Source organism: Nostoc sp. 'Peltigera membranacea cyanobiont' 213 (genome assembly GCF_002245975.1).
Taxonomy (GTDB): Bacteria; Cyanobacteriota; Cyanobacteriia; order Cyanobacteriales; family Nostocaceae; genus Nostoc.
The window spans coordinates 1-57,671 of the sequence record NZ_NOLI01000014.1; the positions used below are offsets into that span (position 1 = coordinate 1).

A 57,671-nucleotide genomic window follows, 5' to 3' on the forward strand; every position below is an offset into this window, starting at 1 on the left:
GGTCAAAGAGAAGAAATTACTGCTGATACGATCCTAATCCCCAGTTCAATTACCGCGAATCTGCTTCAGCATCCAATCAAATCGAGTCCCCGCAAGTGTCACTTGAGCCAAAAAGCTAGAACTCAATTCATCTTCATAAGTCAAGCGTTCATCTAAAGATTTGCCTGAACTATAGCTGATTCTGCCGTAACCCAGACTATTGATAATTCCTTGCTGTTTATCTGCTAACAAAATTGCTAATACTCGATAAAATCGGGCAGCAAAAGCTACATCGTGTAGCAATTTAGCAGAAAGTCGCCATTTGGGAATCGATAACACGATCGCATCTTCAACCGCCCGAATGGTCATTGCAGGTGGACTGGCTTCGACAAAGGGTGTTTCGCCAACTATGTCACCGCGCGATAATCTGGCAAACTCTCGTTCGATACAATCTGTTTCTTCCAAAGTTGAAAAGGCGCGGGTGAGAGGATTGCTTGTATCTTCTGCAATGGAAGCCACCATCTTGCCATCTAATAAAATGTAGAGAGCGTCAACAGGTCTGCCGGCCTGAAACAACACCGTTCCCGCAGGAATTTTCATCGCATTACCTGCAACAATCATCCAACCAATATCGCTATCATTTAATTCTGCAAATGTAAATAAAATTTCTCGAATTTGTGGTTGAAAAAGAACGACTGTGCTTTGTCCAATTTGGCCGATCATCTGCTCTAATCTTTGAGCAAGGAGAACTGCGATCGCTCGATAAAAATGGGCAGCAAAGGTAACATCTTCTTGCAATTTTTGAATCAACTGCTGCTGAGGAATCTTCAACACAAGCGACTTTCTAGCGGCTTTAACCGTAGTCGAAGACTGGTAGGAGGCTAAAAAGGGCATTTCTCCAACAACTTCACCATTTGCAAGCCGTGCAACCTCTCGTCCTGACAGTTCGCCACCTTCAAGAGCAGCAAACGCCCGACCAATAGGGTTATCATCAGCCTGAGCGACAGAAATGCTTAATGCTCCATCTAGCAGAATGTAGAGGGCATTAACAGGTGTTCCTTGGCGGATGAGGATCGTATCAGCAGTAATTTCTTCTCTTTGACCCGTTGCCAAGATCCAGTCAATATCGCTATTTGTCAGTTCCTTAAGTAGAACTTCTGTCATAATTTAACTTCCTTGTTTTCTGCTAACGGGAGAGAAATGGCGAGTGGGAAATAATACCAATTCATCATTGAGAAATTCAGATTAAATCTGGTTTTGGTCTGATTTTGGAGAATTAGTATAATTACTGAATAATCTTCCCATTCCGTATCAATTAGAATCACGACTAGAAGATGTACGGTTCAGTTGGTGTTTTATCATTGCTACCAGGAAACTTTATATTCTCAAGCTTCTTTGCGATCGCTTCAGATACATTGCTATATAGATTTTCAGTCGGATACTCACCTGGATAATGCTCACCTACAGCAATACCACCAGAAAGATTTGCGAGTTCTTGAGCCGATAGCTCTTGTGATTCATTTTGCTTTTTGTTTTCCATTTGAATTCTTTTTCCTTGTCATTATTTATGACTAAATTTGCCTAATTTTATGAAAGTGAAGTTATTAATTACACAAGAACAATTTCAGAAAGCAGTTGAGCAAAACTTGTCCAACTGCAATTGATTAATTTGATCGACTCCGTTTATGCAGAACCATCGAGCGCAGATATATCTCCAAACAACTCGCCAAGAACTTTTAGATCCTCAGTTGTCGCATCGGTGATGGTGAGTTGGAACAGAGAAGAGTCTATTGTCTCTGTATGAAAAGTTGCCCGTGTTGAGTGATGTCCTCGTCTTCGTGATGTTTGTTGGCTAAATCCCCTTGTCGATTTGTGAAATCGCGCAGACGTAAACTGTAAATTGAAACCACCCGCTACGTCGTCTAACTCTTCATCTGATAGTTCGATTGCTTCATCATTCGGAGTAATTTCGTCATCTGACATAGAAGCTCCTTTACCCGACGTGTTAAAGTTAAATGAGGCAGAGGGAGTTAACCATAAGCCTAGCAGCAACTCGGTTAACAACCCCTCCTGCTCCTGAAATCCGTCAACTGAAAAATTCAGATCAAGCTCAGGGCTAAGAAATACCCGCTTCCTTAAACTCTCTAAGATCCTGCTCAGAGAAAACACTCACTTGGAAGGTAACGCTTGTAATACCGCCTTCTTTAGGAATTTCCACATAACCAAGCTGATAATCTTCGGCATTTGCATTTTTTCCAAATACATCGCTAGTTGCGCCACCGGCAATATCATCAAGTTCTTGATTGGATAGTTCCAGCATTTCATTACGCTGCACATTTTCCATAATCATTCTTGTTCTCCTTCTGGTGTTAATTATGAGCTTAGAAACAAATTACTAGGAATCCCGCTAGGAAATTTTTCTCCAGTGAATTTGATTTCGAGCAAATCTTGTTGAGATATAGTAGTTTCCTGACTATTGAAGGATGCAATACCGCCATCAGCACCGATAATTACTGCACTAGTTTGCTTATCCGAAAAGTTGAAGTTATGAGCATCAACATAACTAAAAGCACCACCAGCAATGTTATCCAATTCTTCAGTAGATAGTTCTACCGGCTTAATGTCGTCAGACATGATGTTTTTTTTTCTCCCCAATTTACGATATGTGCTGTATCAAGCAGAATGCAATATTTGAGTTCTGGTTACTAACTTTCAAGAGTGGGAGTCAAGAAACCAGTTGCTTTGATTTCGTATAAACTTTGATGAGATATAGCGGTTTGTTGAGCGGTGACAGATCCAATACCGCCATTAGGGCCAAGAACGGTTCCACCAGTTTGCTGATCTAATTTGTTCTCGTTGTCAGCAATCACAAAGCTAAAAGCGCCACCAGCAACGTTGTCCAATTCTTCAGCAGATAATTCTACGGGCTTAATGTTGTCAGACATGATGTTTTTTCCTTAAATTATGATGTGTGTGTTGTATCAAGCAGAATGCAATATTTGAGTTTCTGGTTACTAACTCTCAAGAGTGGAAGGAAAGAAGCCAGTTGCTTTAATTTCTTGCAAACTTTGATGAGATATAGCGGTTTGTTGAGCGGTGACAGATCCAATACCGCCATTAGGGCCAAGAACGGTTCCACCAGTTTGCTGATCTAATTTGTTCTCGTTGTCAGCAATCACAAAGCTAAAAGCGCCACCAGCAACGTTGTCCAATTCTTCAGCAGATAATTCTACGGGCTNAATGTTGTCAGACATGATGTTTTTTCCTTAAGTTATGATGTGTGTTGTATCAAGCAGAATGCAATATTTGAGTTTCTGGTTACTAACTCTCAAGAGCGGAAGGAAAGAAGCCAGTTGCTTTAATTTCTTGCAAACTTTGATGAGATACAACCGTTTGTTGAGCGGTGACAGATCCAATACCGCCATTAGGGCCAAGAACGGTTCCACCAGTTTGCTGATCCAATCTATTGTCGTTGTCAGCAATCACAAAGCTAAAAGCGCCACCAGCAACGTTGTCCAATTCTTCAGCAGATAATTCTACGGGCTTAATATTGTCAGACATGATGTTTTTTCCTTAAGTTATGATGTGTGTTGTATCAAGCAGAGAAAGTGATTTACTGATTAGTTGCTTACCGCTTTCCTCGCTTCATGTCTCTACAATACGAATTCAACTAGGGTAAGCGCATCTGAAAAACGTCTAGGATTTCATCTAAGCGAAGTAAGTAGATGTAGTCTGACTTTCGCTATATAGTGTTGAGCAATAGGTAAGACTTTCGTCATAGGCTAACCCAGCTAGTTACTACAAAAGTCATGGATTTGCTTGTAGATATGGAATTTCACTGCAATATCGTAGTATGACTAAACGTGGAAGCATGAATACAAAACTAGGGACAAGCCCAATCAATGAGAGAATTCTATATCCATCACTCAATCAACTAAATTAATAAATTATTGCGATCAATCTCTAGCAATGTTGTAAATAAAAACAGAAACAACAATGTTTAATAGATTCAAGTTAGCAACCAAATTTACTTTACTTTTATTGCTGGTGTTCATCGGCGCGATCGCAGTTAGTGGTTTGGCTTTATCTCATGCGCTCGAACAAAAAGCAGAAGCCGAAATCGGTTATCGCAGCCAAATTATTGCAGAAACTATGAACTCAGTGAGGAATTATACTAATACGCATATCAATCCTCTTCTGACACCGATGATGGACACTCAAGCCACGTTTATCCCTGAAAGGATTCCCAGCTTTGCAGTCAGAGAAGTGTTTGAAAATCTTCGGAAAAACGAAGAATATAAAGATTTTTTATACAAAGATGCCAATCTAAATCCAACTAACTTACGAGATAAAGCAGATGTATTTGAAACGGAACTTATCGAACGATTTCGCAAGGAGCCAGGGTTGAAAAATATATCCGGGTTTCGTAACTCTTATGACGAGAAAATGTTTTATAACGCTCGTCCATTTTCCATCAATAATCCGACATGTCTACAGTGTCATAGCACTCCTGAAGTTGCTCCAAAAAGTCAGATTGCTAGTTATGGTTCAGAAAATGGCTTTGGGTGGAAACTCAATGAAATTTTAGGCACACAAATTATTTATCTTCCTGCCAAGCAAGTCTTTGATGATGCTCATCGTGCTTTCGTTCTATTCATTAGCTTATTTATTATTATCTTTGCCCTGATGATTTTACTCATTAATTATTTGTTAAAGCGAAATGTACTGCAACCGCTAAAACCAATGGCACAACTGGCTCAGAAACTTAGTATGAATGAAATTAGTGTTGAAGAAGCAAAAGAGTTCGATCGTGAAAAGCTAACATCGATTGTGCAGCGCCATGATGAGTTAGGACAATTAGGACGAGTTTTTCAACGGATGGTACATGAAATTTCTATCCGCGAACAACAATTTAAGCAAGAGTTGCATACACTGCGGATTGAAGTTGACGAAGCCAAACGGGCGCGTGAAGTTTCAGAAATCGCTGAATCAAAAACGTTCCAAAAGTTGCAGGAGGAGGCAAAAGTAATCAGAAGCAAACGGAATAATCCAAATTAATAACTATCAATTATGATTAGTGACGCATAAGTTGTCATGACGAATTACGAATTAAAAATTAGTATTGAGGATTTATTATGTCTGAAATTATTTCAATTCACTCATTCCGTGGCGGAACTGGTAAGTCAAATGTTACGAGTAATCTCGCTGCTATTATCGCTCGTTCTGGAAAGCGAGTTGGAATAGTTGATACAGATATTCAATCTCCAGGAATCCACGTTCTATTTGGTCTTGAGCAAGAGCGAATCCGCTACACTTTGAACGATTACCTATGGGGTCGTTGTCAGATTGAAGAAGCAGTTTATGATGTTAGTGCGATTCTCAAACAAAAACAAACATTTTTTGGTCGCCAGGGGAGTGTTCATCTGATTCCTTCTAGCATTAAGATGAGTGACATTTCTCGAATCTTGCGCGAAGGCTATGACGCACGCCTGCTTAATGATGGTTTACATAATCTAGTTCGTCGTTTAAAACTGGACTATCTGTTGATTGATACTCATCCTGGCATTAACGAAGAAACGTTGCTATCGATTATTCTTTCTGATGTCCTGCTGGTGATTCTCCGTCCAGATAAACAGGATTATCAAGGTACAGCAGTGGCAATAGATGTTGCTCGGAAGTTAGAAGTGCCTAAAATGCTAATAGTAATCAACAAAGCTCTACCATCTTTAGATTTTAAAGAGTTAGGGAAACGAGTGGAGAATACCTACAAAACCCCTGTGGCTGGCATACTGCCTGTTTGTGAAGAGATGTTTCATTTAGGGAGTAGTGGAATCTTCTGTTTGCAGTATCCAGATCATTCATGGACTCAAAAAATTAATGCGATCGCTAAACAAATCACTGGTTCTGGAGTAAAATTGTTTGCCAGATAAGTGTTGTCTATCAAGGGCAGACACTAGGATAAAAACATCTCTTGAAGAAGAATTCAGAAGTCAGAATAGGCTAAACCTTAGCTATCCGCTAACAGGAGTCAGAATGCAAGACGCTCTCTACGAGACGCTGCGCGTAGCTTGTTTCCCCGCAGGGGTAGGGGTACGCGGACTCGCTACCGCTACGCTATCCACCAGTCGCACAAAATTCATTCTGTTAGTGGATAGCTAAGGTTTAGCCCATTCTTGCTCCTGACTTCTGTTCGATAACATCTTCGCAGATGCCTGTTTCAGAATCTAATTCTTAGGCGATCTCATAGAATTGATAGGGCATCAAGTAGTTAATACTAATGTACCACGGAGATGTAGGGCGCGGTGAAGGAGCGATCGCAGTATTCATTCCCCCAATAATTCTCCTCTGCTTCATGAACCTGACTCGCAAAATTCAAAATCTATTTCACCCAAATCATTTGCAAAGTTTGGTGATTCCAAAATACTTTCTTTCTCAACAAACCTTGCCAAAGTTGGTAGTTGTGCCAAGATGAATTTGAGGACTTAGGCAAGTGACACAATGCTAGGACAATTATTAGATGGACGTTACCAAGTCCTCCAGGTCTTAGGTGGAGGTGGATTCGGTCAAACTTACATAGCCCAAGATACCCATCGGCCAGGTTTCCCGAAATGCGTTGTCAAACATCTTTTGCCCGTCACTCGTAGCCCTGAATTTCTCGAAACTGCTAGACGGCTATTTAGCAGTGAAGCAGAAACACTAGAACAGCTGGGCAACCATGACCAAATCCCTCGGCTTTTAGCCTATTTTGAACATAACCAAGAGTTCTTCTTGGTGCAAGAATTCATTGAAGGGCATACTCTGAAAGCAGAACTCTTACCCAATCAACCTTGGATAGAAGAGAAAGTAATTCAACTTCTCCAACAAATGTTGGGTATTCTGCAATTTATTCACAGCCACAACGTTATCCATCGAGATATCAAACCGGACAATATAATCAGGCGGCAACAAGACGGTAAGCTAGTGCTGATTGACTTTGGCGCAGTTAAACAAGTCCAAACTCAATTGCTTACAGTGCCAGGGCGCACGGGGGCTACTATTATCATTGGCACTCCAGGATATATGTCTACAGAACAGGGGCAAGGTAAGCCCCGCCCTAACAGCGATATTTATTCTTTGGGTATTATTGGCATCCAATCGTTGACTGGGTTACATCCTATAAATTTTGAGGAAGATTCAGATACGGGTGAAATTTCTTGGCAGCATCACGCTAATGTCAGTTCTGAGTTGGCATCTGTGCTATCTAAGATGGTGCTACACCACTTTAAACAGCGCTATCAGTCTGCGGCTGAAGTTCTACAGGTGCTTAAGCATCTTGATACTAAAGTAGAAATACCATTACTTCAATCACCATTTTTTACACAACCGCCTCAACCACAAAACTCAATTAGGCATCGGTCTGCTTCTATCTTGTCTGCGGAAAATTATAGTCGGTTGGAAACAATTCTTTTGGAATTTGTCGGCCCTGTTGCCTCAACATTACTACGACAAGTTGCGGCATCAGCGCCCAACTGCGAAGAATTAATTAGTCAATTAGCCATTCATCTTCGAGGAAATCAGCAAATTGATTTTCAGAATAAAACAATGTTTCTACTAGAGAAACCTACTCTATTACAGGAACTGACTGTTAAATCGGAAATTAAGTCAAATAATTTGCCAAACCAAGAATTTCAAGCAATCAGCGATAGCTTTGTGCATCAGTGTGAGCGGGAATTGGCTGATTTAATTGGGCCAATAGCTAAGTTTCTAGTCCAAAAAGCTGTTAAGTCTTCTGGGCAAATTTCCCGTGCAGAATTTGTGAAAATTTTAGCATCAAAAATTCCCGAACCTCAAAAAGCTTTGCAATTTCAGCAACGCTTACTTTCCTGATATTTTAAATATTGCATTTTTTTCTGTGTTAATTACAGATTATTAGCTTTGGTTATTCAGCATCTCCAGAGCTATTTTTAAGCTAGCTTTCATCCGATTAAATGCTTCAGCTAACCCGCCAATTTCATCATTAGAGCTTTCTTCAAAATCAGCGCTCATATCACCAATGCTAACTTTTTGGGCTATTTTTTCAATTCTTCTAATGCGCTGAATTACATATTTTTTGATTAAGAAGTTAATTAAGAAAACTACGATCGCAAAGATGGCAATTAAAAGTCCCATAATTAAGATCCAAGTCCGTTTGGCATTGGCAAAAATCTCTTGGGAAGGAACAGAGATTATTTGAGCAGAAACAATCTGATTGAGTTGCCAGCCAAAACCATTTTCTGAGCCATAATTTACCAACTGACTTTTAGGAGCCATATCTGGTGTAGAATGACATCGCAGACATTTCTGTTGTACGATCTTTAGTGGTCGCGCAATATAAAATACTTCGCCTTCTGATAAGTTACGAAAGCCTGTAATCTCTTGAGTTTTGGAGTCGCGGCGAAACCGTTCTACAAGTTGAGTTTCAAAATTATCAGCTTTATCCGCTAAATTAGTCGGATTAAGTGTTGCATCTTTATGAAAAAAGTTTTTAAATTCAGGCTTTTTACGAAAATTCTCAAACACCTCTTTAGAGGAAAAAGTTGGTACTACTTCCGGCATGAACGTTGGGTTAGTGTCTAGTCTAGGTTCTAATAAGGGATCTATCCGATTTTGTGTATAATCTCTAACCGCGTTCACCATTTGGATGAGAATCTGTGCTTGAGAAGTTACTTCATTTTGCGCTCTCCCTTGAAGTACACTAGATAAGGCAACGCCACTTCCCACAATACTGACTATGAAAACTAATATTAAAAGTAAGTTAAATTTAGCACCTATTTTTAAATCTTTTAATGTGATGTTATTTAACATAACCTAACCAATGAAGATGGTATCTGAGTTTGTCTAACATTTATTTATACCTGTTAGAAAGCATCTCAACAATATTTAAATAAATATTAATTTTTGACTGCAATGCAACTTACTTAGGCAGTAGTCAAACTTATCTAAAATTAGTCCTGAAAACCAAGTTACTTCCTTAACCCTAATTAGCGATGTTTTTGCGATTTTCCCGGCGTTTATTTCTGTTTAATTTACTAGGTTTTACATTTGCTGCCTGCAAATCACGCGGCTTTGAGGGCACGTTAACTGTTGGTGCAATCAACTATGGTGGAGGCGAACAGATAATTAATCAATATGCTAAATTTAACAGTTATTTGGGCGAAAAAACAAACTCATATATTCAGCTAGAACCTGTTTTTAATGAGAATAGAGCGGTTGAGCGTCTTGAGGCTCGTGCTTGGTCATTGGTATTTGCTCCACCAGGTTTAGCGGCTATTGCGATCGCCCGTCACCAATATGTTCCTTTGTTTCCTTTAATAGGAATCAGTAATTTGCGCTCAATCTTCGTTGTTCGCAAAGACAATCCCATAACCGACTTGAAACAACTGCAAGGAAAAACACTGGCTTTAGGTCAGTTAGGTTCCGCAACAGGATATTATTTCCCTCTTTACAATCTTTATGGCACAACACTAGCTGAGATCCTATTTGCACCCACACCCAAAGCCGCACTGGAATTTGTGGCTCAAGGAAAAGCGATCGCTTGTGCTGTCTCAGAAGCGGAATTGGCTCTCTACGGTTCACAGTTGGCCCCCACCGAATTCCGCATTCTATTTAAAGACCCTCACTATGTACCATTAGGTGTGGTGTTGATTGGGCCGAATGTAGAACGTAACCGTCAAGAGTTCATCCGAAAAGTGATGAGTGATTCGCCTTCAGGTTTAGCTCAAGAAGTGGGGTATGTACCCAATGGACAAGTACCAGATTACAAATACATGATTTCTGTGGTCGATCGGGTGAGTTCTATTACTTCTAAGCTGCAAACTAAACCGGTTCGTTTATTTTGATTGACATTACTGATTTCTCAAAAAAACAATTTAAATCGTGCTAGCTGGTTTTGAATTGTTTCTGTCAGGATTTTATTTAGTTCTGTGGTGTCTTGGAATTGCAAAATTTGCTGTGTGGGTAAGTCGAAGGGAAATTGTCCTTCAAAGTCTGGACGTTGCATTTGGGCTAGGAGAATCTGTTCAGAACGCTTACTTTGGATGGCATAACCAATCTCAATACAGACATTGGGACTAGGAATTAGTTGCGGGGTTTCTTTACCGTCAATACTAGCGATGGGTGTGGTGTCAGCGATAAATAACAAACTCTTCCGAATTTTTCGCATAATCGTGCGGTTAATCCGAAAAGTAGCACCACTGGGGCGAGAGGATTCTACTAATGTTAGCGGAAGGCGCGATCGCAAATTTAAACTGGACAAACTTTTTTGTAGTTCTTCTCTAAGAGCATTCGTCGCTGCGACATACTCAGTTTGATAGGATAAAAAAATCGTTGGTTCTAACTGAGCCAACAGTGCTTGTTTGGTAAAATAAATTTCATGACTAATTAAGTCAATGTTAGCGACGCAATAGCCGCCGCTACCTTCAATATAAAATTCAATATTTTCCCCTTCTAGATAGCGCCCAAACCAAGTTGATTTCTTAACTTCGTCGCTTTCTTCTAAAAAGTCTGCTCGCAATGCCGATCTCAGCAGGCTTTTTTTGCTTAAGCGAATGTCTGGCGGACGTTTTTCTAGTTCTGGAATCGGCTCGTAATCCTGTATATACCACGCTCTGAGCGCAATAATTGACATAAGGCGCTATTTAAACTATTTAACTTAGTATAATCTTACACTAAGAGGAGTCCATATATTAGGGACTTCCAATTAAAAAAATATCCAATTTTGTAGGGTGCGTTAGCGACAGCGTAACGCACCGCCAGATATCTCGGTGCGTTACGGCTTTCGCTTAACACACCCTACTGTATATTTTATTTTTTGGAAGTCCCTTAGACTTATCTGTGAACTACCCCAACTTACCGAGTACGGTTGAAGTTGGGGTAGTTCACGTAGTGTATTCGGCATTAATCCTCACGTAGTCGTAACTCAAATCACAACCCCAAGCTTTACCGACACCATAACCATTGCCAACATTAACGGAAATTAACACCCTATCCTCTTGGAGATAAGCACCTATCGCCGTTTTTTTCAAATAAGCACTCGCTGCTGCACGATCAAAAGTTAAGGGTTGTCCGTTTTCCAACATTAAAAAATCCCCTAACTTAATTTGCAGGTTTTCTTGTTCAAAAGGTATACCTGCACGTCCGGCGGCTGCGGCGATGCGTCCCCAGTTGGGATCGCGTCCAAAGATTGCAGATTTAACTAAGGATGAACCAGCGATGGTTTTGGCTATTTGTCGGGCTGAGAGTTCGTCATGGGCCCCAGTTACTTCTACTTCTATTAGACAGGTTGCACCTTCACCATCACGAGCGATCGCTTTGGCTAAATGCTGACAAACTGCTGTTAACATGGCCTCTAATTTCTCTGCTTCTGCACCCCATTCTGTAATTGCTGGGGTGCGAGATTGACCGTTTGCCAAGGCGATTAAGCTGTCGTTGGTACTGGTATCACCATCCACTGTGATGGAATTAAAGCTTCTATCAGCCGCCCTTGCTAACATTTGTTGCCAAAGGGCTGGCGAAACCATAGCATCACAAGTAACAAATGCTAGCATGGTTGCCATGTTGGGATGAATCATGCCGGAACCTTTGGCAATGCCGCCAATTCGGACTGGGCGATCGCCTACGGTTGTCTCTAGGGCAATGGATTTTGTTACCAAGTCTGTAGTGATAATCGCTCCAGCTGCGGCATCTGAGCCTGTTTCTGATAGTGCTGCTACTACTTTCGGAATTCCGCTTCGCAAAGCATCCATCTTTATTCTTTGACCAATCACACCAGTGGAAGCCAATAAGACAGATTCAGATGAGATGTTAAGTGCTTGGGCTATTGCCAGAGCAGACTCTAAGGTATCAAGATAGCCTTGATTACCTGTAGCGGCATTTGCTTGTCCAGCGTTGCAAAGGATAGCACGAGCGCTATGTTTAGCTTGCAAGCGTTGACGACAATATTCTACACAGGCAGCTTTAACTTGACTAGTGGTGAAGACACCAGCTGCGATCGCTTCCACCTCTGAGAATATCAAAGCTAAATCCGGCAACCCCGAAGGTTTCAACCCTGCGGTAATTCCTGCCGCCTGATACCCCCTTGGTGCTGTGACACCACCTGTTATTTTTTGCCAATCTGCCATTATTCGTCCTTACAACTATCAGTTTGGATCGGTCAATTTGTGCTTTAGCAAAGTGTTGAGTTAGGAGAGACGCGATTAATCGCGTCTGTACAGGAGTTAGGAATTTCCCCCAATCCTTAATCTTCATTGTGAGTTTATTTGCTGATGGCAATAATAATGCACCAGTTGGCGATTAGCATAATTGTTTTTACCTTTCTTATGACGAAAGACAAATATAGCCTTCCGATTTGATTTCTGAAAATATCAGTAGTAACGCATCAAACCCATGATAATAGTGCGTTCCGAACTCCGTTCTAACCCACTCTACAATACCTAATTTTGTTCAAAAATCAAATAGTAATCCCAATATGAAAAAAGAGAGCTAACTAAGTAGGCGCTAAAATTTTTATGTTATTTTTTTATCAGAATACATATTTTTTTACTTAAGGATTAATACTTATTTATTAAGATTTTTTATAAGAATCGATGAAGCTTCTCCGTAAAAACTGTGAAAAAAAATAAAAAAGAGAGCTACTTAGGCAGCTCTCCAGATCATCAGGGTGCATCTACTTACCACACTATATCATTTTAGGTATGCGGGTCGTCACCAGTTTTTATATGAAGATTTGATGAAGAAGCACCGATAAAATACTTACTTGGGAATTGGGCATTGGGCATTGGAAAAGACTTACTGCAACTCCCCTCTGCTCCTTTGCCCTTCACCCAATAAAGTTGACTTGAGAGATGACTTGTAAAATGTCTAAAACTCTTACTGAACAGTAATTACGAATTACAAGGCGTTCAGTTTCTTTTCCACCAATTCATTAGTCAGCTTCGGATCGGCACGTTTAGCTGTCTTTTTCAGAACTTGTCCGACAAAGAAGCCTTTAAGGTTGGTGTTACCGTTGCGATACTTTTCTAGTTCTTTGGGATTAGCAGCTATGACTTCATCGACGATGGGTTCTAGTACACTAGGATCGCTGATTAACTCAAGACCTGCAAAGGCTTTTTCAGGAGAAATCCCACTGAGCAAATCTGGCAACTTTTCTTTAGCTTGAGCATTGCTAATTTTGCCTGTTTCAATGCGAGTGATGATATCAGCTAAATTGGTGGGAGTCAGTCCAATTTCAGTAATACTGAGTTTTTGCTTATTAAGGTAGGCGGCGATATCTTGAGTAATCCAGTTTGCAGCAGCTTTGGGATTTGCTCCAGATGCGATCGCAGTTTCAAAATATTCCGTTACTGGACGATCTTCTGTCAATACTCGCGCGTCATAAGTCGAAAGCCCCAACTCATTTTCATAATGATGGCGTTTTTGGGCTGGTAATTCTGGTAGTTCGCTACGCCATTGCTCTAATTGAGCATCCGTCACCTCAATTGGTGCTAAATCTGGTTCGGGGAAGTAGCGATAATCGCTAGAACCTTCCTTTATCCGCATACTACTTGTGCGTTGAGCGCCTTCTTCCCACAGCCGAGTTTCTTGGATGATGCTCGCGCCTGCTTCGATGGCGGCGATTTGGCGCTCAATTTCGTAGTCAATCGCCCGTTGGATGGCGCTGAAGGAGTTCATGTTTTTTATTTCTACTTTGGTACCAAATTCCTTTCGTCCCACTGGACGTACAGAAATGTTGACATCGCAGCGCAGAGATCCTTCTTGCATATTCCCGTCACTCACGCCGAGATACCGGACAATCCGGCGTATCTCTTCGGCATATTCAGCAGCTTCCAATCCAGAACGCAGATCGGGTTCCGAGACAATTTCGACTAATGGTATACCTGCGCGATTGTAGTCTACTAGAGAATAGGAAGAACCAGAAAGGCGAGTCTCGTTCCGAGAGGCTTCGCCAACGCTACCTGCATGTACCAATTTTCCTGCATCTTCTTCCATGTGCAGACGTGTGATACCAATGCGTTTGCGAGTCGGATTCCCCTCAGCATCTACCAATTCTATTTCTAACCAACCATGTTCTGCGATCGGTAGATCGTATTGAGAAATTTGGTAATTTTTAGGTAAGTCAGGATAAAAATACTGTTTCCGGTCAAATTTGCTATATCTAGCGATTTGACAATTCAGTGCCAAACCAGCTTTGACAGCGTATTCTAATACTTTTTCATTAAGTACAGGTAAGACCCCAGGTAAACCCATACAAACCGGGTCAATGTTAGTATTTGGGTCAGCACCAAATGCAGTAGAGCTATCAGAGAAAATCTTGGTCTTGGTACTCAGCTGACAATGGGTTTCTAGACCAATAATCGCTTCATACTCAGTTTTTACAGTTGTAGCAGTCGTCATAATATCACTATTTCGGCATAATCCTTCTGGTGGTACTATTGTAGCGGCGGATTGAGTTGCCCTGAAGACGGTTATTTGGGTGAGCAATGCTTACCCTCTTGAGCTTGAAAAGGGAGATGCAAACATAAGGTGAAGAAAATTTTAATTTATTGGTTCTCGGCGTGCTAGTAAATCTACCTTAACCCGCAAACTGGGAATCATCTTATATTAATGCCTCAAACTCTTTAAGGGACTGACAAATAAAAAAATATCCCAAATTTTCTTGTGGGATGGGCATCCCACAAATGAATAATTTATTTCTTGAAAAGCCCTAATAATAAATCAAACTATCAAAAAAAATTAGCACTCTCGGCTTGTTAGTGCTAATTTTTGACTGAGGTTTAATGCCTATGATATAGACCAAAACCATACTTTTTCTAGATGCTATAGTTACTTGTCATACATTATATTAAAAAAATAAATCTTTCCTGCAAGGAAGTCAAAACTGGGAGTACTAAAATGAAATACACTTTTGATATTGTAGGAGTCTCTCCGCTTTTGCAATTTTTTAATCACCAGCAGCAAAATGAGCAAAAACCACCATACCAAGGAGTTGAATACTTGGGAGTGCACACCTGTACACTAGATACGTTTCTAGAATCGGTAGAATCAGTACCAGCCAAATGGGGTTGGAATCTAGATCGAGTAGTAGATACCGTGATTCAGTTTTGGTTGAACAACTCAGATAGTATTGGTTATTGGAAAGTACGTTTAAGTGATGCTGGTAAAGATAATTTACTAGTCGCCAGATTGGCAGATATAAGAGCCTTACAAGCTGAATTTGAATCCCTATTAGATAAGGATTTATGAAAAGATAGCTAAGTAGGAGTAGGAATTGCTCCGCATCCACCCATAATGATTACTTTTCTCTATTATTCTCGTTTTCAAGTATTTTGAGAATTCTGAGATATAGATTTTCTACCCTCTGGGTCTGAACTTCACCAAATGATGCGTAGTGAGTTAAGCTAGGAGCGCCATTTACTTCAATAATTGTATAATCTACGATTGGTGAGGTTATATCACTAGCAAGAATGTCCACACCTGCTAATCTCAGTTCCATATCTTTTGTAATACTTACTGCTAATTTTTTAAAATCAGGATGGATAGTTTCTGTAAAGTCTATTGCCTCGCCCCCAGTCGATAAATTTGCATTATCTAAAAGATAAACAATATTATTCTTAGGGATCGCGCTACTAAAATTTAGCTTCCGTCTTCGCAAGTTTTTTTTAATTCTGTAATCTTCAAAATCTATAATTTCTTTCCTACCATTTTTGATAAAACTTTCCTGTTTTTGCTGCATGAGTTCTAAAACATTAGATTGACCATCTCCGGTTATAAATAGAGGAATTCTTTGATATGCCGAAATGACTTCATCATCAAGCACCACAATTCTATAGTCATTGCCACTATAAAATCGTTCAACAATAAATCCAGAGACTTTTTGCAAGATTTTCTTGGCTACTTGATAGTATTCTTGCTTATTATGAACCTTTGTAACAAATAATCCTTGACTGAGATTAATTGGTTTGACGATTACGGGAAAACCTAACTCTTTAGCATAATAGAAGCCTGCATCTATATTCCTAATGTTAGCTATCTCTTCGCATAGTTCTTCACTGAAAAATGTTTTTCCTTCAGTAACTTTGTAGCCGAAGCTATTTAAAAAAAAGCTCGAAACACTTTTGTCTTTAGCTATTGCTACTGAACCAGATGAATTAATACTAAATCTGGTAGTCCGAAAAAAAGTTTTATTCCCGTTTTTAAAAGTAATCAGTCCCATAAAGGTGCATTCTGGGTCTAATAAAACTACTGCTCCTATTTCCTTTGCTACTTTTTGAATGATTGATGTTACAAATGGTATTTCCATTATCACAACTATAATTTCACCGGAGGAATTTTAACTTTGTTTATAGCAATTAGTCAAGATATTTTTAATTAAACAATGACACTATATATTGTTCAAAAAGCTATCCTGTAAACCTGAATAAAAATTCCTTTTTTACTATCTAAATAAATTATTAAATTTTAAGTATTCTCAAATAACTACAAAATAAAAAACGTAAATGCTCGGAATATAGCTTTACCGTAGGTGTGCAGCCCAATCTAGGCATCGTACTCATCGAAAATTAGAAGTGTGCCCACGCCCATTAATCTTATGCCCGTTAATGTTCATCCTCAGATGAGTCTTTAATAGTATTTTTTGATACATTTTTGTTAGTTTCAGCACTGATATTGATTTTACCTGTGTGTATGGATACAAATCATGTAAACCCAATATTTGCCGAACTTTCTGCTTGAGCATTATTGTGTGCTGAAAACAATTGCAAATTAAGGCTTTGAGATTCATAGCTATCTGAAAATAACAACTTAGTTGGTCTAAAATATAGCGCTCAGTGTTGACAACTTATTAATAATCGAATAACAAGGTGGCAGCAGCATAAAAAAAAAGCGTTGGTGCATTCCTACTTAGAAACTAATTAACGCCTTTCATTAAACTTCATACGGATAACATCATTATGCCAGAAAATACGGATAACCAAGCTTCTAAATCAGACAATCAGGCTATTGCTTATAAAGAACGTCTAAATTCTTGGGCGATCGCTCGTCTAGTTCCTAATACGCAAAGGGAAATTGTTGCTCGCTTCCGCAGCCGTTCTGATGCCGATGGCTATATGCGGCATCTCCCCCAGGAAATACCAAATGCTTCCTACATGGTTGTTTTTGATTGTAAACGCGAAGAAGCTGTGATTTAAAGTACAGGTAATGGTCATTGGTCATTGGTCATTGGTCATTAGTCATTCGTCATTCGTCATTCGTCATTAGTCATTGGTCATTCGTCATTAGTCATTAGTATCAATGACTAATGACTTCGATTTTCCTACAGCAATTCAAGAAAACCATAGCGTCGCGATCGCGATCGCGGTAGGGTGTAGTCAGACAAACGATGTTTTCGTCGCCGTGGGATGATTTAATCCCTTTAACCCTTGCTCTTAATCCGATCGCAAAGAATTCAAAATAGACCTTTTGCAAAAGTCCCTAAGCTGTTCCACATTTCAATTGCATAATTAGGATGGGCATCTTGCCATTGTTGTCAAGTGACTAAAGCTCAGTAGTTAAACTCAACACAAGGGTGTTGAGAATAGCCATGAGTAAGCCACGGAAAAAACAAGGAAATCCAGGCTTTCGACATCGGCGCAATGCCTCAAGGTCGTTTGACATCTGGGCTGAGGCTTTAACTTGACACCAATGGCATCCTGCCCACCCCACAAGAAATAGTTGGATATTTTTTTATTTGGAAGTCCTTAATTTTCAGCTATTTTGCTGGGTTAGGGCGATCGCCGCCAGGAGGATGAGGCGGAACACCCAACGCATCTTTTAACTGTTGTTCGCTAACTCCTAGTTTCGCCGCAGCCGCTTTCAAGTCAGGTCGAGGTGGGCGTTGCTGATTGCGATCTCCTGGATTTGGAGGATTCGCAGGGACACCCAACGCATCTTTTAACTGTTGTTCGCTAACTCCTAACTTTGTCGCAGCCGCCTTAAAATCAGGTCGGTGTGGGCGCTGGTTGCGATCGCCACCTGGAGGATTAGCAGGAACACCCAACGCATCTTTTAACTGTTGTTCGCTAACTCCTAACTTGGTTGCAGCCGCCTTAAAATCAGGACGAGGTGGGCGTTGCTGATTGCGATCGCTTGGATTTGGAGGATTGGTAGGGACACCCAACGCATCCTTTAACTGTTGCTCGCTAACTCCTAGTTTCGCCGCCGCCGCCGCAAAATCAGGGCGGGGAGGTCGCCGTTCTCCGTCTGGTGGTTGGTTCGGTGGTTGTTGCGCCTGTGCAATTTGAGGGAATTGATTAGCGGCATTTGCCTGATTGAGTGAAATAAAACCAAATGTGCCAACCAGAACTGGAATCGCTGTTGCAACTAGTATTCTACGAATATTCATTATTGTTCTCCTAAAGATAGATTGTTTACATTTCTGATTTAACTGAACCAAAATTACAGTTTGCCCTGCTTGTAAATTACAGTTTTGTAATTTTGAGGAAGAAAGGGTGCTGCAATTAACGGTTATTGCGTTCTACACGATTTTGATCCGCGCCCTGATTCTGATTTTGAGGATGTTGGGGAGGATGCTTTTTCTGATTTGGACTGGGTTTAGAATGTCTAACCTGTGGTTTTTTATCAGATATTTGTGGTCTTGGAGACTGTTGAGAAATCTGGGCATTCCGATTGGATGGATTAGCGGCATAAGCCTGATTGGGTGTAACAAAACCAAATGTACCAATCAAAAAAGGAATTGCTGCCACGGCTAAGACTCGACGAATATTCATAAAAATCAACCTGCAAAAGGTAGGGTGTTCATATTTATGATTAAGCCACCTCAAAATTACAGTCCACTTGCTTTCTAAATTACAGTTTTGTAATTTAAGCACAAAGGTAATGAATCTAGAATGGAACAATATATGAACTAATAAATGCTTGTGAACGTTTTATTTGTTGAAGATGAAGCGAAAATTGCTAACTTCGTCCGGGCTGGACTGAAGGAGCAGGGATTTGTTGTAGACTACTGCGACAACGGTGATGAAGGATATCTGCGGGCATTAGAAAATGAATATGATGTTCTTGTCCTCGACATTATGGTGCCGGGAAAGGATGGACTATCAATTCTGAAACTGTTGCGGCGGCAAGGTCGGAATGCTCCGGTAATTTTGTTGACGGCTCGGAATGAACTAGACGATCGCTTAGAAGGGCTAAATTTAGGAGCGGATGACTATATCGCTAAACCGTTTTTTGTAGAAGAGTTAGCGGCTAGAATTCATGCCGTTGTTCGCCGGAGTGTGAGCGAGCGCCAAAATCTCCTTAGTGTTGGGCCGATCAAACTCGACCGGATTACCAGAGAAGTCACTTGCGATCGCCAGGCAATAGAACTCACCAGCCGCGAGTTTAATCTTCTGGAGTATCTGATGCGCTCTCCCGGACGGGTTTTCACCCGTACCCAAATTCTGGAGCATGTTTGGGGCTATGACTTTAACCCCAACACCAACGTCGTAGATGTTTGTATCCAGCGAATTCGTAAAAAAATTGACCCCATTGATGAAGCAGTCTGGATTGAAAGCATTCGCGGGGTTGGATATCGGTTTCGCAAACCAGAGTCTGGCTCATGAAGCTCCCTTCGTTTCGCCTCCGAATTGCCCTGTTATCTACGGCTCTAGCTGGAACCACATTAGTAGGGTTTGGCGCAGTCTCCTGGTTTCAGATTTACAATGCTAAAATCAGCCGTCTTGATGCAGAACTGTTAAATCACTTGATGCGGGCAACTCCAAACTTGCCACCACGGGGGGAACCTCCCAAAATTCAGGGCCAAGAAAACCGACCTTTCCGATGGCAATTTTACAAAGATTCATTATCTGATGGCTTCGGAACCAATACAAAAACCCCCATCGCCCTACTGGTGCTTGATGCAAACGGCAACATCCTTTATCAATCTAACTCTCTACCTGCTGACGTTGAGGTGAATCACCTGCTGCTTAAGCGTCTTCAGTTGATACCTTTACCACCACCCCCACAGGGAGAACTACCCTCTAATAGAAATCTGTCCGTTGGGCCGCCACCCTTTCTTCGTCCACGCCCACCTCAATTTGTCACTGAGCATACAGCAAAAGCAGCTTGGCGGATTGGGGCAACGAAGTTTCCTAATGCTCAGGTTGCTATTGCCGTTAATCTGGAAGCTATCGATCGAGAGATGGCTATCATTCGGAATATTTTTCTGGTTTCAATTCCGGGATCGCTACTGCTGGTTGCAGTCGGTGCATGGTTGGTTTCTGGTGGTGCTTTGCGTCCCGTCCATCAATTAACGGGTGCTATTCAACAAGTGACTGTCAAGGGGCTAGATCAACGGATTCCCATTGGGACAACTGATGTTGAATTTGTCGAGTTAATTCAAGTATTTAACCTGATGCTGGAACGCTTGGAACGCAGTTTTACCCAAGCTTCCCGCTTTAGTGGTGATGCGGCTCATGAACTGAAAACCCCACTGACTATTTTGCAAGGCGAATTGGAACGAACGCTGCAACAGGTCGATCCAGGAAGTGAAGTACAACAGCGCTTAAGTAACCTATTGGATGAGGTGCGCCGCCTGAGTGGAATTATGCGAAAACTCTTGCTGCTATCTCTGGCTGATGCCGGAAAAATGAGTTTGTATCTGGTTGAAGTGGATATGTCTGAGTTGCTAATGGAGATGCTAGAAGATGTGGAAATGCTGGCTCCTCAGTTGAATGTGCAAACTGACTTTAGTGATGGACTACGCCTACAGGGCGATCGCGATCTTCTGATTCAAGTTTTGCAAAACCTGTTCAGTAATGCTATAAAATACAATCTCGCCAACGGTTGGATAAAGATCCGCGCTCATCAAACTCAAACAACTCTCCATGTCACCATTGCCAATGCATCCAAAGATATTCCAGTGAGCGATGCCTACAGCGCACGCGATCGCGATCGCATTTTTGAGCGCTTCTATCGCGGCGATCCGGCTCGAACCCGCAAGATAGAAGGCATTGGACTGGGACTCAGCCTAGCCCGTGAAATTGCCAGGGCACATCATGGCGATCTCACCCTTGACTCAACAGCTTTTGGTCAAACAGCTTTCACCCTCACCTTACCGATGAAGTGACAGAATTTGGAATCCTTATAAGGGACTTCCAAATAAAAAAATATCCAATTAACTCCTGTGGGGTGGGCGTCTCGCCCGCCCAGTCTATATGGCGGGCAAGATGCCCACCCCACAATATTGGATAATTTATTTCTTGGAGTTCCCTAAGCTCGGTTTTAGGTTGCAATTCTCACAAATCAAATAGGATTGCTATATATGAAAGAGCAATTTTCAAATGACCATTTACTTTTATAAGGTTTGGCAGCCTTACGGCTGTTTTTCTAACTTTTCTCCCCACGAAATCCACATCCAGGGCACTTACTGGGCAACGGTTGAGCATTATTATCAAGCGCAAAAGTTTGTTGGCAGCAAAGATGCGGCAATTATACCCCTCATCCATACTGCCGCCACGCCAGAAGAAGCTGCCGCCTTAGGAAGATGTAGCACTCGCCAACTCCGTCGAGACTGGGATTTGGTCAAAACTCAAATTATGCGAGAAGCTTTACTCAAAAAGTTTCTCACTCATGCTGATATTAGAGAAGTTCTACTGAAGACTGGTGATGAGCTTTTGGTTGAAAATTCCCCAACCGATTCTTTTTGGGGCTGCGGTGCTAATAAAGCAGGTCAAAACCATCTCGGTAAAACTCTCATGAGTGTTCGTGAAGAAATCCGTAATTTACTATCTTTAAAGGGAATTTACGAATAATTTAATCAAAATAGTTCCATTCAACATCCAATCAGCAATTAGAAGGATAATAGGATATTTCTATTCAAAGTTTTGGAGTAAAAATAACCAATAATTTAATCCGGTTATGTTCAAAATTCAACCTAACTAACCCTAATTAAAAAGGAGATAAATAACCTTATCGTTATTAGTAAAAATTTGGATTGAAAGTATTAGAACAATTGTTATATCAGTCTTTAAATGCTTTTGATTCTAGCTTTTTTGACAAATTAGCCATTGTTTTATCGATAAAAATTCACAGTAGTAAGAATAGATAACGGATATTTAAGGCTTCGTAATTTGCAATAGCGATCGCTATTGCAAATCTTAAGAAACATCCGGCTAATGTATGGTTTTAAGGCGAACTAATGCATTTTTGGAGGAGCTTCCGGGACAAAAATCGTCAAAAATATTTTTAGTTTGAGGCAATGATGAAGACATTATTTAAGTAATAATACTGAAATATTTTAATAGCTGAGAATATAAAATCAATAGAGTGCCAATGATTAAATTTTTCTTTATTGTTTCCTTGAGAGGATGTTTGAAAAGTGACTAATGATGTGCCATGTGGTTTGATATCTCCCTAAATCAACTTTTTAAGGACTACGGATATCAAGCAAAATATCTAATACTTTTCAAATATCCTCCGATCCATTTCCAAAAATATTTGCAACAGATGTATGCTTCTGGCAAAACATTTCTAGCAGGAATTTCTTGAAAATTGAACCAAAATCAAGGCATTGGAAGTTTAAATTTATCGTTAGGGACAAAATATAAGAAAAACTATACTTAAGTTGCGGTGTATATATAAATGACATCTACTGATAAACCAAATGGGTTACAGCAAAGCTTAGACCAAGAAAGCTTGCTGCACCGGATGATCAAACAGATTAGGCGATCGCTCGATCTTCAAGAAATATTAACAACTACCGTTACGGAAGTGCGGTTATTTTTACATGCAGATCGAGTCAAGATGTATCGGTTTGATGCTGATGGTAGTGGTGAAGTCATTGCTGAATCTATTTATAAAGAACGTCTGCCATCGTTATTAGGGTTGCGCTTCCCAGTTCATGATATCCCCGAAGCGGCCAGAGAGATGTTTTTGTTAACGGGGCAACGTTCGATTGTCGATGTCGCAAATGGGAAGATTGGGCTATCGCCTCTACAATCAAAAGAAACTGGCAAACGCCTACAAACTAATATTTACTATCGACAAGTAGACCCATGTCATATTCAATACTTAAAGGCGATGGGTGTGCAATCTTCTTTAGTCATCCCAATTTTAGATTGCGATCCCCAAGAACAATCGGTAAAGCCTAAATTGTGGGGATTGTTGGTATCTCACCACAGTGAACCGCAAAAGATTTTGAAGCGGCAACTAAAAGTATTACAGCAAGTTGCTGACCAGGTGGCGATCGCGATCGCTCAAAGTAATTTACTCACTACAGCCCTTACTCAGCAAAAGCAAGAAGCTACTATTAACCAAGTCACCACACTCTTGCATAAACTACCAACAATCCAGTTACAGGGGGCGCTTGAAGAAGTTATTACCGCATTCAGTGGAGTAGGTGGCAGGCTTTACATTGAAAATAGTCGGAAACTATACACTTGGGGCGATCAACCCACACTACCCTACGAATTAGATAACAGCATTATTGAACAGCATCCTACATGGCAAAACTGGATGGCTGAGTGTAAACCAGGTAATATTTGGGCAACTACCGATCTCTATAAAGAACCACGTTTGCGAGTTTTGGCTTTAGCGTTCCGTTCTACTCGAATTCGCGGACTGATAGTGATTCCTCTACATTATCGGGAACAATTTATTGGTGTATTAACCATTTTTCGCGCTGAATTTGAAACCGAGATATTGTGGGCAGGACGATGTGATGCAAATCGCCGACAACTGTTACCCCAGCTTTCTTTTGAGGTTTGGCGAGAGCAAAAAAAGGGACAAGCGGCTGAGTGGAAGTTGGAAGACATGATATTGGCACAAGCCTTGTACGATCATTTTTCAATGGCAATTCAGCAGCAGCAGATGTATAAAGAAGTACAATCCCTGAATGCTAACCTAGAACTGCGGGTGCAAGAACAAACTGCTGAACTAGAAAAATCATTAATACTCACCAAGGTAATCAAGCAAGTCACAGAGCAGATTCGCCGCACATTGGACTTGCAAACAACCCTGCAAACTATCGTCTGCGAAGTTCGCTCACTGCTAAATTCAGACCGGGTAGTGATTTTCCAAGTGAACAGTAAATCGGTCACTGTGGAAGAGATTCATGGTAATTGGCAGTCAGTTTTGGGAGTGAATGCACCATCAGAATGCTTTCCTGATGAGCATACGTATTTATACTCTCAGGGTAGAATCCGGGCAATTAACAACGTTTCAACAGATTCTTTAACTGATTGTCATCGAGAGTTTTTGCAAAGTCTGCAAATTCAAGCAAACTTAATTGTTCCGATTAATATAGGTATGGAACTATGGGGCTTACTAATTGCCCATCAATGTAATGCTCCCAGAATTTGGCAGGATGCAGAAATTGATTTATTGCAACAGTTAGGAGATCAGGCTGCGATCGCTATTCAACAAGCACAACTCTACGAACAAACCCATACAGCCGAAACCGAAGCCAGAAATCAAGCTGCACAGTTAGGACATACTCTACATCAACTCCAAGAAACACAGACAAGATTGATTCAAACCGAAAAAATGTCCAGCTTAGGACAGCTGGTGGCGGGTATCGCCCACGAAATCAACAACCCTGTTAACTTTATCTACGGTAATCTGTGCCACGCCAGTGACTACATCGAACAACTACTAGAAATTTTACGCCTCTACCAGCTACACTATCCCGATCCTCATAGTGAAATTAGTGCTGCCATCGCTTCAATCGATTTTGAGTTTTTGGTAGAAGACCTGCCAAAAATTATTACCTCAATGCAAGTAGGAAGCGATCGCATCCGTTCAATAGTACTGTCGTTACGCAATTTTTCTCGCTTGGATGAGGCTGAAAACAAGCGCGTTGACTTGCATGAAGGTATTGACAACACCTTACTAATTTTACAATATCAGCTGAAAGCAAATGGTGAATTTCCAGGCATTCAGATAATCAAAGACTATGGCAACATCCCAAGAGTAGAATGTTATGCCGGACAAATGAATCAGGTATTTATGAATATTTTCACCAATGCTATAGATGCTTTGGAAATGGGTAACTCAGGGCCTCCTCTGGGGCTTAGGGGCGATGGGGAATGGGGATTAAGGGCGATGGGGAATGGGAACAAAGAGAATAAGCCATCCTCAATGCCTACTATCCACATTTCCACTAGAGTTTCAGCAGATAACTCTCGGCTATTGATTCGTATTAGTGACAATGGGCCTGGAATGGCTGTAGAGGTAAAAAAGCGGATTTTTGACCCGTTTTATACTACCAAACCTGTGGGTAAGGGTACAGGACTGGGATTGGCGATCGGCTATCAGATTATTGTCGAAAAACATGGTGGAATAATGGAGTGCATTTCAGAACCGGGCAAAGGTACAGAGTTCTGGATTGAAATCCCTGTCAAGCCTCCAGCCAAAATAGATCGCTAAAGGTAGAGGAATCGATTTTCACACTGATTTTCAGAATATTACAAATTTAGGACTTACACCCTTTGCGGTTCGTTCCTCATATAGTTCGGCGCACCTTCATACAGAAATGGTATAAGTCCTAAAATTGTTAGTTTCAAAACTTAAAATTTGAATTAGCAATTGCTCAATTCATCCAAAAGATTGATGATGTTTTTCCAATAGACTATAAAAAAGATTTAGAAACTATCCAGGGTCTGTAATATATTGACTTAGATTAAAAATCGAAGGTTGTACGAAGCACACCTACATACTGCGTATCATTTCTACTGTCGTTTTCCGGGTTGAGAATCACCCAAAAACCAGGAGTCACAGAGATATTATCGTTTAGACGGTAGCGATAGAAGGCTTCGATATGGTAAGCGGTGTCTCGGTCTTGACGGACATCACTGTTAGAGACACGTGGTGGTATACCAAAGAGAATTCCTGGCAAGTTACCCTTACCCCCCACATCAGGAAAGGACATACCAATCGCCCCAAACCAGACATTGGCATTGTCACCACTGTTCACAAATAGAGAATCTGTTCCACCCCTACCATTAGAAATATCACTCAAACCAGAACTCTTGGCATTTGCCCAAATATATCCACCCCACCCGTGGATTTGGAAATTCGGAGAGAAGCGATAGAATCCCTGTGCGCCGACAATCTCGTTGGAAGTAGCAATATTGTTGCCAAAGGGAGCGTTTGACAGGGTGCTACCCGTCCCGGCGGCGAGATCGACTACTCCACCAGGGCTATAGCCATGAGAATAGGCAACACCAATAGCTCCTTCCTTACCGTAATAGGCTAAGTGCGCCAGGGCATTGTAGCCGCCATCAAACAAGCCGTTGCTCCCCGATGGCGTATTGGGAGTGCTTGCTAAATAGCCCAAGGTGAGAACCAAGTCTTTGGTAATATTCAAGTTAGCGGCTGCACCCCCGCCACCTCGCCGGAATAAGGGACTGTATGACCCAAATAGTGAGGGAACCCCATTGCCGTCGTCAGCGATTGTGGGGGGAGTGACAGTAGTTGAAATATCGGTGTAACCAATGCCTGTGGGACCAACAACGAAGTTAAGAGAATCACTGACTGGGAAGTAGTATCGAATGTGGGGAACAAAAAGCGTGCCGTTGCTGTCATAATCGAAGTTCAGGCGTGTCATGCCTGTGCCTGTAGCTGCGGCAATTTGGCTTGCACCATTAGTAGAATTTCCAAAGTTACCAAACTCTAGCCGGACTCGCAATAAATCTTTGCCAGTGAAACTGCTCTCAAAGTTGAGACGACCCCGATTTGAAAAGTAGAGATTGGATTCATCGCGATCGCCACCGACTCTATCACCAAAGGTATCACTAATAGCGGTAATAATTTGAGCATTCAACCTAGTAGTTGTGGAAAACTGCTGCACCTCCAATGTTGCTGTATGTGCCTCTACGGTATCTACTCGTCCGCGCAGAGTTGTCAGTTCTGTGGCAAAGTCTTGCTGCAACTTTTGCATCACTGCCAAATCTTGCTTATTAACTAAATCGCTAGTAGCTGTGGCAATTAACTCATTAATCCGATCCAAACAAGCATTTAAACCTGCGGCAAATTCATAACGGGTTAAGGCACGGTTCCCGCGATAGGTAGAATTGGGATAACCTGCAATACAGCCGTAGCGTTCCACCAGCGATTGCAATGCACCAAACGCCCAATCGGTTGGTTGTACATCAGAAAACTGGGAAACAGAATTTACTTGTCCCTGCAAATTCCTATTAGCATCTGCTGCATTAGAATCATCTTCTGGAGGTGTTGCCCAAACTGCTGGAACTGCCAAAAATAGGATAAAAAAGCTATAGGAAAGGATTTTTAACATTGACTTATTTTCTTGAAATTGGTTAAATTCTGACTTTGTAACTCAAGAGATTACACTCAAACCAAAGCTTGCAGGTTGTGAGTTAATCAGCATTAAAGTTACATATTTTGAGTTTCAGTTTTAGCTTAATTAAAGCAACGCTATAACTTTTTGCTCATTGCTGCTTTTAATAGCCGCTTCTATAATCCGCATGACATTAATTCCGTCTTCGGCAGTAACAGCAATTGGCTGATTATCAACAATAGATTTATATACCGCGTCGTAATAGCCTAAATAACTGCCCTGTGAGCTTTTTACTTTTTCCCGAATTACTTTTGTGTCTTTTTCTGTATGCAGCAAGCCATATTCACTTTCTGGCTCTGTATACCAATCAAGTGTATTAGGCTTGATACCTGCTACTAAATACTCTTCTTGGGCATCGGCTCTGCTTTTGAGAAAAGAACCCTTTGTACCATGTATGATATAGGCAGGTGTAGGCTCACGCACTAGAAAACCTGCTTTTAATTTGACGCGCAGTTTGTCGTAGTAGAGTATTAACTCGAAATAATCATCTACCTGCGATCGCACTCTTGTAATTCGGATATCTGCAAAAATAGCATCAGGTACCCCAAATAAATGCAAAGCTTGGTCTATTAAGTGCGGCCCTAAATTGTTTAATATTCCTGCACCTGGACTTGGAGCTTCTACGTGTTGTTTATGGCTGAGGGTTGGTTTATATTTTTGAAATTGAAATTCTGCTTCAACAATATCACCCAGCAAGCCTTCTTGAATAACTTTGTTTACTGTTTTAAAATCACTATCCCACCTGCGATTTTGATATACAGATAATTTCTTTCCCTGTTTTAATGCCAATTCATGCAGTTGTTCTGCTTCTTTCACTGTAGTAGTAAATGCTTTTTCTACCACTACATGTTTGCCTGCTAATAAAGCCTGTTTAGTATAGTCGTAGTGTGTATAAGTTGGTGTATTTACTACCACCAACATTACTCCATCGTCGGTCAGCAATGCTTCTAAAGAAGGATAGCTTTTTGCTCCCGGATAATCTTCCTGTATCAGTTTTTTGCTTCTTTCCCAGGAGCCTGCTAATTGAAAACCGGGATGTAAATCAATGAACGGCGCATGAAATACCCTACCAGACAAACCATAAGAACAAAGAGCCGTATTGAGAGTTTCCATCTTTTTACTGATTGACTGAAGCGAAAGCTTATATTTTGTTGTTGTCAGATGCTCTACATAAAGTTTGCATAATTAGGGCGGGCAAGATGCCCACCCCACAAGATTTATAGCAATCTTGTCTGATTTGATATCAAATCCGTTTGTATCGGAATTATTTTCTTTCCTCTTCCTCTGCGCCCTCAGCGTCTCTGCGGTTTTTTAATCATGATTCAATTCAGAATTACAACTTACGCCACAGAGGTATTAGGTGGATACAAATTACATATCTTCTAACTCAATTCCTTTGGTTTCCTTAATAAAAAAGAGAATGAAAAAGAATGAGGTAGCCGCCGCAATTGTATAAAGTCCGTATGCAGAACCTAGACCGAAATATTGCAGTATGGGAGGAAATGTTGTGGAAATAAGGAAATTCGCAACCCATTGGATTGCAGCAGCAATTGAAAGTGCAGCCGCTCGAATTTTGTTATTAAACATTTCTCCCAATAACACCCAAACCACTGGCCCCCATGAAAAACCGAAGCAAAATACATAAAGATTGGCTGCAATCAGAGCCATAGTTCCAGCGCTTCCGGCGAGGGTGGGGTTTCCAGCAGCATCTATGGGAGCGTTGCCAAAAATATAAGCCATCGTTCCCAACGTAAAGGTCATACCAATTGACCCTACTATCAGCAAAGGCTTGCGACCAAATTTATCCACGAAGGCGATCGCAATTAATGTTGTAATAATATTGACGGCTCCTGTAATCACCGTGATGCTTAAGGAACTTTGTTCGGAAAATCCGACTGCCCGCCACAAAACGCTGCTGTAGTAGAAGATTACATTAATTCCAACAAATTGCTGTAATACAGATAAGCCGATTCCTACCCAAACAATTGGGAGAAGTCCACCACTTCTACTCAACAAGTCAGAAAATTTAGGCTGGCGTTCACGAAATACTGTCTGCCGAATTTCTTCAATTTTTGGCAGCACGTCACCCCCCAAAATCTTAGTTAGAACGTTAACAGCTTCTGGCTCTCGTCCTTTGGCAACTAAGTAACGGGGGGATTCAGGAATTGTTAAAGCCATCATCCCGTAGAATATAGCTGGTGGAACTGCTGTCCAAAACATCCAGCGCCAAGCTGCAACTCCAAACAAAAACGGCGAGTCTGCTGAACCTGCTGATACAGCGATAAAGTAATCGCTCAATAAGGCAACGAAAATTCCCACTACGATCGCTAATTGTTGCAGAGATCCTAATCTTCCTCGCAAATGGGTAGGAGAACATTCGGCAATGTAAGCTGGCGCGATAACGCTAGCAACACCGATTCCAATGCCACCCAATACCCGCCAAAAGATAAAATCCCAGATAGTGAAGGCAAACCCGGAGCCAATGGCACTGATAGTAAACAGCCCCGAAGCGACCACCATTGCGTTAACTCGACCATAGCGGTCTGCAATTTGTCCGGCAAAGAAGGCTCCTGCGGCAGACCCCAGTAATGCTAGGGACACTGCCAGCCCTGTCACCCAACTACTGGTGTTAAAAGCTTTTGCTAGAGATAAAACCGCACCGTTGATTACAGCAGTATCAAAACCGAACAGAAAGCCGCCAAGGGCAGCAGCGCCAGCAATCAAAATGACATAAAACGTGTTGGATTTACGACGAGTAGTAGTAGATGTCATATATATTGGTTGGGGATTGGGAATGGGGAATTGGGCATTGGGCATTGGGAAAGAGGAGGCAGGAATTCTTTAATTTTTAATTTTTAATTTTTAATTGATTTCTCCCCCTCCCCCCTGCTTCATCGTCTAGAACGTCTGCGGAGTCGGTCAATCATTACTGCCAAAATAATTACTAGTCCTTTGACGACTAGTTGCCAGAAGTAAGATAGGTTCAACAGAGTTAAACCGTTGTTGAGAATAGCAATAATTAATGCACCTAGAAGAGTGCCGCCAATGGTGCCAATACCACCTGTAAAACTTGTTCCACCAAGAATAACAGCTGCGATCGCATCTAATTCATAACCTTGCCCTAATATGCCACTGGCACTATAAAGACGGCTGGCGCTCATGATTCCTCCTAAGCCTGCCAGTAATCCGCTAATACCATAGACAAATAGCAACACGCGATTAACTTTAATCCCTGTTAATCTGGCTGCCCGTTCGTTACCACCTACGGCATATATCTGCACTCCTAAAACAGTTTGTCGTAGCACAAACCAGCTAGCGATTACAGTCAGTAGTGCAATGATTACTAGCCACGGCAGAGGGCCGACATAACTATTACCCACCCAAGCAAAGTTGATGTCTCGGTTAATCAGCGTTGTCCCCTTGGCAATCAAGAAGGCCACACCCCGCAAGGCTGTAAGTGAACCTAATGTGACAATAAAAGGTGGCACATCCAAGAAGGTGATGAGAGCGCCGTTAACTAAGCCTAAAAGTAATCCTGCTAGCAATGCAGCAGGTACAGCCGCCCAACTTAAAGCCGGCAGTAGCGATACTAGGAGTCCAACGACGGCAGAAACAGCTAAGATTGACCCAACCGATAGGTCAATACCTCCGGTGAGAATTACAAAGGTCATTCCTGTCGCCAGCACAATATTAATTGATGCCTGACGCAAGATATTAATGATGTTACCGCCGGTGAGGAAGTTGGGGGAAAGGAATGCAAATAAGATGCAGATAATTACTAAGATTGGCAGAATACCCGCAACTTCCAGAAGAGTGCTGATTGATTTCCGGTTGCGGGCTGCGGGATTGTTGGCTGATTTATTGATAGGCGGTCTGACTGTCTGACTCATAATGCTGATACCTCCGATGCTCCAGTTGCATAATGCATAATCTTTTCTTGGGTGATTTCGTTGCCAAGACTGCCATCCAGTTCGCCTACTAGTTGTCCCTCTCGCATCACCAAGACGCGATCGCTCATGCCGACAATCTCCGATAGTTCGCTGGAAACCATTAAAATAGCAACACCTTGCGCTGCTAATTCGCTCATAATTCGGTAAATTTCGCTTTTGGCACCAATATCTACGCCGCGTGTTGGCTCATCTAACATTAAGACTCTGGGTTTAATGGCTAACCAACGCGCTAATAGTAGCTTCTGTTGATTCCCACCAGAAAGATCCAGCGCTCTAATTTCCAAATTGGCTAGGCGGATATTGAAGTTTTCTACCGCTTCTGTTGACAGCCGATTCACTGAAGGCCAGTTAACAATTCCACCTTTGGCATCCTGCTTGAGTGTGTTGATGGCAATATTCTTCCGGGCGCTCATTTCCAGAAATAAACCTTGGTCTTTGCGGTCTTCTGGGACGTAGCCAATTCCGGCTGCGATCGCATCACTGGGCGAATTAATTTCCAGTTTTTTGCCATTTAAAAATACTTCACCACTGGCTTTCCGGTCAGCACCAAAAATCAGTCGGGATAGTTCTGTACGTCCTGCACCAACCAGCCCCGCTAAACCGAGAATTTCCCCCGCATGAAGTTCAAAACTAGCCGGCTCAATCTTCTGACGAGCATCACTCATATTTCTGACTGACAGCACCACCGGGCCAGGATTCATTTGCCGTTGATGTTCGTAAAAGTCTTGCATGGAGCGACCGACCATCATTTGCACCAATCGCTGTGGAGAAATTTCACTGCGTGTCAAACTACCAATATATTGACCATCGCGCAGTACGCTAATCCTGTCAGCTAAGGCATAAATTTCTTCCATCCGATGGCTGATGTAAATAATCGCAATGCCATCACGCCGCAGTTTGCGAATTACCTCAAATAAATGGTCGCTCTCGCGGTCAGATAATGCTGCTGTTGGCTCATCCATCACCAAAACACGGCTTTTGTCTTTCAGCGCCCTAGCAATTTCGACTTGCTGCTGTTCTGCGATGGATAAAGTACCAACTATCGTCTGGGCTGTAAAATTCGCTCCCAAGCTATCTAAAACTTGCTCTGCTTCCAGTTGCATCGCTTTGCGGTCTAAAAACTGACCTCGCCGCAACTCGCTACCCATAAACATATTTTCGGTAACGGTTAAATTAGGTGCAACGTTCAGTTCTTGATAAATAAGATTAATACCCGCCTTACGTGCTGTCGCTGGATCGGTAATTTTCAGAGGTTCGCCATTGATGCGAATTTCTCCTTCATCGGCAATGTAAGCCCCAGCCAGGATTTTCATCAATGTGCTTTTACCTGCTCCATTTTCACCCATGAGGGCGTGAACTTCTCCCGGATAAATGGTGAGATTAACATTTTGGAGTGCAGATACACCATGAAATCTTTTGGTAATCCCTTGCATTTCTAATACAGGGGTGGTGGTTGGTGCATCAGGAAATGAGGTTTCAATACTTGTTGTCATGAAAATCTCCTGTAAAAAGAATTTAAAAGTCGCAATTGAAATTTATAAATTCATCGCTGATGTGAAATTAAAATTATCACAAAATCAGATTTTTAAAACAGATTGCTATCTTGGAAAATTCTGAATGTCGTCTTCCAACATTCAGAATTTTCTACAAATGCATATATATACATCATGGGGATGTGCAAAAACTATGTCAATGCATCAAAAGACTCAATTAAAATTGACATAATTTTTAATAACTGTCAGGTTACAATTATTATTATTTCCACCCTTTTTCTGTGCTGACATTATCTTTTGTGATCAGCTTGACTGGAATTAAAATGGTAGGATTGCTAGGTTTTTTCCCATTTAAAATGTCGTTTCCAACCTGAACTGCTTTTTCGGCCATTCCTCGCGGATTTTGAGTAGCGGTTGCAGCATATAAACTGTCTTTAGCTGCGATCGCAGTGATTGCTTCTGGCGCACCATCAACCCCGACAATAAAGAAATCTTTACGTTGTGCTTGGTTTGCTGCTAGTTCTGCACCAACTCCGCTCGGATCGTTGATGGCAAAAACTGCATCAATTTTCGGGAAGGTTGTGAGTAAATCAGTCATAACTCTCAGTCCTCCATCCCGACTACCCTCTGCATTCTGGTTTTTGGAGAGGATTTTGATATCGGGATATTTGGACAAAACATTCTCGCAGCCACTAACTCGCTGAATCACCGAGTCTACTGGCGGCCCGTTAACTATTACTACATTGCCTTTACCTTTGAGGCGATCGGCAATATATTTACAACTTACTTCTCCAGCTTGAACATTATTAGTAGTGATGGTGGCATCCACACCTCCTTCAGCACCTGTATCTACAGCAATGACAATTCTACCTGCTTGTTTCGCTTTTTCAATTGCTGGTTTAATGCCACTTTTATCAGCAGCATTGACGATAATAATGTCAGTATTGGAAGCAGTAAAATTTTCAATTTGATTGGCTTGTTGATTCAAATCGTAAGCACTAGAAACCACAGTAACATTGACATCTTTACCACCAATTTTCTTCGCTTCTGCCTCAGTTGCTTGTCCCATGAGGACAAAGAAAGGGTTACTTAAATCGCCAACGGTGAAGGCAACAGATCGTAATTTGGAATTGCCAGTGGCGACTTTAGTCTCAGCACTAGTATTGGTAGCAGGTTTTGTCTCAGTATTAGTAGCAGTGTTGTTATCGGGAGAGGCATTTGTACAGCCGACAATGCCACCACCGATGATACCTAATATGCTAGCTGCGATCGCAATCCTTTTCATAGTTATCTATTCCCTAAAGTTAATTAAATTTTTCTTACTTACCAGCCTTTGTAGCTGCTGAGGTTATCTCTAGTAACCAAGTTGACTGGAATCAGAATGTCCGGTGACTCAGGTTTTTTACCCTGGATGATATCGTTGCCAATCTGAACCGCTTTTTCGGCCATCCCTGCGGGATTTTGCGCCGCAGTTGCAGCAAATACACCATCTTTGTCTTCCATTGCTTTGGTTGCATCTGGCGAACCATCAACCCCAACAATAAAAAATTCTTTGCGTTTTGCTTGTCTAGCGGCTAAGTCTGCACCCACACCGCTTTGATCGTTGGTGGCAAAAACGGCATCTATTTTGGGAAAGGTTGTAAGCAAATCACTCATCACTCTCAATCCTCCATCCCTTGTCCCTTCAGCGTTTTGGTCTTTAGAGATGAGTTTGATATTAGGGTATTTGGCTAATGACTTCTCGCAGCCACTGACTCGCTGATTGATTGAATCCATCGGCGTACCGTTGAGAATGACTACACTACCTTGACCTTTGATGCGATCGGCAATATATTGACAAGCAACCTCTCCAGCTTGGGTATTGTTGGAGCTAATCATTGCATCTACATCTGCATCAACGGCTGAATCTACGGCAATCACAACCTTACCTGCAAGCCTTGCTCGCTCGATTACTGGTTTAACTCCTTTTTTGTCAACAGCACTGAGGATAATTAAATCAGTATTCGCAGCAGTAAAATTTTCAATTTGGTTGCTTTGTTGGTTCAGATCGAAGCCACTGGAAACTGCATTAACCCTGATATTATCCCCAATTCTCTTAGCTTCTATCTCCGCTCCCTTCTGCACTGCATTATAAAAAGGGTTTCCCAAGTCACCCAAGGCGACACCAATTGTTTGCAATTTTCTATTTGGACTATTTTCTTTAGTCTCTAAGCTAGTGTTGGTAGCAGTGTTAGTACCAGTATTAGTAGCAGAATTATCATTTGGAGTGCTATTTGTGCAGCTAACAACAGTGAAACCTAGTATGCCAACTATGAGCAAAATTCTCTTCATATTCGTCTATTTCTAACAACGGATTTAAATTTGAGAAAGGTCAGCAGAATCTAAAAATGCGAGGCTATCACAATATCAACTAGGTCTAATAAATTCAGACCTAACCTAGTGAGACTGCTAGCCTTGTCAATATCAACTTTTCTTAAACGTCTTGGAAACTGATGTGGTTTAAGTTGCTAATACTCACTTCCCTAAACTAAATGTTTTATTTTAAAACAATTTTTTTACGGCTACTTAACGTCAGGGAATCACATTAATGTGTTGTTGTAAAAATGGTTTTTTAATGTGCCTACAATCAAACCACTTTTTCAGTAAAACTCTAGAAAAATGATATTCTTAAAAGTGCGAACTTATACCTGAATCATTTTACGATCTTATCCCCCATTAGTAAAAGAATGAATTTTCTTTATCGAACTTTACAAAGTAAAAAAACATTTTTAATCTCCCTTTAGTCAAAACTCTCGGAATCATAGCATTTGTAAATATTAAGTATTTTTGAGCTTAGGGATAATTCAAAAAACTTAACATTTATATATCCAAGCATCATAATGCAGCCTGGAGATGAGAGGATGACTAATTTTAGATTTTGGGTAATGAAGTTGAAGGATTCAAAATCCCAAGTTTAAACCTAGTTTTAGAGCCACTATCGAAAACCATCAAATCCCTTGCTCAGAAGAAATACCTTTAGGCATAAGGTTAATCTCAAATCTAAGGTTGATTGACTGCTGTTAACATCTTATAGATAAATAGGGTGTTTTTCTCGCACAGCAATAGCCAGTTATCGAGTGTTATCAGTTTAAAACTTTAACGTCGCTGGTAAATATTTAGCCACTAAATCTTCATAGTATGGTCTTAATTTTTGCCAATCAGGAGGAATAGGGTTTTTTGAATACAAATCATAAGGATTGAATAAATTCACCCATTTAAACATTTCTGTGTCGTGTTTATCCATCAAATGGTTATATGCGTTTTCCCGGTGTTGAGGATAAAATGAGTGGTAGCGAAGCATGTACAATGCAGGTTCAGGTAAATAGTTTTTCATCATCTGATAGAAATACTCATCATGACCCCATGACATGCATACATTACTCAATCCACAATTCGGTTCGTAAATACCATAAGTAGTGTTGTAATTGGGATTATTGTAATCGGGGTTTTCTTTGAAAAATTCCGAGAAAACAATTTTATCAGAGAATGCACAACCCACAGGATAAGTATCACCAACAGTAGCCCATTGAGGCTCACCAAATAGGCAAAGCACCTTCCCCATATCGTGAAAGAAGCCAGTAAGTACCATCCAGTCAGGATGACCATCGGCGCGAATGGCTTCTGATGTTTGCAATAAGTGCTGTAACTGATCCATGTCTGTATCAGGATCTGAATCATCTACTAATTGATTCAAAAATTCAACCGCATCCCAAACGGACATTTCTTTTTTATCAAACTTGAGAAAATTCTTTTGTTTCTCAAGGACAAAATTATATGTTTGATTAATATGATTTAAGCGATAAAATTCTTTCACTGTGTCTCTGGTCAGTGTTTCGTAATTTCTGTACGCTTCAGTGGTTTTACCTTCTTTAACTATGCTGTCTGGATCGGGATAGCGATTGAGTAAATCTTTTTCCCACTCTTCTAGCGAATGCAAGGGATTGTATTGAGTTTGTTCGATGGAATTCCTTACAGTTTGAGACATAGGTTTTTACCCGTCGATATTAATTTTTTAAATCGGACTTTGGGACTTTATGCACAGGTGTGCAAAAGTTGCTATGGATTTATTTTTGCACACGTGTGCAAAAGAGTGTGTTAAGTTTCTTTTCTATTTGCATAACTATGGACAACAGACTTCGTTAAGTATTTTTTACAATCTACTTGGTTCAAATATTGACAAAGTACACGAAATGTATAGTGCAGACTCATACCATTTCTGTATGAAGGTGCGCCTAAATATATGAGGAACGAACCGCAAAGGACGCAAAGGGCACAAAGAAAATACTGTCATGCTTCTAAAGTGCAGCATTTACGATCGCACCTGCCGAAGATGGGGTCTATCCGACAATATCTGAATTCAACAGCAAGAGCTATTTTCAGTCATTGTATTCAAACAAGAATACAAAAGTAGAAAAATTAAGGTAATTCTCATCTGAAATTAATTTAATTCATAGTAAATTACCTTAATTTATTATTAGACAAGAATTTCCCGAGTTGAGAGATCGATTAAATAAAAATCTTTCAAAATCTTTTTGGAATAGCTGTACTTTTCACTGTAGGTATGCAACAGAGGTAAGTTTAAGTCAGCTATGACTAAAGATGTAGCAGTTAATAGTAACTTTATATTTAGCATTCTGATTTTAATGATGTAGCCTGATTCAATACCTAAAATGTAACTATCACAGTGAAGCAAACCAGAAAACTTTGGATAATAAATATAGACCCATTTTCATTACAGTCACGCCTCACAATTGGTATCGCTGCATTTTCGGCTTTGGTATTAGGTAGCTTTGCTACATGGACTAGTTGGAAAATGCAGCAAATCTTAGTTGATAGTCATAAGTATGGTATAGAAGAAATTGCCAAGCGTTTACCGCAAGATGTGCAAATTTATAGTGAAATGATGCAGCCTGAGACTGCATTACAAAAGGCCATCAATAATTTGGCAAATACAAACACATTATTATGGCTAAAAAGTCCCGATAATAAAATTTTAGTTAAATCGGCTACTTTAAATTTATTGTCTGATACTACGGTAGCTGAGTTAATGTCCCTGACTAAGATGCCGATTAAACCACAAGTTTATCAAATAAACCAAAGCTATTTTGTTTTATGTGGTAGTTCTGTACAAGTGCAGGGTAAGTTACTGGGTGAGTTATTTGTAGTCAAGGATATTACCCACGAACAGAGAATGTTTGTGGTAATGGTGCAGAGTTTAGTTATTATTAGTTTTTTAGCAATTATTATTTTAACTGCTGCGATCGCATTTTATATTAAACGTTCTCTGCAACCTCTACGCCAGCTAAATCAAATGGCTTCTGTGATTTCGGCTGATGATTTAGGACAAGCACAGCTATATCTTGATAATGCACCGAGCGAAGTTAAAGAATTAGCTCAAACTTTAACCATGCTCTTATCTCGCTTATCCCAATCTTGGCAGCAAGAACGAGAATTTGTGAGTAATGTTTCTCATGAATTACGCACACCTTTAACTATTGTACATGGTTACTTGCAAAGCGTCTTGCGAAGGCAAAATAACTTAACCCAAACCCAACAAGAAGCTTTAGAAACTGCTGCATCGGAAGCAGAACGCACCATCCGTCTGCTACAAGACTTACTTGATTTAGCACGAGCCGATAATGGTTACTTATATTTTCAAATGAAATGTTATGTGCTAAATGACTTGGTTGAAGAAGTGGTGATGATGGCAGAAAAGTATAGCGATCGCATAATCAAAATCGATTCCGAAGTTGACCGAATTGAGGTGAAAGCAGACTATAGCCGTCTCAAACAAGTCTTATTAAATTTGATGGATAATGCTATTCAATATTCTGAAGCTGATACACCTATAGTTTTCAAATTGAATCAACTTCAAGATAAGGCAATTATTGAGGTTTGTGACAAAGGTCATGGTATTCCTTTGCAACAGCAAGCACGGATATTTGAGAGATTTTACCGCGTAGATGAATCCCGCTCTCACACTACTGGGGGTTGTGGTTTGGGTTTATCTATTGTCAAGACACTTGTAGAAGGTATGGGAGGTAGTGTCAGCGTGCAATCAAAGTTAGGCGAAGGGAGTACGTTTACAATCAGTCTACCTACATATAGCAGTTCTATCTGATTAGGGAAGTGTGGGTAGTTCAGAATTGCACCATAAACCAATACACAAACTTATGACAGTACATATCCTTTTGGTAGAAGATGAAGTCAAACTGGCACGATTTGTCGAATTAGAACTAAGTAGCGAAGGATACCAAGTAAGTGTAGCCCATGATGGTATTGCCGGTTTAACCTTGGCACGAGACTCATCGCCAGATTTAGCGATTTTGGATTGGATGCTACCAGGACTAACGGGTTTAGAAATTTGTCGCCGTTTGCGAGCAACGGGTAGTACAGTACCAGTGATTTTGTTGACAGCAAAAGATGAAGTGAGCGATCGCGTCGCCGGGTTAGACGCAGGAGCCGATGATTATGTAGTTAAGCCCTTTAGTATTGAGGAATTACTAGCTAGAATTCGCGCTCATCTGCGCCGCACCCAAGAAACAGACGAGGATGTGTTGCAATTTGAAGATTTAAGCTTAAATCGCCGCACTCGTGAAGTTTTTCGCGAAAAACGAAGCATTGAGTTAACAGCAAAAGAGTTTCATTTATTAGAATATCTTCTCTCACATCCCCGTCAGGTGTTTACAAGAGATCAAATATTAGAGAAAGTGTGGGGTTACGATTTCATGGGTGATTCTAATATCATTGAAGTATATATTCGTTATCTACGACTCAAATTGGAAGAGAATAATGAAAAGCGTTTGATTCATACAGTCCGTGGTGTAGGTTATGCACTGCGGGAGCAATCGTAATGACTTGGTGATTTCGACACAAAGCAACATATTAAAGACAAAAGAGAATCATGAATAAAAAATGGGCTGTTAAACGACTAACAGTAAATCTCACAACCGAAGAAATGAAGAAACTTGAAAACTACTGTGCTTTGACAGGAAGGCCAGCAACAGATGTAATTCGAGAATTGCTCCGATCTCTTGAGGTTGAAAATTCTGAAAAGTCTGAAATTGGAACAGCAGACTCAAGAATAACAGTTGGCAGTGGATCGATCTCACAGTAACTATTCACCAGAATATCCCGCCAAATCTCATAAGGCAGTTTTTTCTTGCATGAAGTACAAAGCTACGGGTTTTGAGGCAGTTCTGGCTGGAGGCAAGAGATAGAAGCATCTTTATGCTTTATATCTGATTTTGAGTTGTGCATTTTGTACCTCACTTACTTGCAACCTGCGATAAATCTGCTATGTTGACTTACCGATAGGACTAAAGGCAATACTTCTTGGTTAAAGGGAAAAGGGTAAGGGATGAATTTCAACCCTTCTCGTTGTTCCCTTTAACTTTTTCTAGATCGCTCTCTTGAAGCGCGGGCAAGAACTGAGTTATCAATTCAAGGGTTACGTTAAGCTAGGGCACAACATCCCCTACCCTACTTCCAACTTATATTTCTTCATATATATCAAATTCTTCTCGCCCACTACTTACTCGCCAAAAATACTAATTAGACAGTCAGGGAACAGCCCTATAAAAGTAAAGCCTTTTTTCTTTGCCATGTCTTAACAAGCATCTATTTTGGGCATCATAATCCCAAGCCTAATACATCAGCTAGCAGCCAGAAACTCTTTGGCAGCAATTTTTTACAACTATAGTATCGATCAATGGCAGATAGTTTTATAGTTTATCTCTTTATTTCTCAACATAGGTCGTACACTGGGTTGATTTGGAGATGCCTACAGGTTCAATTGGGAGTAATCTGTAGCGTAGGGATTTGGACATTCTCAGAAGTTAAGTTACAAGCTGCCCAAGCACATCAGATATGGAAATCACCTTCAGAATTGACTGAGGGAGTCACCAAAATAAATCCTGAGTCAACACCTATTTTGATGGCGGCACCCGAAAACTTCAATCCTGATTTGCAATTACCGCCAGCTTTACCCGAACCACCCCAGAATTCTAGCCCACCAAAAACTTCCACCGAACCAAGAACGCCGGATGCAGTTTTGGAAAGCATTGATACAGACTATAGCTATGAGACAGATAACTTTGGCCAAACCAACTTCTTTTTTGAACCAACGGCTCAGTTTCGATTGAGTAATGGCAATAAAATATTTTTCAAGACAGGTTTTAACTTCTTTGAGCAACGTGGTGTTGAATCAATTACAAATTTCCCCTTGCAAGTTGGATGGCAAGGAAAAATTGGGCAAGTGACTCTGCAAACAGCAGCCGGAGTCGATGTCTTCAATCGTTTACCTACAGCTATTAATCTGAATGCTAAGGTGGAGGCTCCCATTTCGCCGCCGCAAGTTTCGTCATCTGGCCAATTGCTCTCGGTAGTAGTACTATCAGGTAATTTAGAACAAGGGCCTTATAAATCCAATGCCCGAACTTTAGAAAATCAAATTACTGCTTGGCGATTTGGGCCTGATTTATACTGGCAGATTGACCGTAAAACCAGTTTCTTTTCATCATTGCGTTTGGGTAGTTACAACGATGGTAATTCTGAGGTGCAGTCATTTAGTCGGCTAGAGCGCAAGTTTGGACAGTTTTCTCTAGCTGCTAACTTATTCAGTTGGAGTTTCGATCGCGATTTAGAACGCACAAGTGGCTATTTCTCCCCACCTGATTTTCTAGTTTACAACGCTGAGGTGGCTTGGGAAGGAGATATTGCTAATTTCTTACGCTGTCGCCTCGCTGCCAACTTAGGACAGCAGCGACTTAAAGGAGAGTTTGACAATGCCCATACCTATCAAACGCGCTGTACGGTAAAGGTTTCACCAAGTATAGAGGCAGACCTTGGCTATAGCTTTAGTAATGTCCGAAATCAAGAAACCGGGGGAAGTGCATACGGTGGTAATTCCTTGACAGGACAATTGCGGGTCAGATTTTAGGAGGCAGGAGGTAAACCCGATAAATAATCTAAAATCCAGAATCTAAAATCCAAAATGGGATAAGGCTGAAGAATGAAAGCACCATTACCTGATAATGAAAAACAGCGAATCGAATCTCTTTTGGAGTATAAGATTCTCGATACTCGCTCGGAAGCTGCCTTTGACGATCTCACGCGTCTCGCCTCATATATATGTGGAACTCCTATTGCCCTAATCAGTTTAGTTGATAGCGATCGCCAGTGGTTCAAATCCAAGGTTGGTTTGGATGCCCTAGAAACCCCGCGAGATTTGGCATTCTGCGCCCATGCGATTCTGCAACCGGAGGTTTTTGTTGTACCTGATGCCACACTTGACGAAAGATTTGCGACAAACCCCCTAGTCACCTCCGATCCAAATGTTCAGTTTTATGCTGGTGTACCGCTAACTAACCCAGAAGGATATGCACTAGGAACGCTTTGTGTAATTGACCATGTGCCAAGAAACTTGTCGCCAGAACAAGTTGAAGCATTACGAATTCTAGGTCGTCAAGTAATCAAGCAATTAGAAATGCGGCGCAATTTAGCAAGTTTAGTATTGGCGAATCATACACACAAACAGGCACAGAAGGGACGGAAACAATTTTTTAAAAGAGTAGCTGGAGGGTTTGGGTTAGCATCAGCAATTTTAGTTTTGATTGGCGTGATTTCTTATCAAAACACACGTATATTGATTGATACTAGTAATCAGGTACAAAAAACCCAAGGGAAAATCAATAAACTGGAAGAATTACTGTCCGAGATGAAGGATGCGGAGACTGGACAACGCGGTTATATCCTGACTGGACAAGAAATTTATCTGGAACCTTATCAAGCAGTAGTTGCAAACATCGATCCAAAAATTGCCGAACTGAAGGATTTAATTGCAGATCAACCTAGCCAAGAAAAGCAGTTTGCAACCCTTGAATCTTTGATAGCTGCAAAGCTTGCCATCCTCAAGCAGACTATATACCTGCGTCAAAATCAGGGATTCGAGGCAGCATTGCAGGTAATCCAGACAAATCAGGGAAAATATCTCATGGATGATATTCGCAAAGTCATTAATGAGATAGAGAATGAGGATAAAAGGTTGCTTCAACAGCAATCACAAGCTGCAAAAGCTAGTGCAAACAACACAGTATTGACACTTGCGATCGCTATTTGCCTAAGTTTTCTGATTCTGGCCATAGTCTACTACTTCATTTATCGGGAGGTAAAAGAACGTAAATTAGCAGAGGAAACACTCAACCAAGAACGCAACTTTATTTCAGCAGTCCTTGATACAGCCAGTGCTTTGGTAATAGTCCTGGATACACAAGGGCAAATCGTTCGCTTCAATCAAGCTTGCGAACAAACAACTGGTTACTCATTTGATGAGGTGAGAGGAAGGCATTTCTGGAACCTGTTTCTAATTCCTGAAGAAGTAGAACCAGTTAAAGCAGTTTTTGAGCAGTTGCGAACTGGTGAAGGACTTAAAGAATATGAGAACTATTGGGTAGCAAAGGATGGCAGTCGGCGGCTGATCTCATGGGCTAATGCTATTTTACAAGACGAAAATGGTAGCATTGAATACATCGTCAGCACAGGTGTTGACATCAGCGATGTCTACGACGAGCTTCGTCTACGCAAACGAGTAGAACAGCATCTCAAAGCCCAGTATTCTACAACACGTGTCCTAGCAGAGTCCACTACAATCAACGAAGCCATGCCCCAAATCTTGCAAGGAATCAGCGAGAGTTTGGGATGGGATTTCAGTGAAATTTGGATGGTAAATCAGCGAGTAAATCTACTATATTTACTAAATTCTTGGTATAAACTATCTTCCAAGATGCAAGAATTTGAAATCCTTAGTCAGCAGACCACCTTTGCACCAGGAATTGGCCTACCCGGTCGTGTCTGGGCAAGTGCTGAACCTGTTTGGATCGTTGATGTAGTTAAAGATAACGATTTCATCCGCTCTCAAATCGCTGCCCAAGCAGAACTGCACGGGGCTTTTGGGTTTCCGATCCATAGTGGTAAAAACATTCTTGGTGTCATTACCTGTTTTAGCCATGAAATTCAGCAACCCGACTCAGATTTGGCTAAAGTGATGAATTCTATTGGCGAACAAGTAGGGCAGTTTATTGAGCGCAAGCAAGCAGAAGAAGAACTCCAACGCCAAAATTTGCGATCGCAACTATTTACTGAAATCACCCTGAAGATTCGTCAGTCTTTGCAAATCAAAGAAATTCTCCAAATCAGTGTTACGGAAGTCCAAAAAATTCTCCATAGCGATCGAGTTTTGATTTATCAACCCTTGGCAGATGGATCTGAAAGCACTGTGGTTGAGGCAGTACTTTCTGGCTGGCTAGCAATTAAAGAGAAAAAGCTCACCGATGCTTACTTTCAAGCGGAATATGCACAGCAGTACTATCTACAGCAGTATCGTCAAAAACGCAATCTGGGGCTTGCTGACTTAGATATAGTAGAAGTCCAAAAAAGGCATGTAGAATTACTGGAACAATTTGCGGTTAAATCCAATTTGGTTATACCCATTCTTGTCAAAGAAGAACTCTGCGGTTTGTTGATTGTCCATCAGTGCGGCAATTCTCGCCAATGGTCTAGCTTTGAAACTCATCTTTTACGCCAAATAGCCGATCAAGTCGGTATTGCCTTAGCCCAAGCCCAAATGTTATATGCAGAAACTCAACAGCGAAAAGAACTCGAAGTTGCCCGCCAACAAGCTGAATTAGCTTCTAAAACTAAAAGTGCCTTTTTGGCAAACATGAGTCATGAAATTCGGACTCCGATGAATGCTGTGTTGGGAATGACAGGCTTAATGTTAGAAACTCCCCTAAACGCGGAGCAACAGGATTTTATCGAAACAATTCGCATTAGTGGAGATGCTCTTTTAAGCCTAATCAACGAAATTTTGGATCTGTCCAAGCTTGAAGCTGGGGAAATGGCACTCGAAACTCTAGATTTTGACTTATCTATCTGTGTAGAAGAGGTGTTGGAATTATTGGCTCCCCCAGCCCATAATAAGGGATTAGAAATTGCAGCATTAATCTATCCCAACGTTCCCACCCATCTCCAAGGCGATGCTGGCCGTCTGCGGCAAATTCTCATGAACCTGATTAGCAATGGGATCAAGTTTACCAGCAATGGAGAGGTAGTAGTCCGAGCAGAATTGCGATCGCAAACTTCTACTACAGCCACCATTTATTTTTCCATTACAGATACCGGTCTTGGCATTACCCCTGAAGACCAATCCAAACTCTTTACCCCATTTACCCAAGTAGATGCTTCCATCACCCGTAAATATGGCGGCACAGGTTTGGGATTAGCCATCTGCAAGCAACTAGTAAGCTTGATGGGAGGAGAAATTGGCGTAGAAAGTCGGTTGGGGAAAGGATCTAAATTTTGGTTTGAAGTAACTCTCCCCCAACAACTTCACCCGATTCCCGCAGAAAGCGATCGCTTTGCCAGCGTCAAGGGCGATCGCGATCTTCTGACTAATCGGCGCTTGTTAGTGGTGGATGACAATGCCACTAATCGCAAAATCATCTACCATCAAGCTACCCGTTGGGGGATGTTGGTAGATCAAGCTGCTTCGGCTAGTATTGGACTCAAAGCTATTCAGCAGGCTGCCAAACAAAAAAATCTTTATGACATTGCTGTGATTGATATGCAGATGCCAGAAATAGATGGACTGACCTTGGGAGAACAAATTAAGGCAAATTCAGCGATCGCTGGGCTACCGATGATTATGCTTACTTCTACTAATCAACGCGATGAAATCCAACGGGCGCTAAAAATAGGATTTGCTGCTTATTTGGTCAAACCTGTTAAACCGTCCCGACTCCTCGATACCATCATGACTATTTTAGGAACGCAGTTGGAACAAGAGGAATCAGAATTGAGGGGTCAGAAGTTAATACTGAAAAATTACGAAAACAACAGCAACAATCATTCTCATAGCTGCCGCCTTCCGACTTATGACTCTCATAAATTAAGAATTCTTTTAGCTGAAGATAATCTGGTGAATCAGAAAGTTGCCTTGAAGCAACTCCAAAGCCTGGGTTATAGCGCTGATGTTGCCGGTAATGGAAAAGAAGTTTTACAGTTATTAGAAAAAATCCCCTACGATTTAATTCTGATGGATTGCCAAATGCCAGTTCTCGATGGTTTAGAAACCACAAAAGAAATTCATCGTTGGCAAGAAAGCAGCTTTGTTAGTGGTCGTCGTCCTGTAGTAATTGCGATGACAGCTAATGCGATGAAAGAAGACCAACAAATGTGTCTAGATGCAGGTATGGACGACTATTTGAGTAAGCCAGTAATCAAAGAAAAATTGGCCTCGGCGTTACGGCGTTGGGGAAGTCTGATATTCATGGTAAAAGAAACAGATAACTTGGAGCAGACAGTTTCTTCTACAGATACAAGTTCAGTTGACCTCCCAATTGATTGGGAACGGTTGCATCAACTCTCAGAAAACAATCCCGAATTTGAATTGGAACTACTACAAATATTCGTTGAAGATATTCAACCTCGGCTAGAGGTAATTAAAATAGCGATCGCAACTCATAATTTTGAGCAAATAGCGCAAGAAGCCCATCAAATCAAAGGTGCTAGTGCTAATGTTGGAGCGACAACTATGCATCTGGCAGCAGAAAAACTAGAAAAATTATCTTACAATCGAGAGCGTCGAGGTAGTACTAACTTAATCTCGGAATTAGAAGAGTTTGTGAAACGCATTCAAGAATTTTTGAGCGGCGAAGATAATAACCCAAAAGTTTGATAGGTTAATAATATTTATTAACTTATCAAAAGTAATATTTGTCTATGATTAAGCATGAAAAATACTTATTCTAAATTTCTCATTATCCATTTCCTATTTTTAAGATAGAACTTGTGAATAATTGGGAATAATAACTTTGATGTACCAAATGTAGGTTCGGTGAGTTAGCTGCATCTTATGCTGAGAACCTTTAGCCTAAATGCCAGTTCAATTCATACTTCCTATCCCCAATAAATTCCCGAAAAGTGAGGTTTTTCTGATGAGTCAGATGAGTAAAGACGATGTACGAGAACGGCTTGGCAATATCGATCAGATCCGCGATATTATTTTGGGAACACAGCTAAGAGAGTACGAAAATCGATTTAGCAAGCTGGAGTCAGACATATCTCTGTTGCAACAACAAATGCGATCGCATGTGGAACAACTCAAGTCTAACTTTTCGGCTGAACTAAAAGCAGGGTTTGAGGCGCTGGATAAAAAGCTGAAGTCACTCAACCTGACAACTCAAGAAGAAACTCTTGACTTACGGCAACAGGTTGATAGACTCAATAAAAAGTTCTCTAGCAGTGTTCAGTCCCTTGATGAAACATTAGATAACCAAACTAACTCAATTCGAGATGAAATCTTTCAAACTAAAGTCCATTTACAAGATGATGTCACAGCATTACGGGATCTGATTTTAGAAGAAATAGATCGACGCTTCTCGCAGTTAACAGACACTAAAGTTTCTAAAGACGATATGGCTGAAACTTTGTTTGCCTTGGGAATGCGCCTAAAAGAAACTGAATTTATTCCTAAATTACGAGAAGCAGCCGATGAACACAACGACAACTATACTGCTGTACCGCTTCTAGAAACTACAAAGTTGTCAAAAGTGTCAACTCACTCTAACAGTACAGCAGAATTACATTCGTAATCAACTCAAGAGGCAAAGGAAGATGAAAGAGACAATTCTTCACTCCTAACTCTCAACTCAGCACTTTTAAAGACAAAACTTACTGATATGACTCAGGTGGAAAATTTAATTTCTCAATCTGTTGAGTTAAAGCCAGAAGAAGCTATACAAATTGACAATTTAGTGCATCTACTTGTCGAACTCAAAATTATCGAACCACCTGAGCAATCTTTTTCTTCATTTTCATCTGAAACCGATCGTGGTGATGAGCATTTGACTACAACAAAATTTGAAACATTGCAACTCACTCCAGTGACAATAGAAATCTGTGAGGCTTATTTAGAATCGACTTTTAATTCTCGTCAAAATGCACCTAATTCAGCAAAATTTGTCGAAGACGAATTAGAGAAATCTATTGAGCTATTTGCAACTTTTGAGGAAAATACAGATAATTCACATGATGCATTGCAAAAGTTAAAAGATATATTAGTCGGAGATGAATTATCACAAATAAATAATATTGTAGCTAAGTTTGAACAAAATTTAATAAAAATAGAGAATCAAATTTACGAACCTAAAGAGCTAATAAATTTACTCCTTCCATGTATTTCTGAGCTTTTAAGGTTGAAGATTGCAGAGTCTAGAGAGGAAATTGTACAGATAATTGCCCCGATTATCGATCAAACTATTCGCAGTCGCACTGAGCAGGATAAAATTAGCATGAGTGAAGCGATCGCACCTTCTATTCCCCTAGCTATTACTCAGCAGATTATTGTGGCTCCAGAGGAAGTTTCAGATGCGATCGCTCCTGCAATGGGACGAGCTATAAAAAAGCAAATTGAAATTGAACAGAATATTGTTGTGGATGCACTCTACCCAATTATTGGTAGTACCATAGCCAAATATATGGCAGAGACAATCCGTGCAATTAACCGACAAGTTGAAGAAACCCTTAGTGTTGAAGGGATAAAGCGTAAAATTCGTGCCAAGTTACAGGGAGTTTCCGAAGCAGAATTAATTTTTAAAGAAGCTCTCCCATTTACAATTAAAGCAATTTTCTTGATTCATAAAGCATCTGGTTTAGTTATCTCAGATATTCAACGCTCTGATGCACAGCAGCTAGAGGCTGATATGGTAGCAGGAATGCTGACGGCGATTCGCAGCTTTGCCAATGATTGCATCAATCAATCTGGAACCATAACAGAATTAGACGCAATTGAATACGGTACATCCAAAATAATTTTAGAAGTTGCCGGATATTGTTATTTAGCGCTCGTTGTCCAAGGAGACACTAGCAAAAGCTTTATTCTAAAAATGCGGCAAACTTTTAGTCAAATAGTTAAAAAGTATGGCGATCTAATTGAACAATTTGACGGCGATCCAGATACAATCCCTATTGAAGTTCATACAGTTTTAGAAGAACTTAAAGGTACAGATATTCCACCGGAAAAGAAAAATAATCAATTATCACCGTTAGTAATATTAGGTTTAACAGTTATCAGCAGCATTCTCATTCCTTGGGGCATTTGGCAACACCATAGTGGAGTCATCCGTTCTATTGAAAGTAAAACTTCGCTAGCTCTAACTTCTGTTCCAGAACTAGCCGTATATCGGCTCAACGTGCAGGTAGAACACAATAAATTAAAATTAACAGGACTATTACCTAATCAACTTCTTCGCCAGAAAGCCGAGCAAATTGTTAAAGCAACTTCCCCCCATTGGTTGATTGACAATAAAATTTTATTAGTAGAAGTACCAGCAGATCCTGTGTTAGCTGCTGCTGAAGTTAAACGAGTTACCACAGTTTTAAACCAAACGAATGGTACAGCTATTTCCGCTCAATATAGCGCTGGTAAAGTAGTTGTGGAAGGTACTGTCAATCGGATTACAGATGCTCAGATTATTGCTCATGCATTTGAGCAAATTCCAGGCGTAAAATTTGTATCTAGCGCGGTGCAAGTAGAACCTCTGCGAATTGAAGTTAGATTTTATTTTCAACCCGACTCAGCAAATTTAATTAAAACGAATTTAGGGTACAAGGTTCAACAGGTCAAATCTTTCCTCAATCAGCACCCAAATCAACATTTAAAAATTATTGGTTATAGTTATGACCATACTGGTACAAACACATCTCAAAATTTGGCACTTACGCGAGCAAAAGCTGTACAACAAGCACTGATTAAATTAGGTATTGAGCCATCTCGTCTACAGGTTATTGGTAGGACAAGTTTACCACCAGGAATTGATCCAACTCATCCCTTATGGTTAAGCCGTTGTGTAGTTCTAGAAGCGATAAACAAGCAAATTTAAGTTAAAATATCTCTGATTTATATTATCCTACCTACGTTTATTCAATTATGTCTACAATTTCTAAAAAAGTCTGTTTATTTGGTGATTTTGGGGTTGGTAAAACTAGTCTAATTCGCAAATTTGTAGAATGTCAATTTAGCGATGAATATCTTTCAACTGTAGGGGTAAAAATTTCTCGTAAATTAGTTAATGTTTCTACAAAAGACCTGGATGATGGGCAAAATTTACAGTTGCTAATTTGGGATATTGAAGGCAGTAATAAGTTTAAGGCAGTTGCTCAAAACTATTTTCAAGGTTCTAAAGGTGCTGTGATAGTTGGTGATGTCACACAACCAGAAACACTCAATCATATAGGGGAGCATATTCAAACTTTTTTAGCTGTTAATCCTAAAAGCTATATTGTTGTTGCACTGAATAAATCAGATATGATTGCGAGTGAATACTTAGAAAACATTCGTAAAACGTATCAGTTTACCAATCGAATTAATATATTAGACACATATATAACTTCAGCTAAAACTGGCAATAATGTTGATGAGATATTTAAAACCTTAGCCCATAGTTTAATTTAGTAAAATGAACTCATTGTTGACAAATATATTATCTGTATGCAAGATTGAATATTTGATACTTGATGAATACCTGAAAATTGTAGAGATATCTGTTGGACTAAATCATTTGACCAACATTCCTGATGAAGTCAAGCAAGGTGAGGATGTTCGGATTGTGTTTCCCGAATTAGAGGGACTTGAAGATATTTTTGATGCAATTCGACATGGCGAGCAAGATAATTTTGAATTAAAGGGAATTATGCGCTCGCAAGATGCGACTTCTCCTTTGTATATTGATATTCGCATTACTAAGAATATACAAGAAAATTCTTCTATCAATCCCCTCATCATTATTGTAGAAGATTCCACAGAAAGGATGGTTCTTGAGCAATCTTTATTTCAAGGTGCAAATGAAGCAAATCTTTTATTACGTAATTTAAAGGCTTCTAAACAATATATTGACCAAATTGTGACATCAATGGCAGATGCATTGTTGGTAACAACACTGTCAGGAAAGATAAAAAAACTGAATCTAGCTGCACAAGTATTGTTAGAATATGACGAAATAGAACTCATCGGTCAACCTATCACCAAAGTTATTAGAGAAGTCGATAGCTATAAATTAGAGATAGGAAATATTGAAAATATTGAGACATTCCTAAATCCAGACCAAAATCCTTTAGGAAAAGAGGTAGAAACTGTTTGTTATACCAAAAGTAGAAAAACAATTTCCGTAGCTTTTTCCTACTCAATTGTTAAGACAGAAATTGAGCATTTTCAAGGCTATGTTTACATTTTGCGAGACATGACTGAACGCAAACAGGCAGAACTTGCTAAACAAGAATTCTTAGCAATGATTAGCCATGAAGTTCGGACTCCGATCGCATCGGTAATTGGGATGGCCAGTTTGTTACTAGATTGTGGATTGATTGGTCAGCAGAAAGACTTTGTTGAAATCATTTACAGCAGTGGAAATTCCTTACTCAAAATTATTAACGATTTTCTTGATTTCTCTAAAGTACAATCGGGTAATTTGGAACTAGAAGAGGAACCTTTTATTTTGCAAAGTTGCATTAATGAAGCTTTTTATTTACTTGCGCCTCAAGCTAGAGAAAAAGGTTTACAAATTACATTTTTAGATACTCTTAAACTTCCTACTACGATTGTGGGAGATATCACCCGACTACGCCAAGTTTTGATTAATTTACTCAGTAATGCTATTAAATTTACTCAGACTGGAAGTATAGAAGTTTCGGTTATCATCCGCAATAATAAGGATATTAATCGCTCTTCTGCTGCAAATACTGACGAGATTCAGTTTAGTATTAAAGATACAGGCATCGGTATTCCGAGCGATCGCCTGGAACGTTTATTTAAAGCCTTCAGTCAAGTAAACTCCTCCATTACTCGACAGTATGGCGGTACTGGGTTAGGTCTTGCTATCTGCAAGCAACTGTGCGAGTTAATGGGCGGCAGAATTTGGGTTGAAAGTGAACTCAATACAGGTAGCACATTTTACTTTACGATTGCCGCTTCTGTTATTCCAAAAGAGTCAGCAGGGGCGCAAGTCCTTGCGTCAGTACAGGAGTTACAAGTGATAAATTCTGAAAATAACTGTGATTATCGTCCTTCTGACTTGCCTAAATTAAGAATTCTCTTAACTGAGGATAATCTGGTGAATCAGAAAATAGCCTTGAAACAACTCCAAAGCCTGGGTTATAGTGCTGATGTTGCAAATAATGGCAAAGAAGCGTTGCATCTGTTAGAAAAAATTCCTTACGATTTAATTCTAATGGATTGCCAAATGCCAATTCTCGACGGATTAGAAACCACAAAACAAATTCATCGTTGGCAAGAAAGTAACTTTGCTAGCGGTCGTCGTCCTGTGGTAGTTGCGATGACAGCTAATGCGATGAAAGAAGACAAACAAATGTGCCTAGATGCAGGAATGGATGACTATTTGAGCAAGCCAGTAATGAAAGAAAAATTGGCGGCGACTCTAGAGCATTGGGCAAGGATGATATTCAGAGTAGAAGAAACAGATATCTTAGATCGGACAGTTTCTACAACAAATATAGGTTCAGTTGACCTCCCAATTGATTGGGAACGCTTGCATCAACTCTCAGAAAACAACCCAGAATTTGAATTAGAACTACTGCAAATATTTATTGAAGATATTCAACCTCGGCTAGAGGCAGTTAAAATAGCGATCGCATCTCATGATTTTGACCAAATAGCGCTTCAATCACATCAAATTAAAGGTGCTAGTGTCAATATTGGAGCTATAACGATGCATCTGTTAGCAGAAAAACTAGAACAACTAGCTTATAACCAAGAGGATCGAGGTACTAATAACTTAATTTTAGGCTTAGAAGAGTTTTTGAAACGTATCCAAGAATTTTTAATCAGGACTCCTAACTCCTAATTACTGTTATAACTTTAGTAAGATTTACTAATAAATAAACAGCAACGATTATCCACTGTCGGCTCATAACTCAATTTGTCGGCAATGGCGGACATAATTTTTAAACCCCGCCCTCGCTCTTGCTCATTTTCCTCAAATTCAGATGTTTCTTGCAATTGCTGCTCTAAGTCAAAGGGTTCACCTTTAGACCAAATGCGAATTTCTATAAATTCATTTAACCGCACAGCTTCTATCTCAATAGGAGTTTCAATAGGTAAATTTCTGTGTGCGTGTTCAACAATATTAGTAAAGCCTTCCATCATCAGTGTTTGACATTGCCACCAAATTTGTCGATCGGCAATAGGTGGTTGATTTATTTGCTCAAACCAAGCTAAAACTTGAGGTGAAGCTGTCAGGTCTGTATTGACTTTTAGATAAATTTTGTTTTTCACTTTTTAACCAAGAAAATATTTTTAAATCATCATATTCGTTCATTAGTTTATTTAATTTGAGTATTTCTACTATACATTAAAAACTAAATTGCATATAAGTTAAATTAAAGCAACTATTTACCAATCATTTTACTTAGTCAACTGTAATTTATGTTTAAAATTCTGGTTATTGATGATGACCCTATAGTGCGAGCAGTACTGAAAAGAACACTCCAAAATCAGGGTTACGATACCACTGTAGCTAGTAATGGCGAGGAAGGAATTACACAAGCACAATTACTACATCCGGCTCTGATCGTCTGTGACTGGATGATGTCCCAGGTAGATGGGTTAGAAGTGTGTCGTCGTATTAGAACAGATCCAGAGTTGGCAACTACTTTTTTTATTCTATTGACGGCTAGGGGGGCAGCTAGAGGAGAAGAGGAAGATAGAGTTAGAGGACTTGACGCTGGAGCAGATGAGTTTATCTCTAAACCTATAGAGATGAATGAATTGAAAGCACGGGTAAGAGCAGGACTAAGATTACACCAGCTAAATCAGGATTTACAAAGTCGAAAAGAAGCTTTGGAGACACTAAATCAAGACTTACAAACCCAAAAGCAAATTTTGGAAGCAGAATTAGCTGAGGCTGCTGATTATGTGCGATCGCTTTTACCCTCGCCGCTTGTAGGAACAGTAACTACAGAAAATCTGTTTATTCCCTCAGCCCAGCTAGGGGGCGATTGCTTCGATCATCATTGGATCGATGAGGATCATTTGGCAATTTATTTGTTGGATGTATCAGGTCACGGAGTAGGTTCAGCCCTCCTATCTGTATCCGTCCTAAATGTTTTGCGATCGCAATCTCTACCGAATACTAACTTTTGCCAACCCAGTGCAGTCCTAAAAGCCCTCAATCACGCCTTCCAAATGACAAAGCACGGTGATAAATACTTCACAATTTGGTATGGAGTTTATCACCGCCTTAAACGTCAACTTATTTATGCCAACGCCGGACATCCACCAGCTTTACTGTTATCTAATACCTCTACAACAAGCATCCAAGTTAAACAGCTAAGTTCTTTAGATTTACCAATTGGCTTTTTACCTGATGTGCAATTTGAAGATGCTGTTTTTGATATCGAAGAAAACAGCACTCTGTACATCTTTAGTGATGGTGCTTATGAAATTAATCAGTCAGATGGTAAAATTTGGGGTATTGATGCTTTCATTGACTTGCTAACGAAATATAGCCAGAAAGATACCTATAGCCTCAATGAACTCTTAGCAAATATTCTCGCCTTAAATGCTCAAGATAATCTTGATGATGACTTATCTTTGGTAAAAGTTAACTTTTGTTAGTATATTCAAGTCTGCACATTCAACCTTAGTATTGTGTCATAGCTTATTGCGTTGCCAATACTTGGCGATTGAATTCATCTTGATCGGCAAAAGTTTGAAAAATTCTATCCATTTTAGTCAGTTCAAACAACATCCTGACTTGATCGCCGATCGAACAGATAAAAAGTTTAGTATTAGCATTTCGCGTTATTTGCATTGCTGATACTAAAGCACCTAAACCAGAGCTATCGATAAATTTTACTTCTTTCATGTCAAGTAACAAAATATCGGCTCCGTTTGCCACAATACCGCTAACTTCACGACGCAGTTCATTACCTCTAATACCATCTAAAATCCCAGATAATTCTAGTACTTTCACACTTAAACTCATGATTTTGTCCTATTTATTGATTAAAAAAATGTAATCCTATTTTGGCATTGACATTAGAAAAACTGCAATAGAGACAGAAATTATTTTGTAATTTTTATGCAGTTAGCTGTGTTTAATTGCTTGATGATTATTAGCTATTGCGGTAAAAAAGCTAGCATCTACACATTGCCTAGAAATTTCAAAAGCTTCAAAGTAACCATCTTTTTGACCTAACTCACGTGCCCAAAAACGAGATAAAACTAGTATGGCATCAAGTTGCATAAATGTTTTATTGAGTTCTGATTCATAACAACCGATAGCTGCAACTTTTTCCTCAATTACAGAAGTAATATCTACAAAAAAATTGGGTTCAAAACCACGCAAAAAAACAGGTGGAGCGGAATACCACAAAGTTATGTTTTTGCGGGTAGCAACATTAGAAACTGCGATCGCACACACTTCATGATCTCTATGTCCATATTTTTCCGGTTGTGGTGCATGAGTAATAATCAGATCGGGTTGGCAACGCCTAATAGCTTCTTCGGTAACTTTGATCACTGCTTGGGTTGAAAAATTATATTCCTCCAGTGCATAAAACTCGTAAGTTGCACCGATGATTTTACCTGCTGCATCCGCTTCTTGATGACGTGTACCCTTAATAGGCGAACTGGAAAAACTGCCATCAGTCAAAATTAAGCAACGAATATTCCATCCTGCCTTGGACATGAGACTGAGAGTGCCAGCAGCAGGTAGAACCTCATCATCAGCATGAGCATAAATTGTTAAGACGGTTCGTTGACCAAAGTTTTTTGAGTCTGAATCAGTGTTCATAGTTATGTTTCCTAGATTAGATTTATAAGGAAGTTAGGAGTTCTTTTCCTTTTTCCGATATCTCTCTTTGAGAATGTTGGAAAAGTTATTTCGCCGTGATTTTAGGCACTTAGCGATCCCCCTTTCAAAAAGGGGGAACCGGAATAAAAGTCCCCCAATTTATCGGGGGAATTAGGGGGATCTAGAACGTTTTGATACCTACAATAGGACTTTTCAAACATTCTCTTAGACTTCTTTTGGAGGTTGCCAAACTGATGCACGGATGATAACAGATAAAAGTAACAAGTTATAGATAGCCCACCCACCATTGAGTAGATGAACCCAAGGATTATTTAGATGACCAATTGCAAAGCGGTAAAGACTCCATAATATCCCCAGGATAGTAAGGATAAAGATAACTAACTGCGGCCAAACTAGCCGGAGATAAATACCAGATTGCCTCTGCTTAGGTGTGACTTGAAAATTGAGTTTTTGTCCTGTAAACACACTCCAGACGGCTTGGATTAGCAAGGGAAATAAAGCGATCGCATATTGTTCAGAGCGCCAAACTTCTGTAGCTGGAATGCCCCAAGTGGCTGCTAAGAAGGTCAAACGGTTGATAATAAAAGCTGGGAAAAAGTGGATGGCAAAATCAGATCCGTAGGTTTTAACTGGAACAATATCCGTGAAAAAATAGATAATTGGACAAGAAATAAACACTAAAGTTGCAAAACCAGAGAAATAACTGTACATCGTCTTGAAATATTGCAACCTTTGCCAAAAACTTAACCCTGATTTTGTCAGTGGATTTTCCCTAACTAGCACTTGGATAGTTCCTTGTGCCCAGCGTAGTCGCTGCTTAAGAGTAGAACTCAAGTCATCTGGCGCTAAACCTTGTGCTAAAAGTTCATTATGATAAATTGATTTCCAACCAGCACTATGCAGACGCATGGCTGTATTCATATCTTCTGTAATACTATTACTTGATACCCCACCGACTAAATCAAATTCATCTAAACGTTTTTCATCTTTGGCAAATTCATCAGCAAAATTTTGCAGTCCTACACTAACTAATGCCTCACGCCTCAAGATTGCATTTGTGCCCGTATAGAACGCAGCATTCATGCCATCTTTACCTTGTTGAAGCGGGCCATAAAATAAATTTGCTCGATGTCCAAAAGGATCGCCTGGAGGAATATTATAAAAATCCTGGCGAGTCTGGACAAAAGCAATTTGATTCTGGTCGTATTTTCCGGTTGAAAGATTATAGGCGTAGAAATAAGGCAGAACTCGCTTGAGAAAATTTGGCTTGGGAATGTGATCGGCATCTAAAGTAACAATAAAAGTCCCTGCTGTTTCTCCAGAAAAAATTGCATAATTGATGTTGCCTGCTTTAGCATGATGCGCTACGCCAGGAGTTTTAGGACGAGCAATGTAGCGAAATCGGGAGAGTTCCAACAGTTCTAGTTCTTTTTTCCGAATAGTTTCTTCTAAGGCTTTCCGTTCGGTAGTGAGGCGATCGCTTATACTTTGATGAGTCGGAGGTAGCCAAAGAATAAACTGGCGTAGATTTTGCACAAATTCAGTAGCAAACTGGTTCACCACTGGTTCTGATGATGATTCTTGCAACCATTTTTCTGCGGCTTGAGTGTTAGGTGTGAGATTTTCCAGTTGCTTTAGGCGCTGCAACAAATAAGAGTGTTCTGCATCAATCCGAGTTGCTTCTTGTTGTAGTTGTGGTGACTGCAAATCTTCAATACACAATCTTTCTGTCATCGCCCGCATATCAGCCGAGTTGCCATCATCTAGGACATAAACACATAACTTTGTTGGCGGGTAATCCATTGTCAGAGCAGCTTTGGCAGTTTCTTCTACAATTTCCGGCGGCTCGTTGTAGCAGGTTACAAACACATCCACTGTTGGCCAGTCGGATCTCGGTAGAGGTGGAGTCATCTGGTCGAGAGACTTAACCTGTCTCACTAAAGGTCGCCATAACCCAATCACAAACATCACG

48 protein-coding genes (1 of these 48 running past the window's edge) are annotated in these 57,671 nt (G+C 40.4%); 21 read left to right on the forward strand and 27 right to left on the reverse strand.

The window, feature by feature from the left end; genetic code table 11:
* Positions 1-45: 45 nt before the first annotated feature.
* From CDG77_RS06385 to CDG77_RS06420, 8 genes are all read right to left on the reverse strand, one after another.
* Positions 46-1,143 carry a cyclic nucleotide-binding domain-containing protein gene (locus CDG77_RS06385; RefSeq protein ID WP_094328563.1) on the reverse strand — a complete coding sequence of 366 codons (1,098 nt, stop codon included), beginning with the start codon at positions 1,141-1,143 and terminating at the stop codon, positions 46-48.
* 163 nt (positions 1,144-1,306) lie between these two features.
* Positions 1,307-1,519, reverse strand: coding sequence for a hypothetical protein (locus CDG77_RS06390; protein ID WP_094328564.1), 213 nt, complete (start codon positions 1,517-1,519; stop codon positions 1,307-1,309).
* A gap of 143 nt (positions 1,520-1,662) precedes the next feature.
* Positions 1,663-1,962 carry a CTB family bacteriocin gene (locus CDG77_RS06395; protein ID WP_094328565.1) on the reverse strand — a complete coding sequence of 100 codons (300 nt, stop codon included), beginning with the start codon at positions 1,960-1,962 and terminating at the stop codon, positions 1,663-1,665.
* A 133-nt stretch (positions 1,963-2,095) separates the two neighbouring features.
* Positions 2,096-2,329: a hypothetical protein gene (locus tag CDG77_RS06400; RefSeq protein ID WP_094328566.1), complete on the reverse strand. Its 234-nt coding sequence runs from the start codon at positions 2,327-2,329 to the stop codon at positions 2,096-2,098.
* A gap of 23 nt (positions 2,330-2,352) precedes the next feature.
* The gene (locus CDG77_RS06405) at positions 2,353-2,613 is read right to left on the reverse strand and encodes a CTB family bacteriocin (protein ID WP_094328567.1); all 261 of its coding nucleotides are present in this window, start codon (positions 2,611-2,613) and stop codon (positions 2,353-2,355) included.
* A 71-nt stretch (positions 2,614-2,684) separates the two neighbouring features.
* The gene (locus CDG77_RS06410) at positions 2,685-2,924 is read right to left on the reverse strand and encodes a CTB family bacteriocin (protein WP_094328568.1); all 240 of its coding nucleotides are present in this window, start codon (positions 2,922-2,924) and stop codon (positions 2,685-2,687) included.
* Positions 2,925-2,993: 69 nt separating this feature from the next.
* A complete protein-coding gene (locus CDG77_RS06415) occupies positions 2,994-3,233 on the reverse strand; it encodes a CTB family bacteriocin (protein ID WP_094328569.1) in 240 nt (79 codons plus the stop codon).
* 67 nt (positions 3,234-3,300) lie between these two features.
* Positions 3,301-3,540, reverse strand: a complete 240-nt coding sequence (locus CDG77_RS06420) for a CTB family bacteriocin (RefSeq protein WP_094328570.1) — start codon at positions 3,538-3,540, stop codon at positions 3,301-3,303.
* A 435-nt stretch (positions 3,541-3,975) separates the two neighbouring features.
* On the opposite strand from CDG77_RS06420, the gene CDG77_RS06425 reads away from it, so the two are divergent.
* The 4 genes from CDG77_RS06425 (at position 3,976) to CDG77_RS06440 (ending at position 7,845) form a co-directional block, all read left to right on the forward strand.
* Positions 3,976-5,037: a Tll0287-like domain-containing protein gene (locus CDG77_RS06425; protein ID WP_094328571.1), complete on the forward strand. Its 1,062-nt coding sequence runs from the start codon at positions 3,976-3,978 to the stop codon at positions 5,035-5,037.
* Between the two features lie 77 nt (positions 5,038-5,114).
* Entirely contained in the window at positions 5,115-5,909 is a 795-nt protein-coding gene (locus CDG77_RS06430) for a MinD/ParA family ATP-binding protein (protein WP_094328572.1), read from the forward strand.
* 347 nt (positions 5,910-6,256) lie between these two features.
* Positions 6,257-6,451 carry a hypothetical protein gene (locus tag CDG77_RS06435; protein ID WP_094328573.1) on the forward strand — a complete coding sequence of 65 codons (195 nt, stop codon included), beginning with the start codon at positions 6,257-6,259 and terminating at the stop codon, positions 6,449-6,451.
* 26 nt (positions 6,452-6,477) lie between these two features.
* Positions 6,478-7,845, forward strand: a complete 1,368-nt coding sequence (locus CDG77_RS06440; protein ID WP_094328574.1) for a serine/threonine-protein kinase — start codon at positions 6,478-6,480, stop codon at positions 7,843-7,845.
* 42 nt (positions 7,846-7,887) lie between these two features.
* On the opposite strand, the gene CDG77_RS06445 is transcribed toward CDG77_RS06440, so the two are convergent.
* Complete coding sequence (locus CDG77_RS06445; protein ID WP_094328575.1) at positions 7,888-8,802, reverse strand: c-type heme family protein; 915 nt, start codon at positions 8,800-8,802, stop codon at positions 7,888-7,890.
* A gap of 182 nt (positions 8,803-8,984) precedes the next feature.
* Between CDG77_RS06445 and CDG77_RS06450 the strand changes: the two genes are divergently transcribed.
* Complete coding sequence (locus tag CDG77_RS06450) at positions 8,985-9,836, forward strand: phosphate/phosphite/phosphonate ABC transporter substrate-binding protein (protein WP_094328576.1); 852 nt, start codon at positions 8,985-8,987, stop codon at positions 9,834-9,836.
* Positions 9,837-9,853: 17 nt separating this feature from the next.
* On the opposite strand, the gene CDG77_RS06455 is transcribed toward CDG77_RS06450, so the two are convergent.
* The 3 genes from CDG77_RS06455 to gatB all read right to left on the reverse strand — a co-directional run bounded on the left by CDG77_RS06455 (position 9,854) and on the right by gatB (position 14,388).
* Positions 9,854-10,624 (reverse strand): hypothetical protein, encoded by a 771-nt coding sequence (locus CDG77_RS06455; protein WP_094328577.1) that lies wholly within the window; start codon positions 10,622-10,624, stop codon positions 9,854-9,856.
* Positions 10,625-10,874: 250 nt separating this feature from the next.
* Positions 10,875-12,116 (reverse strand): bifunctional ornithine acetyltransferase/N-acetylglutamate synthase, encoded by a 1,242-nt coding sequence (argJ, locus tag CDG77_RS06460; protein WP_094328578.1) that lies wholly within the window; start codon positions 12,114-12,116, stop codon positions 10,875-10,877.
* A 769-nt stretch (positions 12,117-12,885) separates the two neighbouring features.
* Positions 12,886-14,388: an Asp-tRNA(Asn)/Glu-tRNA(Gln) amidotransferase subunit GatB gene (gene gatB, locus CDG77_RS06465; protein ID WP_094328579.1), complete on the reverse strand. Its 1,503-nt coding sequence runs from the start codon at positions 14,386-14,388 to the stop codon at positions 12,886-12,888.
* Positions 14,389-14,886: 498 nt separating this feature from the next.
* Here gatB and CDG77_RS06470 point away from each other — a divergent pair, with 498 nt between their 5' ends.
* Positions 14,887-15,237: a hypothetical protein gene (locus tag CDG77_RS06470; RefSeq protein WP_094328580.1), complete on the forward strand. Its 351-nt coding sequence runs from the start codon at positions 14,887-14,889 to the stop codon at positions 15,235-15,237.
* A gap of 49 nt (positions 15,238-15,286) precedes the next feature.
* Here the strand turns inward: CDG77_RS06470 and CDG77_RS06475 are convergent, their stop codons facing one another.
* Positions 15,287-16,294 carry a cyanophycin synthetase gene (locus CDG77_RS06475; RefSeq protein ID WP_094328581.1) on the reverse strand — a complete coding sequence of 336 codons (1,008 nt, stop codon included), beginning with the start codon at positions 16,292-16,294 and terminating at the stop codon, positions 15,287-15,289.
* Positions 16,295-16,943: 649 nt separating this feature from the next.
* On the opposite strand from CDG77_RS06475, the gene CDG77_RS06480 reads away from it, so the two are divergent.
* Positions 16,944-17,180 carry a hypothetical protein gene (locus tag CDG77_RS06480; RefSeq protein WP_094328582.1) on the forward strand — a complete coding sequence of 79 codons (237 nt, stop codon included), beginning with the start codon at positions 16,944-16,946 and terminating at the stop codon, positions 17,178-17,180.
* Between the two features lie 560 nt (positions 17,181-17,740).
* Here the strand turns inward: CDG77_RS06480 and CDG77_RS06485 are convergent.
* Complete coding sequence (locus CDG77_RS06485; protein WP_094328583.1) at positions 17,741-18,373, reverse strand: hypothetical protein; 633 nt, start codon at positions 18,371-18,373, stop codon at positions 17,741-17,743.
* A gap of 115 nt (positions 18,374-18,488) precedes the next feature.
* Positions 18,489-18,758, reverse strand: a complete 270-nt coding sequence (locus CDG77_RS06490) for a hypothetical protein (RefSeq protein ID WP_094328584.1) — start codon at positions 18,756-18,758, stop codon at positions 18,489-18,491.
* A gap of 150 nt (positions 18,759-18,908) precedes the next feature.
* Here CDG77_RS06490 and CDG77_RS06495 point away from each other — a divergent pair, with 150 nt between their 5' ends.
* From CDG77_RS06495 to CDG77_RS06510, 4 genes are all read left to right on the forward strand, one after another.
* Entirely contained in the window at positions 18,909-19,592 is a 684-nt protein-coding gene (locus CDG77_RS06495) for a response regulator transcription factor (protein ID WP_094328633.1), read from the forward strand.
* On the forward strand, positions 19,589-21,097 hold the full coding sequence (locus tag CDG77_RS06500; protein WP_094328585.1) for an ATP-binding protein: 1,509 nt from the start codon (positions 19,589-19,591) through the stop codon (positions 21,095-21,097). The genes CDG77_RS06495 and CDG77_RS06500 overlap by 4 nt, the downstream gene beginning before the upstream one ends.
* 214 nt (positions 21,098-21,311) lie before the next feature.
* Positions 21,312-21,782, forward strand: coding sequence for an N-glycosidase (locus CDG77_RS06505; protein ID WP_094328586.1), 471 nt, complete (start codon positions 21,312-21,314; stop codon positions 21,780-21,782).
* 829 nt (positions 21,783-22,611) lie between these two features.
* Entirely contained in the window at positions 22,612-25,395 is a 2,784-nt protein-coding gene (locus tag CDG77_RS06510) for a GAF domain-containing protein (protein WP_094328587.1), read from the forward strand.
* A gap of 253 nt (positions 25,396-25,648) precedes the next feature.
* Here the strand turns inward: CDG77_RS06510 and CDG77_RS06515 are convergent, their stop codons facing one another.
* The 8 genes from CDG77_RS06515 to CDG77_RS06550 form a co-directional block, all read right to left on the reverse strand.
* Complete coding sequence (locus CDG77_RS06515) at positions 25,649-27,265, reverse strand: iron uptake porin (protein WP_094328588.1); 1,617 nt, start codon at positions 27,263-27,265, stop codon at positions 25,649-25,651.
* Between the two features lie 129 nt (positions 27,266-27,394).
* The gene (locus tag CDG77_RS06520; RefSeq protein ID WP_094328589.1) at positions 27,395-28,441 is read right to left on the reverse strand and encodes a Gfo/Idh/MocA family oxidoreductase; all 1,047 of its coding nucleotides are present in this window, start codon (positions 28,439-28,441) and stop codon (positions 27,395-27,397) included.
* A 258-nt stretch (positions 28,442-28,699) separates the two neighbouring features.
* A complete protein-coding gene (locus tag CDG77_RS06525; protein ID WP_223269721.1) occupies positions 28,700-30,145 on the reverse strand; it encodes a sugar porter family MFS transporter in 1,446 nt (481 codons plus the stop codon).
* A gap of 74 nt (positions 30,146-30,219) precedes the next feature.
* Complete coding sequence (locus CDG77_RS06530; RefSeq protein WP_094328590.1) at positions 30,220-31,218, reverse strand: ABC transporter permease subunit; 999 nt, start codon at positions 31,216-31,218, stop codon at positions 30,220-30,222.
* Positions 31,215-32,771, reverse strand: coding sequence for a sugar ABC transporter ATP-binding protein (locus CDG77_RS06535; protein ID WP_094328591.1), 1,557 nt, complete (start codon positions 32,769-32,771; stop codon positions 31,215-31,217). The genes CDG77_RS06530 and CDG77_RS06535 overlap by 4 nt, the downstream gene beginning before the upstream one ends.
* 262 nt (positions 32,772-33,033) lie before the next feature.
* Entirely contained in the window at positions 33,034-34,056 is a 1,023-nt protein-coding gene (locus tag CDG77_RS06540) for an ABC transporter substrate-binding protein (RefSeq protein WP_094328592.1), read from the reverse strand.
* Between the two features lie 38 nt (positions 34,057-34,094).
* Positions 34,095-35,102 (reverse strand): ABC transporter substrate-binding protein, encoded by a 1,008-nt coding sequence (locus tag CDG77_RS06545; RefSeq protein ID WP_094328593.1) that lies wholly within the window; start codon positions 35,100-35,102, stop codon positions 34,095-34,097.
* Between the two features lie 796 nt (positions 35,103-35,898).
* The gene (locus CDG77_RS06550) at positions 35,899-36,795 is read right to left on the reverse strand and encodes an inositol oxygenase family protein (RefSeq protein WP_094328594.1); all 897 of its coding nucleotides are present in this window, start codon (positions 36,793-36,795) and stop codon (positions 35,899-35,901) included.
* Between the two features lie 699 nt (positions 36,796-37,494).
* On the opposite strand from CDG77_RS06550, the gene CDG77_RS06555 reads away from it, so the two are divergent.
* The 9 genes from CDG77_RS06555 to CDG77_RS06595 all read left to right on the forward strand — a co-directional run bounded on the left by CDG77_RS06555 (position 37,495) and on the right by CDG77_RS06595 (position 52,726).
* Positions 37,495-38,931 (forward strand): sensor histidine kinase, encoded by a 1,437-nt coding sequence (locus tag CDG77_RS06555; protein ID WP_094328595.1) that lies wholly within the window; start codon positions 37,495-37,497, stop codon positions 38,929-38,931.
* Between the two features lie 52 nt (positions 38,932-38,983).
* Positions 38,984-39,664, forward strand: a complete 681-nt coding sequence (locus CDG77_RS06560) for a response regulator transcription factor (RefSeq protein WP_094328596.1) — start codon at positions 38,984-38,986, stop codon at positions 39,662-39,664.
* Positions 39,665-39,714: 50 nt separating this feature from the next.
* Complete coding sequence (locus CDG77_RS06565) at positions 39,715-39,927, forward strand: CopG family transcriptional regulator (RefSeq protein ID WP_094328597.1); 213 nt, start codon at positions 39,715-39,717, stop codon at positions 39,925-39,927.
* 594 nt (positions 39,928-40,521) lie between these two features.
* Positions 40,522-41,751 carry a hypothetical protein gene (locus tag CDG77_RS06570; RefSeq protein WP_094328598.1) on the forward strand — a complete coding sequence of 410 codons (1,230 nt, stop codon included), beginning with the start codon at positions 40,522-40,524 and terminating at the stop codon, positions 41,749-41,751.
* A gap of 72 nt (positions 41,752-41,823) precedes the next feature.
* Positions 41,824-46,545, forward strand: a complete 4,722-nt coding sequence (locus CDG77_RS06575; RefSeq protein ID WP_094328599.1) for a response regulator — start codon at positions 41,824-41,826, stop codon at positions 46,543-46,545.
* A gap of 259 nt (positions 46,546-46,804) precedes the next feature.
* Positions 46,805-47,461: a hypothetical protein gene (locus CDG77_RS06580; RefSeq protein WP_094328600.1), complete on the forward strand. Its 657-nt coding sequence runs from the start codon at positions 46,805-46,807 to the stop codon at positions 47,459-47,461.
* An 87-nt stretch (positions 47,462-47,548) separates the two neighbouring features.
* Positions 47,549-49,750, forward strand: coding sequence for an OmpA family protein (locus CDG77_RS06585; RefSeq protein ID WP_094328601.1), 2,202 nt, complete (start codon positions 47,549-47,551; stop codon positions 49,748-49,750).
* Positions 49,751-49,797: 47 nt separating this feature from the next.
* Positions 49,798-50,322: a Rab family GTPase gene (locus CDG77_RS06590; RefSeq protein ID WP_094328602.1), complete on the forward strand. Its 525-nt coding sequence runs from the start codon at positions 49,798-49,800 to the stop codon at positions 50,320-50,322.
* Positions 50,323-50,326: 4 nt separating this feature from the next.
* On the forward strand, positions 50,327-52,726 hold the full coding sequence (locus CDG77_RS06595; protein WP_094328603.1) for a hybrid sensor histidine kinase/response regulator: 2,400 nt from the start codon (positions 50,327-50,329) through the stop codon (positions 52,724-52,726).
* A 14-nt stretch (positions 52,727-52,740) separates the two neighbouring features.
* Here the strand turns inward: CDG77_RS06595 and CDG77_RS06600 are convergent, their stop codons facing one another.
* Positions 52,741-53,157 (reverse strand): ATP-binding protein, encoded by a 417-nt coding sequence (locus tag CDG77_RS06600; protein WP_094328604.1) that lies wholly within the window; start codon positions 53,155-53,157, stop codon positions 52,741-52,743.
* A gap of 150 nt (positions 53,158-53,307) precedes the next feature.
* On the opposite strand from CDG77_RS06600, the gene CDG77_RS06605 reads away from it, so the two are divergent.
* Positions 53,308-54,498, forward strand: coding sequence for a SpoIIE family protein phosphatase (locus tag CDG77_RS06605; protein WP_094328605.1), 1,191 nt, complete (start codon positions 53,308-53,310; stop codon positions 54,496-54,498).
* A gap of 43 nt (positions 54,499-54,541) precedes the next feature.
* On the opposite strand, the gene CDG77_RS06610 is transcribed toward CDG77_RS06605, so the two are convergent.
* From CDG77_RS06610 to CDG77_RS06620, 3 genes are all read right to left on the reverse strand, one after another.
* Positions 54,542-54,868 (reverse strand): STAS domain-containing protein, encoded by a 327-nt coding sequence (locus CDG77_RS06610; protein WP_094328606.1) that lies wholly within the window; start codon positions 54,866-54,868, stop codon positions 54,542-54,544.
* Positions 54,869-54,970: 102 nt separating this feature from the next.
* Complete coding sequence (locus tag CDG77_RS06615) at positions 54,971-55,678, reverse strand: PIG-L deacetylase family protein (protein ID WP_094328607.1); 708 nt, start codon at positions 55,676-55,678, stop codon at positions 54,971-54,973.
* Positions 55,679-55,903: 225 nt separating this feature from the next.
* Positions 55,904-57,671, reverse strand: partial view of a glycosyltransferase gene (locus CDG77_RS06620; RefSeq protein WP_094328608.1) — the 3' portion only. It continues 218 nt past the right edge of the window; only the last 1,768 of its 1,986 coding nucleotides appear in the window; the start codon falls outside the window, past its right edge; it ends in the stop codon at positions 55,904-55,906.

Coding starts and splice junctions, on each gene's coding strand:
- CDG77_RS06385 (WP_094328563.1), bottom strand. CDS start 1,143: ATGACAGAAGTTCTACTTAAGGAACTGACAAATAGCGATATTGACTGG.
- CDG77_RS06390 (WP_094328564.1), bottom strand. CDS start 1,519: ATGGAAAACAAAAAGCAAAATGAATCACAAGAGCTATCGGCTCAAGAA.
- CDG77_RS06395 (WP_094328565.1), bottom strand. CDS start 1,962: ATGTCAGATGACGAAATTACTCCGAATGATGAAGCAATCGAACTATCA.
- CDG77_RS06400 (WP_094328566.1), bottom strand. CDS start 2,329: ATGATTATGGAAAATGTGCAGCGTAATGAAATGCTGGAACTATCCAAT.
- CDG77_RS06405 (WP_094328567.1), bottom strand. CDS start 2,613: ATGTCTGACGACATTAAGCCGGTAGAACTATCTACTGAAGAATTGGAT.
- CDG77_RS06410 (WP_094328568.1), bottom strand. CDS start 2,924: ATGTCTGACAACATTAAGCCCGTAGAATTATCTGCTGAAGAATTGGAC.
- CDG77_RS06420 (WP_094328570.1), bottom strand. CDS start 3,540: ATGTCTGACAATATTAAGCCCGTAGAATTATCTGCTGAAGAATTGGAC.
- CDG77_RS06425 (WP_094328571.1), top strand. CDS start 3,976: ATGTTTAATAGATTCAAGTTAGCAACCAAATTTACTTTACTTTTATTG.
- CDG77_RS06430 (WP_094328572.1), top strand. CDS start 5,115: ATGTCTGAAATTATTTCAATTCACTCATTCCGTGGCGGAACTGGTAAG.
- CDG77_RS06435 (WP_094328573.1), top strand. CDS start 6,257: ATGTACCACGGAGATGTAGGGCGCGGTGAAGGAGCGATCGCAGTATTC.
- CDG77_RS06440 (WP_094328574.1), top strand. CDS start 6,478: ATGCTAGGACAATTATTAGATGGACGTTACCAAGTCCTCCAGGTCTTA.
- CDG77_RS06445 (WP_094328575.1), bottom strand. CDS start 8,802: ATGTTAAATAACATCACATTAAAAGATTTAAAAATAGGTGCTAAATTT.
- CDG77_RS06450 (WP_094328576.1), top strand. CDS start 8,985: ATGTTTTTGCGATTTTCCCGGCGTTTATTTCTGTTTAATTTACTAGGT.
- CDG77_RS06455 (WP_094328577.1), bottom strand. CDS start 10,624: ATGTCAATTATTGCGCTCAGAGCGTGGTATATACAGGATTACGAGCCG.
- argJ (WP_094328578.1), bottom strand. CDS start 12,116: ATGGCAGATTGGCAAAAAATAACAGGTGGTGTCACAGCACCAAGGGGG.
- gatB (WP_094328579.1), bottom strand. CDS start 14,388: ATGACGACTGCTACAACTGTAAAAACTGAGTATGAAGCGATTATTGGT.
- CDG77_RS06470 (WP_094328580.1), top strand. CDS start 14,887: ATGAAATACACTTTTGATATTGTAGGAGTCTCTCCGCTTTTGCAATTT.
- CDG77_RS06475 (WP_094328581.1), bottom strand. CDS start 16,294: ATGGAAATACCATTTGTAACATCAATCATTCAAAAAGTAGCAAAGGAA.
- CDG77_RS06480 (WP_094328582.1), top strand. CDS start 16,944: ATGCCAGAAAATACGGATAACCAAGCTTCTAAATCAGACAATCAGGCT.
- CDG77_RS06485 (WP_094328583.1), bottom strand. CDS start 18,373: ATGAATATTCGTAGAATACTAGTTGCAACAGCGATTCCAGTTCTGGTT.
- CDG77_RS06490 (WP_094328584.1), bottom strand. CDS start 18,758: ATGAATATTCGTCGAGTCTTAGCCGTGGCAGCAATTCCTTTTTTGATT.
- CDG77_RS06500 (WP_094328585.1), top strand. CDS start 19,589: ATGAAGCTCCCTTCGTTTCGCCTCCGAATTGCCCTGTTATCTACGGCT.
- CDG77_RS06505 (WP_094328586.1), top strand. CDS start 21,312: ATGACCATTTACTTTTATAAGGTTTGGCAGCCTTACGGCTGTTTTTCT.
- CDG77_RS06510 (WP_094328587.1), top strand. CDS start 22,612: ATGACATCTACTGATAAACCAAATGGGTTACAGCAAAGCTTAGACCAA.
- CDG77_RS06515 (WP_094328588.1), bottom strand. CDS start 27,265: ATGTTAAAAATCCTTTCCTATAGCTTTTTTATCCTATTTTTGGCAGTT.
- CDG77_RS06520 (WP_094328589.1), bottom strand. CDS start 28,441: ATGGAAACTCTCAATACGGCTCTTTGTTCTTATGGTTTGTCTGGTAGG.
- CDG77_RS06525 (WP_223269721.1), bottom strand. CDS start 30,145: ATGCCCAATGCCCAATTCCCCATTCCCAATCCCCAACCAATATATATG.
- CDG77_RS06530 (WP_094328590.1), bottom strand. CDS start 31,218: ATGAGTCAGACAGTCAGACCGCCTATCAATAAATCAGCCAACAATCCC.
- CDG77_RS06535 (WP_094328591.1), bottom strand. CDS start 32,771: ATGACAACAAGTATTGAAACCTCATTTCCTGATGCACCAACCACCACC.
- CDG77_RS06540 (WP_094328592.1), bottom strand. CDS start 34,056: ATGAAAAGGATTGCGATCGCAGCTAGCATATTAGGTATCATCGGTGGT.
- CDG77_RS06545 (WP_094328593.1), bottom strand. CDS start 35,102: ATGAAGAGAATTTTGCTCATAGTTGGCATACTAGGTTTCACTGTTGTT.
- CDG77_RS06550 (WP_094328594.1), bottom strand. CDS start 36,795: ATGTCTCAAACTGTAAGGAATTCCATCGAACAAACTCAATACAATCCC.
- CDG77_RS06560 (WP_094328596.1), top strand. CDS start 38,984: ATGACAGTACATATCCTTTTGGTAGAAGATGAAGTCAAACTGGCACGA.
- CDG77_RS06565 (WP_094328597.1), top strand. CDS start 39,715: ATGAATAAAAAATGGGCTGTTAAACGACTAACAGTAAATCTCACAACC.
- CDG77_RS06570 (WP_094328598.1), top strand. CDS start 40,522: ATGGCAGATAGTTTTATAGTTTATCTCTTTATTTCTCAACATAGGTCG.
- CDG77_RS06575 (WP_094328599.1), top strand. CDS start 41,824: ATGAAAGCACCATTACCTGATAATGAAAAACAGCGAATCGAATCTCTT.
- CDG77_RS06580 (WP_094328600.1), top strand. CDS start 46,805: ATGAGTCAGATGAGTAAAGACGATGTACGAGAACGGCTTGGCAATATC.
- CDG77_RS06585 (WP_094328601.1), top strand. CDS start 47,549: ATGACTCAGGTGGAAAATTTAATTTCTCAATCTGTTGAGTTAAAGCCA.
- CDG77_RS06590 (WP_094328602.1), top strand. CDS start 49,798: ATGTCTACAATTTCTAAAAAAGTCTGTTTATTTGGTGATTTTGGGGTT.
- CDG77_RS06595 (WP_094328603.1), top strand. CDS start 50,327: ATGAACTCATTGTTGACAAATATATTATCTGTATGCAAGATTGAATAT.
- CDG77_RS06605 (WP_094328605.1), top strand. CDS start 53,308: ATGTTTAAAATTCTGGTTATTGATGATGACCCTATAGTGCGAGCAGTA.
- CDG77_RS06610 (WP_094328606.1), bottom strand. CDS start 54,868: ATGAGTTTAAGTGTGAAAGTACTAGAATTATCTGGGATTTTAGATGGT.
- CDG77_RS06615 (WP_094328607.1), bottom strand. CDS start 55,678: ATGAACACTGATTCAGACTCAAAAAACTTTGGTCAACGAACCGTCTTA.